The 43632-nt window shown below is 73.1% G+C and carries 42 protein-coding genes, 2 tRNA genes and 1 pseudogene; 14 read left to right on the forward strand and 31 right to left on the reverse strand.

Translation table 11 applies throughout. The features are described from left to right. From H1A17_RS17710 to H1A17_RS17720, 3 genes are all read right to left on the reverse strand, one after another. On the reverse strand, positions 1 to 612 hold a 612-nt coding region (locus tag H1A17_RS17710; RefSeq protein WP_194822373.1), incomplete at its 3' end, for a helix-turn-helix transcriptional regulator. 124 nt (positions 613 to 736) lie between these two features. Beyond that, positions 737 to 1885, reverse strand: a complete 1149-nt coding sequence (locus tag H1A17_RS17715) for an acyl-CoA dehydrogenase family protein (RefSeq protein WP_194822374.1) — start codon at positions 1883 to 1885, stop codon at positions 737 to 739. Positions 1886 to 2037: 152 nt separating this feature from the next. After that, on the reverse strand, positions 2038 to 3570 hold the full coding sequence (locus H1A17_RS17720; protein ID WP_194822375.1) for an acyl-CoA carboxylase subunit beta: 1533 nt from the start codon (positions 3568 to 3570) through the stop codon (positions 2038 to 2040). A 208-nt stretch (positions 3571 to 3778) separates the two neighbouring features. Here H1A17_RS17720 and H1A17_RS17725 point away from each other — a divergent pair, with 208 nt between their 5' ends. After that, the gene (locus tag H1A17_RS17725; RefSeq protein ID WP_194822376.1) at positions 3779 to 4348 is read left to right on the forward strand and encodes a snapalysin family zinc-dependent metalloprotease; all 570 of its coding nucleotides are present in this window, start codon (positions 3779 to 3781) and stop codon (positions 4346 to 4348) included. Between the two features lie 84 nt (positions 4349 to 4432). On the opposite strand, the gene H1A17_RS17730 is transcribed toward H1A17_RS17725, so the two are convergent. After that, positions 4433 to 5350 (reverse strand): hydroxymethylglutaryl-CoA lyase, encoded by a 918-nt coding sequence (locus H1A17_RS17730; protein WP_370516967.1) that lies wholly within the window; start codon positions 5348 to 5350, stop codon positions 4433 to 4435. Positions 5351 to 5536: 186 nt separating this feature from the next. Beyond that, positions 5537 to 5746, reverse strand: a complete 210-nt coding sequence (locus tag H1A17_RS17735) for a hypothetical protein (protein WP_145917212.1) — start codon at positions 5744 to 5746, stop codon at positions 5537 to 5539. Between the two features lie 395 nt (positions 5747 to 6141). Between H1A17_RS17735 and H1A17_RS17740 the strand changes: the two genes are divergently transcribed. Further along, positions 6142 to 6975: a hypothetical protein gene (locus H1A17_RS17740; RefSeq protein WP_145917211.1), complete on the forward strand. Its 834-nt coding sequence runs from the start codon at positions 6142 to 6144 to the stop codon at positions 6973 to 6975. A 45-nt stretch (positions 6976 to 7020) separates the two neighbouring features. On the opposite strand, the gene H1A17_RS17745 is transcribed toward H1A17_RS17740, so the two are convergent. Both H1A17_RS17745 and H1A17_RS17750 read right to left on the reverse strand, forming a co-directional pair. After that, positions 7021 to 8358, reverse strand: a complete 1338-nt coding sequence (locus H1A17_RS17745) for an acetyl/propionyl/methylcrotonyl-CoA carboxylase subunit alpha (protein WP_145917210.1) — start codon at positions 8356 to 8358, stop codon at positions 7021 to 7023. Between the two features lie 104 nt (positions 8359 to 8462). Continuing rightward, positions 8463 to 9077, reverse strand: a complete 615-nt coding sequence (locus H1A17_RS17750) for a TetR/AcrR family transcriptional regulator (protein WP_145917209.1) — start codon at positions 9075 to 9077, stop codon at positions 8463 to 8465. A gap of 175 nt (positions 9078 to 9252) precedes the next feature. Between H1A17_RS17750 and H1A17_RS17755 the strand changes: the two genes are divergently transcribed. Further along, entirely contained in the window at positions 9253 to 9675 is a 423-nt protein-coding gene (locus H1A17_RS17755) for a hypothetical protein (RefSeq protein WP_145917208.1), read from the forward strand. On the opposite strand, the gene H1A17_RS17760 is transcribed toward H1A17_RS17755, so the two are convergent. The 5 genes from H1A17_RS17760 to H1A17_RS17780 form a co-directional block, all read right to left on the reverse strand. After that, on the reverse strand, positions 9647 to 11254 hold the full coding sequence (locus H1A17_RS17760; RefSeq protein ID WP_145922489.1) for an alpha/beta hydrolase: 1608 nt from the start codon (positions 11252 to 11254) through the stop codon (positions 9647 to 9649). The two genes, H1A17_RS17755 and H1A17_RS17760, sit on opposite strands and share 29 nt — an antisense overlap. Before the next feature lie 217 nt (positions 11255 to 11471). Beyond that, complete coding sequence (locus H1A17_RS17765) at positions 11472 to 12374, reverse strand: sulfurtransferase (protein WP_145917207.1); 903 nt, start codon at positions 12372 to 12374, stop codon at positions 11472 to 11474. 132 nt (positions 12375 to 12506) lie between these two features. Beyond that, complete coding sequence (locus H1A17_RS17770) at positions 12507 to 13094, reverse strand: hypothetical protein (RefSeq protein WP_228543738.1); 588 nt, start codon at positions 13092 to 13094, stop codon at positions 12507 to 12509. Positions 13095 to 13099: 5 nt separating this feature from the next. After that, complete coding sequence (locus tag H1A17_RS17775; protein WP_194822377.1) at positions 13100 to 13870, reverse strand: SGNH/GDSL hydrolase family protein; 771 nt, start codon at positions 13868 to 13870, stop codon at positions 13100 to 13102. 283 nt (positions 13871 to 14153) lie between these two features. Continuing rightward, a complete protein-coding gene (locus H1A17_RS17780) occupies positions 14154 to 14471 on the reverse strand; it encodes a hypothetical protein (protein ID WP_088647209.1) in 318 nt (105 codons plus the stop codon). Positions 14472 to 14692: 221 nt separating this feature from the next. Between H1A17_RS17780 and H1A17_RS17785 the strand changes: the two genes are divergently transcribed. Beyond that, positions 14693 to 15496 carry a helix-turn-helix transcriptional regulator gene (locus tag H1A17_RS17785; protein ID WP_194822378.1) on the forward strand — a complete coding sequence of 268 codons (804 nt, stop codon included), beginning with the start codon at positions 14693 to 14695 and terminating at the stop codon, positions 15494 to 15496. Continuing rightward, positions 15487 to 15681, forward strand: a complete 195-nt coding sequence (locus tag H1A17_RS17790; protein ID WP_145917204.1) for a DUF397 domain-containing protein — start codon at positions 15487 to 15489, stop codon at positions 15679 to 15681. The genes H1A17_RS17785 and H1A17_RS17790 overlap by 10 nt, the downstream gene beginning before the upstream one ends. Positions 15682 to 15729: 48 nt before the next feature. Here H1A17_RS17790 and H1A17_RS17795 read toward each other — a convergent pair whose 3' ends face one another. Next, entirely contained in the window at positions 15730 to 16464 is a 735-nt protein-coding gene (locus H1A17_RS17795; protein WP_194822379.1) for a class I SAM-dependent methyltransferase, read from the reverse strand. Between the two features lie 226 nt (positions 16465 to 16690). Here H1A17_RS17795 and H1A17_RS17800 point away from each other — a divergent pair, with 226 nt between their 5' ends. The 4 genes from H1A17_RS17800 to H1A17_RS17815 all read left to right on the forward strand — a co-directional run bounded on the left by H1A17_RS17800 (position 16691) and on the right by H1A17_RS17815 (position 20189). Continuing rightward, entirely contained in the window at positions 16691 to 18487 is a 1797-nt protein-coding gene (locus tag H1A17_RS17800) for a proline--tRNA ligase (RefSeq protein WP_145917202.1), read from the forward strand. A 58-nt stretch (positions 18488 to 18545) separates the two neighbouring features. Continuing rightward, positions 18546 to 18965: a CBS domain-containing protein gene (locus H1A17_RS17805; protein WP_145917201.1), complete on the forward strand. Its 420-nt coding sequence runs from the start codon at positions 18546 to 18548 to the stop codon at positions 18963 to 18965. 145 nt (positions 18966 to 19110) lie between these two features. Then, complete coding sequence (locus H1A17_RS17810) at positions 19111 to 19536, forward strand: SufE family protein (protein ID WP_145917200.1); 426 nt, start codon at positions 19111 to 19113, stop codon at positions 19534 to 19536. 20 nt (positions 19537 to 19556) lie between these two features. Further along, entirely contained in the window at positions 19557 to 20189 is a 633-nt protein-coding gene (locus H1A17_RS17815) for a DsbA family protein (protein ID WP_145917199.1), read from the forward strand. A gap of 105 nt (positions 20190 to 20294) precedes the next feature. On the opposite strand, the gene H1A17_RS17820 is transcribed toward H1A17_RS17815, so the two are convergent. The 6 genes from H1A17_RS17820 to H1A17_RS17845 all read right to left on the reverse strand — a co-directional run bounded on the left by H1A17_RS17820 (position 20295) and on the right by H1A17_RS17845 (position 24449). Further along, positions 20295 to 20843 (reverse strand): YbaK/EbsC family protein, encoded by a 549-nt coding sequence (locus tag H1A17_RS17820; RefSeq protein WP_194822380.1) that lies wholly within the window; start codon positions 20841 to 20843, stop codon positions 20295 to 20297. An 88-nt stretch (positions 20844 to 20931) separates the two neighbouring features. Continuing rightward, positions 20932 to 21126, reverse strand: coding sequence for a hypothetical protein (locus H1A17_RS17825; protein WP_145917197.1), 195 nt, complete (start codon positions 21124 to 21126; stop codon positions 20932 to 20934). A gap of 37 nt (positions 21127 to 21163) precedes the next feature. Beyond that, a complete protein-coding gene (locus H1A17_RS17830; protein WP_145917196.1) occupies positions 21164 to 21949 on the reverse strand; it encodes an SDR family oxidoreductase in 786 nt (261 codons plus the stop codon). A gap of 89 nt (positions 21950 to 22038) precedes the next feature. Then, positions 22039 to 22683 carry a GAP family protein gene (locus H1A17_RS17835; protein WP_145917195.1) on the reverse strand — a complete coding sequence of 215 codons (645 nt, stop codon included), beginning with the start codon at positions 22681 to 22683 and terminating at the stop codon, positions 22039 to 22041. 51 nt (positions 22684 to 22734) lie between these two features. Beyond that, positions 22735 to 24105: an MFS transporter gene (locus H1A17_RS17840; RefSeq protein WP_240762525.1), complete on the reverse strand. Its 1371-nt coding sequence runs from the start codon at positions 24103 to 24105 to the stop codon at positions 22735 to 22737. Between the two features lie 83 nt (positions 24106 to 24188). Next, positions 24189 to 24449 (reverse strand): hypothetical protein, encoded by a 261-nt coding sequence (locus H1A17_RS17845; RefSeq protein ID WP_088647198.1) that lies wholly within the window; start codon positions 24447 to 24449, stop codon positions 24189 to 24191. 197 nt (positions 24450 to 24646) lie between these two features. Here H1A17_RS17845 and H1A17_RS17850 point away from each other — a divergent pair, with 197 nt between their 5' ends. Further along, positions 24647 to 29083, forward strand: a complete 4437-nt coding sequence (locus H1A17_RS17850) for an HAD-IC family P-type ATPase (RefSeq protein WP_194822381.1) — start codon at positions 24647 to 24649, stop codon at positions 29081 to 29083. A gap of 12 nt (positions 29084 to 29095) precedes the next feature. Here the strand turns inward: H1A17_RS17850 and H1A17_RS17855 are convergent, their stop codons facing one another. Further along, complete coding sequence (locus H1A17_RS17855; RefSeq protein ID WP_194822389.1) at positions 29096 to 30064, reverse strand: L-threonylcarbamoyladenylate synthase; 969 nt, start codon at positions 30062 to 30064, stop codon at positions 29096 to 29098. A gap of 253 nt (positions 30065 to 30317) precedes the next feature. Beyond that, complete coding sequence (locus tag H1A17_RS17860; protein ID WP_194822382.1) at positions 30318 to 30662, reverse strand: hypothetical protein; 345 nt, start codon at positions 30660 to 30662, stop codon at positions 30318 to 30320. Positions 30663 to 30761: 99 nt separating this feature from the next. Here H1A17_RS17860 and H1A17_RS17865 point away from each other — a divergent pair, with 99 nt between their 5' ends. Beyond that, positions 30762 to 31508 carry an HAD family hydrolase gene (locus tag H1A17_RS17865; protein WP_194822383.1) on the forward strand — a complete coding sequence of 249 codons (747 nt, stop codon included), beginning with the start codon at positions 30762 to 30764 and terminating at the stop codon, positions 31506 to 31508. Between the two features lie 44 nt (positions 31509 to 31552). On the opposite strand, the gene H1A17_RS17870 is transcribed toward H1A17_RS17865, so the two are convergent. Both H1A17_RS17870 and H1A17_RS17875 read right to left on the reverse strand, forming a co-directional pair. Further along, the gene (locus tag H1A17_RS17870; protein ID WP_309236794.1) at positions 31553 to 31888 is read right to left on the reverse strand and encodes a DUF952 domain-containing protein; all 336 of its coding nucleotides are present in this window, start codon (positions 31886 to 31888) and stop codon (positions 31553 to 31555) included. Between the two features lie 458 nt (positions 31889 to 32346). Next, entirely contained in the window at positions 32347 to 33144 is a 798-nt protein-coding gene (locus H1A17_RS17875; RefSeq protein WP_309236793.1) for an NAD(P)-dependent alcohol dehydrogenase, read from the reverse strand. A 329-nt stretch (positions 33145 to 33473) separates the two neighbouring features. On the opposite strand from H1A17_RS17875, the pseudogene H1A17_RS17880 reads away from it, so the two are divergent. Beyond that, positions 33474 to 33731: pseudogene (locus H1A17_RS17880) on the forward strand (tyrosine-type recombinase/integrase); the annotation flags it as partial. Positions 33732 to 33792: 61 nt separating this feature from the next. Here H1A17_RS17880 and H1A17_RS17885 read toward each other — a convergent pair. From H1A17_RS17885 to gyrB, 6 genes are all read right to left on the reverse strand, one after another. Next, positions 33793 to 33868: transfer RNA gene (locus tag H1A17_RS17885), tRNA-Ala, on the reverse strand. A 32-nt stretch (positions 33869 to 33900) separates the two neighbouring features. Beyond that, positions 33901 to 34029, reverse strand: a complete 129-nt coding sequence (locus H1A17_RS34495; protein WP_211291697.1) for a DLW-39 family protein — start codon at positions 34027 to 34029, stop codon at positions 33901 to 33903. 49 nt (positions 34030 to 34078) lie between these two features. Beyond that, positions 34079 to 34152, reverse strand: a tRNA-Ile gene (locus tag H1A17_RS17890). Positions 34153 to 34457: 305 nt separating this feature from the next. Next, a complete protein-coding gene (locus H1A17_RS17895) occupies positions 34458 to 35357 on the reverse strand; it encodes a DUF3566 domain-containing protein (protein WP_145917182.1) in 900 nt (299 codons plus the stop codon). A 4-nt stretch (positions 35358 to 35361) separates the two neighbouring features. Continuing rightward, positions 35362 to 39144, reverse strand: coding sequence for an intein-containing DNA gyrase subunit A (gene gyrA / locus H1A17_RS17900; protein WP_194822385.1), 3783 nt, complete (start codon positions 39142 to 39144; stop codon positions 35362 to 35364). A 121-nt stretch (positions 39145 to 39265) separates the two neighbouring features. Beyond that, positions 39266 to 41212, reverse strand: a complete 1947-nt coding sequence (gene gyrB, locus H1A17_RS17905; protein ID WP_145917180.1) for a DNA topoisomerase (ATP-hydrolyzing) subunit B — start codon at positions 41210 to 41212, stop codon at positions 39266 to 39268. Between the two features lie 529 nt (positions 41213 to 41741). Here gyrB and H1A17_RS17910 point away from each other — a divergent pair. After that, complete coding sequence (locus tag H1A17_RS17910) at positions 41742 to 42326, forward strand: hypothetical protein (RefSeq protein WP_145917179.1); 585 nt, start codon at positions 41742 to 41744, stop codon at positions 42324 to 42326. 30 nt (positions 42327 to 42356) lie between these two features. Here H1A17_RS17910 and H1A17_RS17915 read toward each other — a convergent pair whose 3' ends face one another. Further along, positions 42357 to 42830 (reverse strand): MarR family winged helix-turn-helix transcriptional regulator, encoded by a 474-nt coding sequence (locus tag H1A17_RS17915; RefSeq protein WP_194822386.1) that lies wholly within the window; start codon positions 42828 to 42830, stop codon positions 42357 to 42359. A gap of 90 nt (positions 42831 to 42920) precedes the next feature. On the opposite strand from H1A17_RS17915, the gene H1A17_RS17920 reads away from it, so the two are divergent. Then, a complete protein-coding gene (locus H1A17_RS17920; RefSeq protein ID WP_194822387.1) occupies positions 42921 to 43148 on the forward strand; it encodes a hypothetical protein in 228 nt (75 codons plus the stop codon). A 3-nt stretch (positions 43149 to 43151) separates the two neighbouring features. Here H1A17_RS17920 and H1A17_RS17925 read toward each other — a convergent pair. Next, positions 43152 to 43632: DUF721 domain-containing protein (locus H1A17_RS17925; RefSeq protein WP_194822388.1), on the reverse strand; the 481-nt coding region annotated here is incomplete at its 5' end.

Consider the following 43632-nt stretch of genomic DNA (forward strand, 5'->3'; position numbering starts at 1 on the left):
CGCGCCGAGCACCGCGCAGGCCGCGGCGAGCACGTCGTTGGCGTCGGAACCGGTGCCGACCAGCACCCCGGCCACCCCGCCCGGGTGGGCGTCGGCCACCGCGTGCGCCACGGCCAGGGCGAGCGCGGTCTTGCCCACCCCGGCCAGGCCGACCAGGCTCAGCACCGGCGGCCAGCCGTCGCCGGTCAGTAGGCCGGTCAGCTCGTCGAGTTCCCGTTCCCGGCCGATCAGCTCGACCGGCGGGGGCAGCGCCATCGGCGTACCCGGGAGGTCGGGGTCGCGGGGGACGGTGCCGGCGGCGGGCGCGCGGTGCGGCAGCCCGGCGACGCCCGGGGCGGCCGGGGCGGTCGCGGCCCGGCCCCGGGCGCTGGCGAGGAAGCCGGCGCGCGCCGCGCCGGTCAGGCCGAGCGCCCCGGCGATCAGCTCGGCGGTGGTGCGGTGCGGCCGGTGGGCCCGGCCGCGTTCCAGGTCGCGGACCGTCCGCACGCCGACCCCGGCCCGCTGTGCCAGGTCGGCCTGGGTGAGACCGGCGGCCAGGCGGTGGGCCCGCACCAGCTCCCCGATCGGGGTACGACCACCCGCGCCGGGCGAGTGATCATGATCCGGGGTCATGGGCAGGAAGGGTACGGACGGGATACGACGCCGGGCAGCCCTTCGTCGGCCTACCGACGAAGGGCTGCGGATACCCGACAGAGAGCCGTTCCCACCCGGCGACGGACCGGTTGCGGGGGTACGGTCACAGGCCCAGGTCGCGGGCGATGATCATGCGCTGCACCTCGGAGGTGCCCTCGCCGATCTCCAGGATCTTGGAGTCCCGCCAGAACCGGGCCACCGGATACTCGTTCATGAAGCCGTAGCCGCCGTGGATCTGGGTGGCCTCCCGGGCGTTGTCCACGGCGACGGTGCTGGCGTGCAGCTTGGCGATCGCCGCCTGCCGCTTGAACGGCTCGCCGGCGAGCATCCGGGCGGCGGCGTCGTAGTAGGCCAGCCGGGCGGTGTGCGCCTTCAGCTCCATGTCGGCGATCTTGAACTGGATCGCCTGGTAGTTGCCGATCGGCCGGCCGAACGCCTGGCGCTCCTTGGCGTACTTCAGCGACTCGTCGACGCAGCCCTGGGCGAGGCCGACGGCCAGCGCGGCGATGGCGATCCGCCCCTCGTCGAGGATGCGCAGGAACTGGGCGAAGCCCCGGCCCCGCGCGCCGAGCAGGTTCCCGGCCGGCACCCGGCAGTCGTCGAAGGTCAGCTCGTGCGTGTCCGAGGCGTTCCACCCCACCTTCGAGTACGCGGGCGCGACGGTGAACCCGGGCGTTCCCGACGGCACGATGATGGTGGACAGCTCCTTCGAGCCGTCCGGGTTGGTGCCGGTGACCGCGGTGACGGTGACCAGCGCGGTGATGTCGGTGCCCGAGTTGGTGATGAACGCCTTCGATCCGTTGATCACCCACTCGTCGCCGTCCAGGACGGCCCGGGTCTGGGTGCCGCCCGCGTCCGACCCGGTGCCCGGCTCGGTCAGCCCGAACCCCGCGAGGGCCTCGCCGCTGAGCAGCTTCGGCAGCCACCGGGCCTGCTGCTCGTCGGTGCCGAACCGGTAGATCGGCATCGCGCCGAGGGAGACCGCCGCCTCCAGGGTGATCGCCACGCTGGAGTCGACCCGGGCCAGCTCCTCCAGCGCCAGGCAGAGCGCGAAGTAGTCCCCGCCCATGCCGCCGTGCTCCTCCGGGAAGGGCAGGCCGAACAGCCCCATCTTGCCCATCTGCCGGACGATCTCGTACGGGAAGGTGTGCCGCTCGTAGTGCTCGGCGATCACCGGGGCGACCGCCTCGCGGGCGAAGTCCCGCACGCTCTCCCGCAGCGCCTCGTGTTCCTCGCTGAGCCGGAAGTCCATCGGTTCCTCCTGTACGGGTGCCGCCCCGGGCGCTCGTGACGCCGGCGACGACGGATCGGTTGGACGACCGGTCGGACCCGGTCGACGGCGGTGTCGGTGGCTCGGTGCCGACCGGTCGGGCCGGCCGGGGACGGCGGCGGATCACCGGCCGGTCAGACCGGGGTGACCCCGTGCCGTCGGCGGGAGAAGTGCCGGTCCTTGCTGCGGGCGGCGGTGAACCGGCGGACCAGTTCGCCGCGCAGCTCGTGCGGTTCGACGATCGCGTCGATGACCAGCTCGCTGGCGAGCCGCACCACGTCGATGTCCCGCTCGTACTCGGCCCGCCTGGCGGCGACGAACGCGGCCCGCTCGGCCTCGTCGGCGATCGCCGCGATCTTGTTGGCGTAGACGGCGTTGACGGCCGCCTCCGCCCCCATCACCGCGATCTTCGCGGTGGGCAGGGCGATCGTCGCGTCCGGCTCGAAGCCGGGGCCGGACATCGCGTACAGGCCCGCGCCGTACGCCTTGCGGACCACCACACAGATCTTGGGTACGGTCGCTTCGGAGATCGCGGTGATCATCTTGGCCCCGTGCCGGATGATGCCCTGCTTCTCCACCGCGCTGCCGACCATGAACCCGGGCACGTCGCTCAGGAACAGCAGCGGCACGTTGAACGCGTCGCAGAGCTGCACGAACCGGGTCGCCTTGTCGGCCGAGTCGACGAAGAGCACGCCGCCCTTGAACATCGAGTTGTTGCCGACCACGCCGACGACCTCGCCGTCGAGCCGGCCGAAGCCGATGGTCACCTCCCGGGCCCAGAGCGCCTGGATCTCGAAGAACGACCCCTCGTCGAGCAGGCCCTTGACGTACCGGCGCATGTCGAACGCCTGTCGCTCGCTGGCCGGCACCAGCGCGGCGAGATCGGCCTTTTCCGGCGCGGCGACGGCCGGGGCGGCCGGCGGCTGCTGCTGCCAGTTCGCCGGCAGGTACGACAGGTAGGTCTTCACCACGTCGAGCGCGTCGGCCTCGGTCCTGCACAGGAAGTGCCCCACGCCGGACTCGGCGCAGTGCACCCGGGCCCCGCCCATCGCCTCCAGGGTGGTCTTCTCCCCGGTGACCATCTCGACCATCCGGTCGGAGCCGAGGTACATGCTGGCGTTGCCCTCGACCATGGCCACCACGTCGCAGAACGCCGGGATGTACGCCCCACCGGCGGCGCTCGGCCCGAACAGCGCGCAGACCTGCGGGATCGCCCCGGAGGCGCGGACCTGGTTCCAGAAGATCTTGCCGGCGCCCCGGGGGCCGGGGAAGAGGTCGACCTGGTCGGTGATCCGGGCGCCGGCCGAGTCGACCAGGTAGACCATCGGCACGCCGGTCGAATAGGCCCGCTCGATGATCCGGATGATCTTCTCGACGGTCCGCGCACCCCAGCTGCCGGCCTTGACCGTGGAGTCGTTGGCCATCAGGCAGACCGGCCGGCCGTCGATGGTGGCGGTGCCGGTGACCACGCCGTCGGCGGGCAACCCCTCGGCCAGGGCGTTGGCGTAGAGGCCGTCCTCGACGAAGGAGCCCTCGTCGACCAGGAGCGCGACCCGTTCCCGGGCGAAGAGCTTGCCCTTGCCGGCGTTGGCCGCGTGGTACTTGTCGGCGCCGCCGGAGCGGGCCCGCTTGCGTAGCTGCTCCAGTGCCTCACCGTCGAGCGTCACGCCGACCCCCTCGCCCCGCGCCTCGTGGGCGCGCCCGACCGCCATGCCGCCGTGGGCGTCGTGGTGGACGCGCCGACCAGCCTGAACGATCGTTAGGCTAGCGCATCCGGGCCCCGCCCGACCACCCGACCGACTTCCACTCCGGATATTGATAGTTAACTATCGATATGGCTACGCTCCTGACACCCCCTCCGGATTGGAGTGAGCCATGAACTCACACATCAAGCGCCTCGCCGTCGCCGCCCTGGCGACGGCGACCGCGACCCTCGGTATCACGGTCGCCAACCCCGCGCCCGCCTCCGCCGCGATGACCATCTGCTACAACACCAGCCAGGCGCCCAGCTACGCGAGCATCGCCAACCAGGCCGCCTCGATCTGGAACAACGCCACCAACAACCTGACGCTCACCGCGAACTGCGGCACCAACCTGCGGATCTACCAGATCACCGGCGGCGGCTCGTACGCCCAGCGCACCAGCCTCGGCAACGGGCGGGTCTACATCGACACCCAGCAGGCCGCCCAGTACAGCCCGCTGCGGATCATGACCCACGAGATCGGGCACATCCTCGGCCTGCCCGACAACTACAACGGCAACTGCGCGATCCTGATGTCGGGCGGCAGCGCCGGGACGAGCTGCACCAACCCGTACCCGAGCACCACCGAGGCGAACCGGGTCAGCAGCCTGTTCGCCGGCACCCTCAGCGCCAACGACCGCCGCAGCAGCACCGGCAGCCAGGTCTTCAAGGACAGCTGGCCGGGCCTGCTCAGCGTGGGCTGACCCACGACGCGACCCGACGGAGGGGCCGGCACCACGCCGGCCCCTCCCCGCGTCATCGGGCCGATCCGCCCCCGACGGGCCCGGTCAGGGCCGGGCGGTCAGCCGGGTACGCGGACCGGCCCGCAGCACCCCCGACGGCAGCCGCTTGCCGAGCAGTTCCTCGGCCAACTCGGCGACCCCGATCAGCGCGTCCAGGTCGATGCCGGTGTCGACGCCCATGTCGTGCAGCATGTGCACCGCCTCCTCGGTCGCCAGGTTCCCGCTCGCCCCCGGCGCGTACGGGCAGCCGCCCAGGCCACCGACGCTGGCGTCGAACTCGGTGATCCCCAGCTCCAACGCGGTCAGCAGGTTCGCCAGCGCGGTGCCCCGGGTGTTGTGGAAGTGCAGCAGCACCGGCACGTCCGGCTCCCGGTCGCGGACGGCGGTGACCAGCTCCCGGACCCGTCGGGGCGTACCCATGCCGGTGGTGTCGCCGAACGCGACCCGGTCGGCGCCGTCGCGGACCACCCGCTCGACGATCCCGGCGACCCGCCCCGGGTCGACGTCCCCCTCGTACGGGCAGCCGAAGCTGGTCGCCACGATCACCTCGGCCCGTGCGCCCGAGGCGTGCAGCAGGTCGATCAGCTCGGCGATGTCGTCGAGCGACTCGTCGGTCGAGCGGTTGACGTTGCGCCGGTTGTGCGTGTCGCTGGCCGAGACCACCACCTCGATCTCGGTGAAACCGGCGGCCAGGGCCCGCTCGGCACCCCGGGTGTTGGGCACCAGCGCCGAGTAGCGGACCCCCTCGGCCTTCCCGGCCCGCCGCCACACCTCGTCGGCGTCGGCCATCTGCGGAATCGCCTTCGGGTGCACGAACGACACCGCCTCGATCCGGCGCACGCCGGTGCCGGAGAGGGCGTCGAGCAGCCGCACCTTGGCCCCGGTGGGGATCGGCTCCTCGTTCTGGAGCCCGTCGCGCGGCCCGACCTCGCGGATCGACACCGCCGCTGGCATCTGACTCATGGTCACCTCGCTGTGACATCGGGTCGCCGGGGGTCGTCCCGCGTCGCCGCCCCTCGTGGAGACGACGACCGGTGACGCCGGACGACCGGTGGTCCCTCCAGGGAACCACCACGCCGGCCACCGCCGCCACGCCACCCCGGGGTGTCGGGCCGGCCCGGGTACTGGCCGGCCCGGCACCCCGGGAGGTCACCGGCCCGGTGATCCCTCCGCCAGCTCGGCGGCGGTGCGCAGCACCGCGGCGACCGCGCCCGCCCAGGCCACCGCGTCCTCCCGGCCCAGCACCAGCGCCATCGCCACCGCACCCTCCGCGAACAGCGACATCGACCGCAGGTGCCGGCCCACCCGACGACGGTCGGGGCGCGGGCACGCGCCGTTGGTCAGTCTTCCGCTTCCCATGTTCTCCGCCCCCAGGCCGCGTGACCGGCGATGGCCTCTCCACCGCCCGTGTGGCACGTCCGGCTCCCGCCGCGTGTGTGCCGGCCGACCGCCGACGAACGTGCGGCGACGAGACCTGTCGCACGACGGGCCCAACGACCACCCGGGCCGTACCGCACGCCGTTCTGGCCGGGCAGCGCCGGGGCGGGCGGCCAAAGTGGACCGTCCGAGGACGGCCGCAAGGCACCGACCGCCGCCCCGGGCCGGGACCGTCCAACCCGGACACCGCCCGGCCCTACCCGGACAACCACCCGGCCAGAAACTGACCACGGACACAGGCCGGGGCGCTCACGATTTGTGGATGGAGGGTACGAATACCTTCCCGGGTCTGACAGCTCCGTACGAAAGGTTCACCGATGCCCTCCCACCCCAGCACGCCCTCCCCGACCCGGGGACGGCACCAGCGGCACTGGCTCGTCCCGCGCGAGCACCTCGCCGCCGGATACGCGGCCCGGTACGGCTCGACGGCGGTGTCCGAGTACGCGCTGGCGGTCCGCGACCTCATCGAACGCTCCCCGGAGTTCGGGGCGGTCGACACCTGGAGCAGGTTGGCCGAACGGATCTGCCGCAACCGGCCGGGCCGGGACCGGGACACCTGGCGCAAGCGACTGTCCCGGCACTTCACCACCGAGACGAAGGGGCCGCCGTGGCAGACCGTGGTGCTGGTGGTCGAGTGCACCGTCGCGCCCGCCGACCGGCAGGCCACCCTGCGCCGGTTCGAACGGCTCTACGAGGCGGCCCGGGGTGAACCGCCGACGGACCGCCGGACGCCCACCGCCGACCCGACCGACCCCGGGGCCTTCCCACCGGACCCGGCCGGGGACGACGCCCGGACGCTGGTCGCCCACCTGCTCCGGGAGAACGCCTCGCTGCGTCGGACGCTGACCGCCCGGGAGGCCGAGATCAGCCTGCTGCGGGCCACCCTCGACGCCCCGGGGCGTCGACCGCCGGGCGGGCCACCCGGCGCCGGCCCGACGACGCCACGACGGCAGGCGTCGGCCGGGGCGGCCCACAAGGACCGCAACCCGGGGCACTTCCCGCCCGGCCCGACCCCGACCAACGACGCCCCGGCCGGCCGGCACCGCCCACCCCGGATCGACCCGGTGGCCCCCCGCCTCGACGTGGTGTTGGCACCGGCGTACCGCCCGACGTCGCGACCGCAACTGCCCGGCGGGACCCGGCCGGCCTGACCACGGGGTCCGGGTCGACGGACCCCGTGGTCGGCCACGCCGGGGTCAGCGCATCCGGCCGACGATGCCGGTGTCGTAGTCGCCGGAGACGAACTCCTCGTTGGTCAGCAGCTCGGCGAAGAAGGGCAGGTTGTTCTTCGGGCCGGCCACCGCGAAGCCGGCCACCGCCTGCCGGGCCCGCCCGATCGCCTCGGCCCGGTCCGCCCCGGTGACGACGAGCTTGGCCAGCAGGCTGTCGTAGAACGGGGTCACCGTGTTGCCGGCGACGTACCCGGAGTCGACGCGTACCCCCTCGCCGGTCGGCTCCACCCAGGTGCCGATGACGCCGGGGCCGGGCAGGAAACGCTTCGGGTCCTCCGCGTTGATCCGCAGCTCGATCGCGTGCCCGCGCGGGGTCAGCGCGTCCGGGTCGAACGTCGGCGGCAGGCCGGCCGCCACCCGCAGCTGCTCCTCGACGAGGTCGACGCCGTAGACCAGCTCGGTCACCGGGTGTTCCACCTGGAGCCGGGTGTTCATCTCCAGGAAGAAGAACTCCTGCGTGGCCGGGTCGAGCAGGCATTCGACGGTGCCCGCGTTGCGGTAGCCGACCGCCTCGCCGGCCCGTACTGCGGCGGCCAGGAGCCGCGCCCGCAGCTCCGGCGACACCGCCGGGGAGGGGGACTCCTCGACCAGTTTCTGGTTGCGCCGCTGCACCGAGCACTCCCGCTCGCCGAGCGCCACCACCCGGCCGTCGGCCAGGCCGAGAATCTGCACCTCGACGTGGCGTACCCGGGGAAAGTAGCGCTCGATGAGCACCGAGCCGTCGCCGAACATCCGCTCGGCGAACGCGCGGACCTTGTCGTACTCGGTGCGCAGCGCGGTCTCGTCGGCGGCCACCGCCATGCCCATCCCGCCGCCACCGGCGGCGGCCTTGACCATCACCGGGTAGCCGATCTCCGTGGCGGCGGCGACCGCCGCGTCGAGGTCGGTGGCCGGCTCGGTGGTGCCGGGCGCGACCGGCACCCCGGCCGCCGCCATCAGGTTCCGCGCGTTGATCTTGTCGCCCATCGCGGTGATCGCGTCCGCGCCGGGCCCGACCCAGACCAACCCACGGGCCTGCACCGTACGGGCGAAGTCGGCGTTCTCCGACAGGAAGCCGTAGCCGGGGTGGACCGCCTGCGCGCCGGTGGACTCGGCGGCGGCCAGGATCGCCTCCACGTTGCGGTAGCTCTGGGCCGGGTTCGCCGGACCCACGCACACCGCCTCGTCGGCCTCGACCACGAACGGCAGGTCGGCGTCGGCCTCCGAGTGCACCGCGACCGCCCGCACACCGAGCCGCTTCGCGGTACGGATGATCCGACGGGCGATCTCGCCCCGGTTGGCGACCAACAGCGACTCGATCATGTTTCCTCCAGCGTCCAGGGTGGGGACGGTTGCTCGACGTCCAGGGTGGGGACGGATGCCAGGAAACCACGGTCGGGCCGTCGGCCACGAGTCGGGCGGGAGGGTCAGGAGTCGGTCTCGGCGAGCAGGGCGGCCAGCGCGGCGGCCCGCAGCAGCGCCGCCCGACGCCGCCGGTCGACCTCGCCGCCGAGGAACGGGGTCGAGTTCATCAGGCCGAACGCGGCGTGCGCCAGCACCCGCGCCTCGCCGTCGGGCAGCCCCGGGTGCAGCGCGGTCAGCACGGTCACCCACTCCTCGACGTACAGCCGTTGGAGTTTGCGGATGCGGCGACGCGGCTCGTCCGGGAGGCGGTCCAACTCGTGCAGGTGCAGGGCGATCACGGCCGGGTTCGCCAGCGCGAAGTCGACGTGGAAGTCGATCAGGGACTCCAGCGCGCCACGCGGGTCACCCGGACGGCTGGCCGCCCGGTCCCGGCCACCGTCGAGCAACCCCTCGCTGACCGGGATCAGCGCGGCGGCGAGCATCGCCTCCTTGCCGGCGAAGTGGTGGTAGAGGGCGGGGCCGGTCACCCCGGCGGCCGCACCGATGTCGTCCATGGAGACCCCGTGGTAGCCGCGGGCGGCGAAGAGCCCGACAGCGATCTCCAGGATCTCGTCGCGCCTCGACCGGCGCCGGCCCGCGCTGCCTGCGCTGCCCCTAGCCTGCTGCCCCACAGTCACCTGGCAAGCGTAGACCTCGGGCCGGACACCGGGGCCCCTCGGTTACCCGCGGGTTCAGCAGGCGGACAGCGACCGCCGGGCGGGGTGCCGCCGGTGGCCGCCGGGTCGGGTGCCGCCGGTGATCGCCGGACGGCGTGCCCCGCCGGCCCTAGCCTGGGAGGGGAGGGAGGGTGGGATGACGGCACGACGGCCGGACCGGTCGCTGCTGCTCGCCGGTGGCCTGCTGGTCGGCGCGGGCCTCTTCGACGTGCTGTCCGGGATCGGCGACGTCGACAGCGGCGACGTCTACGTCTCGCTGCACGCCGACGGGCTGGTCTTCTACGACCTCACCAACTGGGCCTGGCTGCACGTGGCGAGCGGGGTGCTGCTGGTGGCGACCGGCCTGGTCGTCGCGTTCGCCCGCCGCCGCTGGGTGACCGCCGCCATGGTGGTCGGGGCGGCGGTCGTCGTCGTACACCTGCTGTTCGCGCCGTACCACCCGATCGAGGCGTTGATCGTGGTGGGACTGACCCTCGCCGCCGTCCGGCTGGTCGTCCGGCACCGGCACGGCAGCCGGGACGACGCGCAGCTCACGAAGGCTGGCAGACCTTCCCGGTGAAGGACGGGTCCGGCTGGCGGACGTCGTTCCAGGCCGGGTTGACCCGGATCGCCAGTGGTGGCGCCTGCCAGCCCGCGCCGAGCTGCTGGAGCAGCGGATACTCCCGCCGCATCCGGCTCTCCGGCACCCCGGCGAGGAAGTGGATCAGACGGTCCTGGACCAGGGACCGGCCCAGCAGCCCACCGTGCACCCCGGGCATCTGGAACACCGGGATACCGGTGTACTCGCCCGGCGGCGCCTCGGTGGCCGTGGTGGTCGGCAGGAAGGCCACCATCCGCACGCCCGGCACCGGGCACATCGACTGGTTACGGTAGAAGGGCGCGTTGTCCAGCAGGGAGCGGATGAACGGCTCGTCCGGCCCGGCGTCGGTGACCCCGAACAGTTCGATCGTCCCGAGCAGGACCCGTAGCTGCCAGCCGGTGGCCACACCCCAGCCGTGGGCCGCCCCGGCCGGCGGGTAGTACGCCCGTCCCGCGTTGATCAACGGGCTGAACATGACCAGCGTGTCCACCGCCGGGTGCGGGCGCTGGGCGAGGTAGGTGCGGGCCAGCATCGCCCCCTCGCTCTCCCCGACCAGCGCCACCGGCCGGCCGGTACGCCCGTGCAGGCGGTCCACCTGCGTCCGGAGCAGGGCGGCCCCGCTCTCCAGCGACCGGTTGGTGTCCGACGACCGGTACGGCAGCGGTCGACCGTCCCCGCCCAGCCCCCGGTAGGAGAACCGTTCCACGTTCGCGTCGACGGGCGGGGTGCCGTCGTAGGTCGACCCGTGGCCGGCGAGGACGATCACCGCGTGCCGTACGTCGGCCGGCAGCCGCTGCCCGAGCACCACCTGCTCGATCGTCACCCCGGCCGGGACGACCTGCACCAGCACGGGGATCGTCAGCGGCACGGCGAGGGCCAGCGCGACGGCGATCGGGGTGACCGGCACCCGCGCCCAGCGCACCCGGGGGGCCAGCACGGCGACGTGCACGGTGCGTTCCCAGAGCAGCCCGTTGGCCGCCCCGGCGAGCAGCGCGACGGGCACCGTCCACCAGCCGGGGACGCTCCAGCACAGCGCGCTGGCCACGGTGATCACCACGAAGTTCAGCAGCGACCAGCCGACCAGGGAGATCGACGGCAACCCGCGCCACCACGGCCCGACCACGGCGGCGCGTTGCAGGAACGGCGCGAGCAGGAACATCGGCAGCAGCGAGGCGAGCAGCACCCAGGAGAGCGCGACCACCGAGGCGGCCACCGAGATCAACGCCCACGGGGCGACCAGCGCGGTGACCACGGCGGACAACCCGAGGTTGCGGCCGAGCAGCCAGCGCAGGCCGGGCCGGTCCACCCCGGCGGGCCAGGCGAGCGCGACCAGCCCGGTGGTGAGCAGCGCCCGGAACCCGATCACCAGCAGCAGCCCGACCAGGAAGTCGGGCCACGAGTCGTGGTAGACGTACAGCCAGCGCAGGTCGTGATAGGTGTCGTACGGCCAGACGGCGGTGACCTGGGAGGACAGCCCTTCGGCGGCGACGAACCCGAGGTGGACCAGCAGCACCGCCTCGATCGCCGGGGGCACGGCGGCCAGGGCGCACAGCGCCATCAGCCGGGCTCGCGGTCTGCGCACGCCCTGTCTCCTCACCGGGTGTCCGGGGCCCTACCAGCAGATTCCCCTGCCCGACGCCCCCTGTCGGGGGGAACCGCCGATTTACCGCCGGACGGGCGCGCGACGCAACAGGGCGGATGTCGCGGTGTCCCCGATCCGGGATACCGCGACATCCGCCCAGGTGCGGCCGTTGCCCGGCCGTGCGGAGGGCTGGTCAGCCGGCCAGGCCGCCGGGCTGGTCGCCCCGGACCACGGGGGCCCGGACCAGGTTGCCCCACTCGGTCCACGAACCGTCGTAGTTGCGTACCTGCGGGAAGCCCAGCAGGTGGTGCAGCACGAACCAGGTGTGGCTGGACCGCTCACCGATCCGGCAGTACGCCACCACGTCGTCTGCCGGGCTCAACCCGAGCTGGTCGGTGTAGATCGCCCGCAGCTCGTCGGCCGACCTGAAGGTGCCGTCGTCGTTCGCGGCGGACTTCCACGGCTTGCTCACCGCGCCCGGAATGTGCCCGCCGCGCAGCGCGCCCTCCTGCGGGTAGTCGGGCATGTGCAGCATCTCGCCGGTGTACTCGCCCGGCGAGCGGACGTCGACCAGCGGCCGGCCCGCCGCCACGTGCGCCATCACCTGCTCCCGGTACGCCCGGACCGGCGCGTCGTTGCGCTGCGGCACCGGGTAGTCGGCGCGCGGACGGACCGTCTTGTCCCGGGTCAGCTCGCGTCCCTCGGCGATCCACTTCTGCCGGCCGCCGTCGAGCAGCCGCACGTCGGGGTGGCCGAACAGGGTGAACACCCACAGCGCGTACGCGGCCCACCAGTTGAAGTTGTCGCCGTAGAAGACCACCGTGTCGTCGCGGCCGATGCCCTTGGCCGCGCACAGTTCGGCGAAGCTCTCCGCGTCCAGGTAGTCCCGGGTCACCTGGTCGTTCAGCTCGGTGTGCCAGTCGACCTTGACGGCCCCCGGGAGGTGACCGGTGTCGTAGAGGAGCACGTCCTCGTCGGATTCGACCACGACGAGGCCCTCGTCGCCGAGGTGTTCGGCCAACCATTCGGTGGTGACCAGCCGCTGCGGGTCGGCGTACGACTGGAGGCGGGGATGCGGATCACTCGGCACAGACATGAGCCCCAAGTTACGCCGCGATCGCCCCCACCGGCCGGCCAATGGGACCGGCCGCGCTGGTCCCGCTACGCGCGGGCCCGGGCGAGCAGGCTGTCGACGGCGGCCGGCACCGGCACCATTCGGCCGGCCCGCTCAGGCCCGGCGATGGACCAGCCGGCCGGCGACGACGGTGGCGAGGCAGCGGCCGTCGTCGGCGAAGACGGCCAGGTCGGCGCGGCTGCCGGCGGTGAGCGTGGGAGGCCGTGCCGTATCGAGGACGGCGACGTCGTTGCGGGTCGCCGCCGCCCGGAGCGCCGGGTCGGTGAGGTACGCGGCGAGCACCGCGCCGACCCCGGCCCGGAGCAGGGCGTGCACCCGTTCACGCGGGCTGGCCGCCGGCGGCAGCGGCCCGTCGTGCACCAGCGCCGGCCCGAGAATGCCGGTCCACCGCCGCACCCGCACCTCCGGGTACGCCCGGGTCAGCTCGTCGGCCGGACCGACCGCCTCGATCCGGTCGCCGTCGACCAGCACCGCCCAGCCCGACAGCGGCCCGCCGCCCCGGGCCTGCCCGCCCGGAAGTGGGCCGCCGTCCCCCCGGTCCGCCGGGCCCGACAGTGGCCTGCCGACGCCCCGGTCCGGCTGGTCCGGCGGCGGGAGATCGTCGATCAGGACCGGCTGGTCCGGCGGCGGGTCGTTGTCGAGGGTGAGTCGCAGCAGCGGGGCGATGTGGATCGTCTGCATCTCCGTCAGTCGGCGACCGGGCCGAGGATCGGGCGTTTCGCGGTGACCGTGTCGCCGGAGGAGCGGCCGGTGAGCCGGCGGGTGATCCACGGGGCCAGGTGCAGGCCGACCCAGCGCAGGTCGGAGGCGCGGGCGGCGAGCCACGGGGTGGCGGCCGGGTGCTCCGGCACCAGCAGCCACTCCTCGTCGCAGCCCACCCCGAGTGCGGTCAGCACCTGGGCGGCGACCCGCCGGTGCCCGGCGGCCGACAGGTGCAGCCGGTCGGGGCTCCAGAGCATCGGGTTGAGCCGGTACGTGTCGTCGGCGAACAGGTCGATCAGGATCGCGCCGTGCCGCTCGGCGGTCTCGCCGACGACCCGGTTGACCAGCTCGATCCGGGGTGAGACGAGACGCTGGCCGGGCAGCCGGGCCAGTACGTCGGCGAACCGGAAGAGGATCACGTCGGCACCGTTGGAGCGTAGCCGGGCCACCACGGCGTCGAACCGGGTCGCCAACGCGTCCGGGTCGAAGGTGCGCCGCAGCACGTCGTTGCCGCCGGCCGCGAAGCTGATCAGGTCGGGTTTCATGGCGAGCGCGGCGGGCACCTGCTCGGCGACGACGCTCGGGAAGAGCCGCCCCCGGATGGCCAGGTTCGCGTAGCCGAAGTCCGGGCCGGCCTCGGCGGCCAGCCGGGTCGCCACCAGGTCCGCCCAGCCCCGGTAGGTGCCGTCCGGGTACGCGTCGTCCATGCCCTCGGTGAAACTGTCCCCGACCGCCACGAAGCTCCGCCAGCGCACGCCGCCCCCTCATGCCCTCGTTGCCTGCGGCGACCAGTGTGTCACCGGCCCGTTCCTGGACGCCGCCGCCCACCGCCCGAACGTGGCGCAGGTCATCGACCATCACTCCGCACCCCTGAGCGACTCATCTGGGGCGGCGTTGATCGACGCACTTAGGTCGGGGTGATCGACTCGCTTGGGCCGACACAGCGGTGTCCCGCACCTCCGGACACCGCTGTGTCGACCCCACGCCGCCGCCCGCTCTACCCCGGCCCGCTCGGCCCGGTGGGGGCGGGGTGTCCGGTCACCTGCGGTAGGGGGCCCAGGCGACGAAGCGCTCGAACAGGTCACGCGGCGTCGGCCCGTCCTGCGGGTTCAGCCGGAACAGGTCGTGGCTCGCCTCGTGATAGAGCCCGGACAGGTAGACGGCCAGGTCGACGGGGTGTGCGTCGTACTCGATGCGGAGCAGCAGCCGGGCCTCGGCGCACGGCCACGGGCCGCCGCAGGCCCGACACACCCACAGTGGTCGCAGCGGCAGGTGCGGCCGGCCGCCCGGCGGGTGGGAGCGGGGCCGGTCGGCGTACGGGCCGAGGCGGGGCACCGGAAACGGACGGAAGTTCACCGGTCTCGACCTCCTGGTGGTGATGGGGATGGGGCCGCCCCTGCACGGGGGGTCACGGGCGGCCCCCCGGCGGGCCGGACGGAAGGCGACCCGCTGGTGACATTCTGGTGATGACACCACTACTGTCGGAAGGCGTCGACGCCGGCCCGGGCGAGGCCGGGTCGACGGCGAGGGCCGCCCGGTCGGACCGGGGAGGCGGCCGGGACAACCGTGGAGGACGTGTGGAAAGTGAACCGACCGCCGACCTGATCCGGGCACAACTGCGCAGACTGCGGCTGCACGCTGAGCTGAGCCAGGAGGAGTTCGGCAGGCTGGTCCACTTCTCCGGCTCCCAGATCTCCGCCATCGAGCTGGGCCAACGCCCGTTCGACAGGCTGTTCCTCAAGCGGGCGGACGAGGTCCTGACGACCGGCGGGCTGCTCACCTCACTGCTCAGGCTGGCCGAGCGCTACTCGCAACCGAACTGGTTCCGGCCCTGGCTGGAGGCCGAACGCCAGGCACAGCAGCTCTGGTGTTACCACCCGACGCTCGTTCCGGGCCTGTTGCAGACGGAGAACTACGCCCGTGCCGTGATCCGGGCCGACGACATGCTCAGCGACGACGAGGTGGAGCGGCGGCTCGCGGTCCGGTTGGACCGGCAGAGCGTGCTCAGCCGTCCGCAGCCGCCGAAGCTGATCGCGGTGGTCGAGGAGGCGGTGCTCCGGCGCGCGGACGAGAGCTTCCGGGGCCTGATGGTGCAGCAGATCGCCCATCTGCTGGAGTGCGTCGACCAGCCGAACGTCAGCATCCATGTGATACCCGCCGAGGTCAGCACCCACGTGGGCCTCGCCGGCCCGTTCACGCTGGCGCTCGGCAACGACAGCGGTTGGGTCGGCCATCTGGAGAACCAGCTCAGCGGTACCACGATCGACAAGGACGGGGAGCTGACTATCCTGACCGCGCGGTGGGAGAGCGTCCGCAGCGAGGCCCTGCCCCACAACCAGTCGGCACTGCTGATGAAGGAAGTGATGACGTCATGGAGCTGACCGGTGCCACCTGGCGCAAGTCCACCCGCAGCGGCAACGGAGAGTGCGTCGAGGTCGCCGACGACCTGCCCGGCGTCGTCGGGGTGCGCGACAGCAAGGACCCGACCGGTCCCGTCCTCACCTTCGACCGGCGGGCCTGGCGGTCGTTCGTCGCCGCCACCGGCAACGGCGTCGGCGTCCACTGACCCGGCCCGGCTTGCCGAGGGCGGCGGGCCACGGCCGGGGGCCGGCGGCTAGGGCAGGCGGTAGACGGAGACGTGGGAGCGGGATTCGGCGGTGAACTCGCCGCCGGTCCAGTCCGCGTGCCGGCTCTCCAGGGTGAACCCGGCGAGCTGCCCCATCAGGTCCAGCTCGGCGGGCCAGACGTAGCGGTGCGGGGTACGGAACAGCTCCGCCTGCCGGCCGTCGCCGAACCGGAAGTGGTGGGACACCACGTGCTGCGCCAGCACGTCGTAGGTGTCCAGGCCGACGTAGCCGGGTTCGGAGTGCCACACCACGGCCTGCTGACCGGGTGGGAGTTTGCGCAGCTCGGGCACCCACAGTTCGACGACGAACCGGCCACCGGGGGCGAGGTGGCGGGCGGCATTGCGGAAGCAGGCCACCTGTTCGGCCTGGGTGAGCAGGTTGGCGATCGTGTTGAAGACGAGGTAGACCAGGGAGAACTCGCCGGGGGCGACCGTGGTGGCCATGTCGCCGGGGACCACCGGGACGGTGGCCGCGTCCACCTTGGTGCGGAGCTGCACGATCATCGGGGCGGACAGCTCGATACCGGTGACCGGCACCCCCCGGGCGGCCAGCGGGACGGCGACCCGGCCGGTGCCGACGGCGAACTCCAGCGCCGGCCCGTCACCGGCGAGGGCGGCCAGCCGGTCCACCGTCGGCCCGAGCACGTCGGGTGCGAACATCCCCTCGCCCGGCGTGTCGTAGTGCCGGGCGGCCTCGGTGTCCCAGATCTCCTCCTGCCGCATGCCCCCGATGCTCACCCGCCCCGGAAAACCATGTCCATCGAATTACCGTCCCGGTTCCCGGTCCCGCCCGACCCTCCGCCCCTCGCCTCGGTGATCAAGAGGTTTGCGTCACCCCGCCCCGGAATCCTGACGCGAACCTCTTGATCACCAGAGGAGGCGAGGGGGTGGGAGGGCGGAGGGCGGAAAGGGATCGCTGGGGTGGGGGGTGCGGTCTTACGCTGCGTCGATGTTGCTTCGTACGTCGACCACCCTGCTGCGGACCCTGCGCGAGGACCCGGCGGACGCGGAGGTGCCGAGCCACCGGCTCCTGCTGCGCGCCGGTTACATCCGACGCGTCGCCCCGGGCGGTTACGCCTGGCTGCCGCTGGGCAAACTCGTGCTGGACCGGGTCACCGAGATCGTCCGGTCGGAACTGGCCGCGATCGGCGACCAGGAGGTGCACTTCCCGGCGCTGCTGCCGGCGGAGCCGTACCGGACCAGCGGCCGGTGGACGGAGTACGGCGACGACATCTTCACCCTCGCCGACCGGCGGGGCGCCGAGCACCTGCTCGCCCCGACCCACGAGGAGATGGCGACGCTGCTGGTCAAGGACCTGGTCTCGTCGTACCGGGACTTCCCGCTGACGATCTTCCAGATCCAGACGAAGTTCCGCGACGAGGCCCGCCCCCGCGCCGGGCTGCTGCGCGGGCGGGAGTTCCTGATGAAGGACGCCTACTCGTTCGACCTGGACGACGACGGCCTGCGCGCGTCGTACGCCCGGCACCGGGCCGCGTACCAGCGGGTCTTCGACCGGTTGGGGCTGGCGTACACGGTGGTGCGGGCGGTCTCCGGGGCGATGGGCGGCTCGGCCTCGGAGGAGTTCCTGGCCGGCACACCTGTCGGTGAGGACACCTACGTCGGCTGCACGGCCTGCGACTACGCGGCGAACACCGAGGCGGTGACGACCCCCGCCCCGGCCGTCGGCGACCCGGACTCGCACCGCACCGCCGAGGTGCACGACACTCCGGAGACGCCGACCATCGCCGCGCTGGTGGACCTCGCCAACGAGCGGAAGCTCGCCGGGCGGCACGACTGGACCGCCGCCGACACCCTGAAGAACGTGGTGCTGACCGTACGCCGACCCGGCGCGGAAACCCCCGAGGTGCTGGTGATCGGGCTGCCCGGCGACCGGGAGGTGGACCTCCGGCGGGTCGCGGCGGCCCTGCACCCGGCCGACGTCGCGGTCTTCGACGACTGGGCTGCCCATCCGGAACTGGTCCGGGGTTACCTCGGGCCGCAGGTGCTGGCCGGGCTCGGCCTGCGCTACCTGGTCGACCCCCGGGTGGTCACCGGCTCCGCCTGGCTGACCGGCGCCAACGAGCCGGGACGGCACGCCACCGACGTGGTCTGCGGGCGGGACTTCGTCCCCGACGGCACCATCGAGGCGGCCGAGGTACGCCCCGGTGACCCCTGCCCGGCCTGCGGCACCACCGGGACCACCGGAGCCGACGACGGCGGCAACGGCGGCGGGCTGACCATGCGACGGGGCATCGAGATCGGGCACATCTTCCAGCTCGGCCGCCGGTTCACCGACGCGTTCACCCTCGACGTGCCGGGCGCGGCGGGCACACCGGTCCGGCCCACCATGGGCTGCTACGGCATCGGGGTGTCCCGGGCGGTCGCGGCCATCGCCGAACAGCACCACGACGAGCGGGGGCTGGTCTGGCCGGCGGCGGTCGCGCCGTGCGACGTACACCTGGTGGTGGCCGGCAAGGGGGCGCAGCTCGACGCGGCGCTCGACCTCGGCGGCCGGCTGTCGGCGGCCGGCCTGCGGGTGCTCGTCGACGACCGGGCCACCGTCTCGGCCGGGGTGAAGTTCACCGATGCCGAGCTGATCGGCATCCCGTGTGTCGTCGTGGTCGGCCGCCGACTCGTCGACGGGTACGTCGAGGTGCGCGACCGGGCGACCGGCGGGCGCGACGAGGTGCCGTGGGACGGCCTGGCCGACCAACTGCTGAGTCGGGTTCGCGGCAACGGGGTGTAGCGGGCGCGCCACGGGGTACCGAAGTCGGATCGACCACGGGTGTTGTACGGAGGCTCTCATGTACCGGGTCAGTGACGTGATGACGAAGCAGGTGGTCTACCTGCCGGCGGAGACCACCCTGGACGAAGCTGCCAGGGTGATGAAGGAGGCCGACATCGGGGACGTGGTGGTCACCGACGGCTCCACGCTGGCGGGTCTGCTGACCGACCGGGACATCGTGGTCCGGGCGGTGGCCGAGTGCAGCGACCCGACCAGCACCACGATCGGCTCGATCATCACCCGGGAGGTGGTGATGATCGAGCAGCACTCCACGGCCGGGGAGGCGGCGGCGCTGATGCGCGAGCGCAACATCCGGCGCATCCTCGTCTGCGACAACGAACGCAAGCTCGTCGGCATCGTCTCCCTGGGCGACCTGGCGATGCAGCTCGACCCCAGCTCGGCGCTGGCCGACATCAGCGAGGGTGCCCCGAACAACTGAGCGGTCCGGGGTGACAGCGGAACCACCCGGGTGACGCGGCCGGGGGCGGGTGGCCAGGCACCCCCGGCCGGGTCGGCGGAGCGCGTGCCGACCGGATGGCGGCGGTGCCGGGCGGCTGCGCCGGAGGCGGCAGTAGCCTGGCGGAATGCCCGAGATGCCGACGAAGCTGGCCGAGATCGTCGAGGAGTTCGCCGACGCGCCCCGCGACGTGGTGCTGGAGATGCTGCTGGAGTACGCCGACGTGGTCCCGCCGCTGCCGGCCGGGGTGGACCGCGACGACCTGGAGCAGGTCCCCGAGTGCCAGACGGCGTTCTTCCTGCGCGCCGAGGTCGCCCCGGACGGCACGGTGACCACCGTGTTCGACTGCCCACCGGAGGCGCCCACCACCCGGGCCTTCGCCGGCATCCTCGCCGAGGGGCTGGCCGGGGCGAGCGCCGCGCAGGTGCTGGACGTGCCGGACGACCTCTACCAGCGGATGGGCCTGGCCCAGGCGATCAGCCCGCTGCGGGTACGCGGCGGCACCGCGATCCTGGCCCGACTCAAGCGACAGGTACGGGAACAAGTGGGCTGAGCTGCGGGTTGTCTCCGGTCATGGAGATCGAGATCTACGCCGACGTGGTCTGCCCCTGGTGCTACATCGGCAAGCGCCGCCTCGAACAGGCCCTGGCGTCGTACGACGGTGAGGTGACCGTCCGGTACCGGCCGTTCCAGCTCGACCCGTCGCCGGTGACCACGCCCCGACCGCTGCTCGACGCGCTGGCCGCAAAGTTCGGTGGCCGGGAGCGGGCCGAGTCGATGGCCGGCCAGGTGACCCAGGTGGCCGCCGGGGTGGGGCTGACGTTGAACTTCGACCGGGCGGTGAGCGCCAACACCTTCGACGCGCACCGGCTGGTCCGGTTCGCCGACGGGCACGGTCGGGCGGGTGAGCTGGTCGAGGCACTCTACCGGGCGCACTTCACCGACGGGGTCGACGTCGGTTCCCCGGAGGCGTTGGTGGCGCTGGCCGCCTCGGTCGGGCTGGACGAGGCCGAGGCGCGCGAGTACCTGACCTCGAACGCGGGCCGCCGCGAACTGGCCGCCGACCTGACCACCGCCCACCAGCTCGGGGTGACCAGCGTGCCGACGTTCGTCCTCGCCGGCAAGTACGGCGTCACCGGCGCGCAGGAGCCCGAGACGCTGCTCGCCGCCCTGACCGAGGTCGCCCAACGGGAGTCGGCCGCCTGACGCCACCCCGACGGCACCGCCGCCCCGGCAGCACCGCCATCCCGGCGGGGGCGGCATCGACCGGCACGATGTTTCACGTGCAACAACATCGATTGAAGGGAATGGCTAGGCGGGCCGGGCCAGGTCCTCCACCACCCGCGCCCCGGGCAGCGCGCCGAGCGCCGGTCCCGGCAGGGCGATCTTGCTGTGCCGTACGCCGGAGCCGATGATCACGTGCGGGGTGGCGATCACCCGGGCGTCGACCAGGATCGGCCAGGACTCGGGGAGCCCGATCGGGGTGATCCCGCCGTACTCCATCCCGGTCGACTCGACCGCCTCGGCCATCGGGGCGAAGCTCGCCTTGCGCACGTCCAGCGTCCGGCGGACCACCCCGTTGACGTCGGCCCGGGTGGTGGCGAGCACCACGCAGGCGGCGTACCGGATCTCGCCCTCCCGCTTGCCGGCGATCACCACGCAGTTCGCCGACACGTCCAGCCCCACCTCGTACGCCGCGCAGAAGGCGGCCGTATCGGCCAGGGTGGCGTCGATCGGGGCGACCAGGACGGCGTCGACGTCGACGGGCGCCTGCGCCGGCCACGCCGTCAGCGCGGCGGCCACCGGTGCCGCCAGCAGGTCGGGGCGGGTCCGGGCGGGTTCGGTCTGCAACGTTCCCATCACGGCAGCGATCCTCGCACCCCCGGCGGCGGGCCGCCCGGCGGGCCACCCCGCAGGCCACCGGGGGTGCCGCCACGGGTCCGGCAGGTCAGTTGCCGCCGAGGAAGCTGTTCTCCCGCAGGAACGCCCGGTCGTCGGCCGACGCCGACTGCGCACCCCGCAGCGCCTGGGGCCGACGGGCCTCCAGATCCTCCATGCCGTGCCGCACGGCGAGACGGATCACCCCGTAGAGGAAGACCAGACCGAAGACGTAGAGCAGCACCGTGACGACGAAGACCACCATGGGGTCACGGTAGGCAGGACCGGAACCCGTAGCAGGCTCATCTTCGGCCCGTTCCCCCGTACGTGTCGGCCAGGTGATCGGCCCAGGTCCGGCGACCGGTCGGGACGGCGGTCGTGGTCAGCGCACCCGCCCGCAGCTCCCGACCCAGCCGCCCCGGCAGACGTACCGGCAGCAGGGGACGGCGGGAACGTCGGGCCGCCCGCCAGGCGCGGACCGCCTCGTCGAAGCGGAGCACCTGCGGGCCGCCGTACTCCTCGACGCCGGTCAGCGGGCCGACGCCGAGCCGTTCCACGAGCCGGGCGGCCACCTCGTGCTGGTCGACCGGCTGGGCCAGCACCGCCGGGTCACCCGGCACCGGGCCGAGCCGACCCACCGTCCGCAGCAGCCGGTCCAGGAAGACCGGGAACTGGGTGGCCCGCAACACCGTCCACGGCACCGGCCCGGCGGCCACCACCTGCTCCGCCGCCAGCTTGTGCCGGTAGTACGGGATCGGCACCCGGTCCACGCCGACGATCGAGACGTACACCAGGTGACCCACCCCGGCGTGCGCGGCGGCCAGGGCCAGCCGGCGGGTGCCCGACACGTCCACCCGGTGCGTACGCGCACCCCCGCCGGGCCGCGACGCCAGGTGCAGCACCGCGTCCACCCCGGCGACCGCCGCGGCCACCCCGACGCCGGTGCCCAGGTCGGCGACCATCCACTCCACCGCCGGATCGTGCCGGGGACGCCGGCTCATCGCCCGCACCGTGCAACCGTCACCGAGCAGCCGGGGCAGCACCGCCCGGCCCAACGTCCCACCGGCACCCGTCACCAGCACCCGCATGCCCGCTCCCTCCACCCGACGGACCGCCCGCCCGACGGACCGACGGGCCGGCCACCCGGAACGTGACACCGACCCGGACCGGCACGGCCTCACCTGAGCAGGTCGACGACGGTCAGCACGAGGAAGAACGCCACCACCGCCTCGCTGATGATCCACGAATGCCGGTCCGCCCAGTCGCGCATCCGGGGCAGCACCCGGTCCGCCCGGTCACCGAGCAGCAGCAACGCCAGCAGCGGCAGCGCGAGCAACAGCAGGGTCAACAGCACGAACGGCACCAGGTGCCACCACGGCAGCCCGTGCCGGGCGGCGGTCGCCCCGACCGTCACCATCGTCAGGTCGTCGGAGGGCATCACCACGAACAGCAGCAGGCCCAGCCGGAACGCGTACCCGAAGCCGGCGTGCTGGAGGCGACCCATCCACGCCGGCTCCCCGGCCGAGTGCCGCCGCAGGAACACCACCACCGCCAACACCACCAGCAGTACCAGCACCACCCAGTCGATGACCGTCTCGACCGGCTTGCGACCACCCCCGCCGCCCCCACCGGCCGCGCCCCTGACCAGGCGGAAGATCAGCCAGGCGAGGGTCGTACCGGCGGACACCACGACCGCCGCGCCGGCCAGGAAACCCAGCGACGCCCGGCGGGGCCGGTCGCCGGAGGCGAGGAAGACCGCCGCCACCAGCTGCGTACCGGCCACCATCACCACGGCCATCGGCAGGATCGTCAGGACGTTCATCGCCCACCATCCTCGCCGCCGGGCCGGGCCGGCCGGTGGGATTCGCCCGGATCAGGCGGGGCGTACCCGGGCCGGCACCACCCGGCCGGCGAGCAACGCGCCGAGCAGCGCACACGCCACCGCCACGGCGAGCGTCCCCGCGTACCCGGACGGGCCGGGCGTCGTACCGGCGGCGAGCACCGTGCCGGTCAACGCCAACACGGTGGCGGTGAACAACGAGTCGGCCAGTTGCAGGGAGGAACTGTTGCGGCCCTGCTCCTCGGGGGCCGACAGGGCCAGCGTCAACACCGACAGCGACGGGAACGTCAACCCCATCCCCAACCCCGCCACCGCCCAACCGGCCACCCCGACCGCCACCGGCACCGCCGGCCAGACGGCGAGGGTGACCGTGGCCGTGCCCGCCGCCACGCAGGCCAGCCCGAGCCGGGGCAGGGTCGCCGAGGAACGCGGCGGCAACAGCCGACTCTGCGCCCAGGAACCCACCGACCAGGACAGCGCCCCGACGGTCAGCACCAGGCCGGCGGCGGTCGGCGAGAAGCCACGTTCCTGGGACAGCATCAGCGGGATGACCACCTCCGCGCCCGCGAACGCCGCCGCCGCCAACCCGCGCAGCCCCACCACCGTGGGCAGGCCCCGGGCCGCCCGCAGGAACCCCGCCGGCAGCAGCCGGGGCGCACAGACCCCCAGCCCGGCCAGGGCCACCGCCACCAGGATCACCGCGGGCACCCCACGCTGCTGCCCCCCGTGGTGCAGCAGTGCGGCGCTCACCCCCGCCCCGGCCGCCCAGCCGATCCTGGCCGCCGCGCCCGCCGGTGGCCCGGCCGGCGGCGGGCGGTGCAGCGTCCGCAGGCCCGACTCGACCAGCAGCACCGCCGGCAGCGCCACCACCGGTACGGCGAGGAAGACCCACCGCCAGCCCAGGTACTCCACGATCAGCCCGGCCAGCGCCGGCCCGACCAGCGACGGTACGACCCACGCCGCCGCGAACGCGGCGAACACCCGCCGCCGCAGCTCCTCCGGGTACGCCTGCCCGACCACCACGTACAACGCGACGGAGAGCAACCCGGACCCGAAGCCCTGCACCGCCCGGCCGACCACCAGGGTGCCCATCGCGTCGGCGCTCCCGGCGACGAACAGGCCGACGACGAACAACCCCACCCCGGCCCACATCGGCCCCCGGGGTCCCCGGGCGTCGCACCAGATGCCGGAGAGCACCATGGCCAGCACACCGGCGGCGAACGAACCGCCGAAGGCGAGCGCGTAGAGCCCCAGCCCGTCCAACGCGCGGGCCACCGTGGGCATGGCGGTGCCCACCGCCAACGCCTCGAAGGCGAGCAGCGACACCAGGGCGACGCTGCCCACCGTCATCGCCCGCAGGCGCGGGTCGTAGAGGCGGGTGGCCGGCGTCAGGGTGGCGGTCACCGGACGACGCCGGGCGGTACGTCAGACATGCGCCCAGCCTGCGACCTGCACCCAGGTTCAGGTCAAGGGTGAGCCCGGTCTCGTCAGGCCGACTCCAGCGCCTCCCCGAGCCCCTTGGCCAGCCCCGACAGGTGCTGGTCGGCGAGCAGGTGCCCGGCGGTGATCACCAGGGCGAGCGGCCACTCGATGACCTGGAGGGCGGCGAGCACCCCCAACCCGGCGTAATAGGCGATCTTGTCCGGCGGCGGCACCGCCACCTCGCCCAGCATCGGCACCTCCACCCGTCGGGTGTACGCCCGGACCATCTCGTGACCGCCGCTGAGATGACGCGTGATCGTGCTCATTCCGGCCTCCCTGCCGCTCGTCGGGTCGTCAGCGGGATTCCACCGGCACCGCCGTCCATGCCCCGCCACCGGAGGGAACTTCCCCCGCCCGGGGGGCATAACGGACGCCCGACCGGGAAGCCAGGCCGCCTGACGAACGCGGGAGGCGAGATGGCGTACGGCGGCAGTGGGCGGGACCGATCCGGCCGTACCCCTCGATGACCACGCTGGGCCGGGTGGCCGGCCGGGTCCTCCCGTCGGTGCCGGTGCCACCGCTGCTCGACGAGGCGTCCCGTACCGTCGGTTCGGCCGCCGGCCGGCTGGCCCGGGTCGCCGGGTTGGCCCGCCGTAGGGTCTGGTCCCGCAACGGCCGGCACCACATCGAGGTGCACGGCGTCTGCCAGGACGGCGGCGACCGGCTGGCCCGTCAGGTCGAGGCGGCGTTGGAGCGGATGCCCGGCGTGGCGTGGGCCCGGGTGAACGCCCCCTCCGGCCGGGTGGTGGTGGCCGTCGAGGACCCGAAGCCGAAGCTACGCGACCTGATCGACACGGTGGCGCGGGTCGAACGGATCTGCCCGCACGAGCCGGACCCGGAGATCCCGCCCCCGCACCCGCCGGAGGACGGGCCGCGTACCCCCCGGACCCTCGGCGCGCTCGCCTCCGACGCGCTGGGCCTGACCATCTCCGCCGCCACCCGCATCCTGCCGTTCACGCCGGTGCCGGGTGAGGTGGCCGGCCTGCTCACCGCCGTCGACCTGCACCCCCGGCTGCACGACCTCGCCGGCCGGGGCCGGCGTGCCGACCGCCGCACCGAGGTGCTGTTCCCGCTCGCCGAGGCGGTCGTGCAGGGCCTCACCGGCGGCTGGGCCGGCATCGTCCTCGACGGCGCGCAGCGGATCGTGCAGTGGGGTGAGGCGCGCGCCCAGCTCACCACGTGGACCCGGGCCGAGCCGGGGCTGACCGGTGACCCGGAACGCGCCGTCGCCCGCTCACCCGGCCCCGGGCGGCCCTGCCCCCGGCCCGACGGCCCCGTCGAGCGGTACGTCTCGACGATGCTCGCCACCGGGGCCGCCGCCGGGGCCGCCGCGTGGCCGGTCGTCGGCCCGAAACGGGCCGCCGCGCTCGCCCTCGCCGCGCTGCCCAAGGCCCCCGGCAGTGGCCGCGAGGGGTACGCCGCCCAACTCGGCCGGGTGCTGGCCCGCCGCGGCGTGATCGCCATGGACCGCAGTGTGCTGCGCGAACTCGACCGGATCGACACGGTGGTGCTGGACGCGGCCGTGCTCGGCTCGGCCCGGTGTGTCCTCGCCGACCTGGCGCCGCTGGCCGGCACGGACACCGGGGAGGTTGCCGGCCGGGCGTTCGCCCTCTTCGACCCCGATCAGCCGGACGACGTACACGAGGCCGACGGTTGGCGACTCGGACCGCTCGCCGGCCTCGACGCCGTCGACCCGGGGGACACCCCGCAGAGCCGGCGGCTGCGCGCGACGGACGGCCCCCTGCTCGGCCTCGTCCACGACGGCACCCTCGCCGCCGTCGTCCGGGTCGCCCCCGAGCCGGCCCCCGGCGTCGACGCGCTGCCCGCCGCCGCCCGGCACGCCGGCCTGCGCCTGGTGGTCGCCGGCCCCGACCCGCAGCGGTACGGCTTCGCCGACGCGGTGCTGCCCGGCGGGGACCGGCTCGCCGGCTCCGTCCGGGCCCTGCAACGCGACGGCGCGGTGGTGATGCTGCTCTCGGGCGACCGGGCGGCGCTGGCGGCGTCCGACTGCGGGCTCGGCACGGCCGGCCCCGACGATCTGCCCCCGTGGGGCGCCCACCTGCTCGTCGGCACCGACCTGCGGATCGCCGCGCTGCTCATCGAGGCGGCCGGGGTGGCCCGGCGGATGACCGGGCAGAACATCCGGCTCGCCATGGCCGGCACCGGCCTCGGCGCGTTGGGCGCGTTCACCGCCGCCGTGCCGCAGCTTCCCGACCGCAGCCTCTTCGCCGTCAACGGCGCGGCGGCGCTGGCCTTCGCCAACGGGGTGTGGCGGGCCCGCCGGCTGCCCGGCCCGGACGGGTCCCCGGCGCCGGCCGCCACCGCCTGGCACCTGATGCCGGTCCCGACCGTGCTGCGTCACCTCGACACCGGCCCGGACGGGCTGACCGACGCCGAGGCGCAGCGCCGGCACCGCGCCGACCCGGACCCGTCGGGCGGGCCGGTCGGCCTGTTCCGGGCGTTCGTCGACGAGCTGGCCAACCCGCTCACGCCGGTGCTGGCCGCCGGCGCGGTCCTGTCGGCGGCGTTCGGCTCGCTGGTCGACGCGGCCCTGGTCGGCGGCGTGGTCGGCGGATCGGCGCTGGTCGGGGCGGTGCACCAGCGCAACACCGACCGGGCGCTTGCCGAACTGCTGTCCCGCTCGGCGGTCACCGCCACGGTGCTGCGGGACGGGGTCGAACGGGTGACCGCCGCCGAGGATCTCGTCCCCGGCGACGTGGTGCTCCTCGGCCCGGGGGACGCGGTGCCGGCCGACTGCCGGGTGCTCACCGCCGACGGTCTGGAGGCCGACGAGTCGTCGCTGACCGGTGAGTCGCTGCCGGTGACCAAGGGGGTCGACCCGGTGGTCGCCGCCGCCCTGGCCGACCGTTCCTCCATGGTGTACGAGGGCACCACCGTCGCCACCGGTCGCGGCACCGCCGTGGTGGTCGCCACCGGTGCCGCGACCGAGTCGGGGCGGAGCCTCGCGTTGGCCCGGCAGGCCCCGCCGGAGAGCGGGGTGGAGGCCCGGCTCGGCCGGCTCACCCGCTCGGCGATCCCGCTGGCCGTCGCGTCGGCGGTCGCGGTGGCGGGGGCGGGGCTGCTGCGGGGCGTACCGCTGGGGCAGACGGCGGCGACGGCCGCGAACCTGGCCGTGGCGTCGGTGCCGGAGGGGTTGCCGTTCCTGGTCAGCGCGGCCCAACTGGCCGCCGCCCGGCGGTTGGCCGAGCACGGTGCGCTGGTCCGCAACCCGCGCACCATCGAGGCGCTGGGCCGGGTGGACGTGCTCTGCTTCGACAAGACGGGCACCCTCACCGAGGGCAGGCTGCTGCTCGCCGGGGTCGGCGACGGCGGCCGGTTCGCGCCCGTCGACCGGCTCGACGACGAGCTGCGCCGGGTCCTCGCCGCCGGGCTGCGCGCCACCCCCGACGCGGCCGATCCGCAGGAACTGCCGCAGCACACCGACCGGGCGGTCCGGTACGGCGCACGGCAGGCGGAGACGACCGAGCAGACCGGCGCGGCCGGGTGGACGGCGGTGGGTGGGCTGCCGTTCGAGCCGTCCCGGGGTTACCACGCGACCGTCGGGCGGGCCGCCGACGGCATGCTGCTCAGCGTGAAGGGCGCCCCGGAGACGGTGCTGCCCCGGTGCGGCGCGTGGCGGCGGCCGGGCGGCCGGGACGAGCCGCTGGACGACGAACGCCGGAAGCGGCTGCACACCGTGCTCGCCGACCGGGCCGGGGCGGGACACCGCATCCTCGCCGTGGCGGAGTGCCGGGTCGGTGCCGAGACGGTCACCGACGACCAGGTACGCGGGCTGGTCTTCGTCGGTTTCCTCGCCCTCGCCGACGGGATACGCGACAGCGCCGCCCCGGCGGTCCGCCGGATCAGGCAGGCCGGCGTGCACACCATCATGATCACCGGGGACCATCCGGCCACCGCCGAGGCGATCGCGTCGGCGATCAGCCCGGATTCCGACGGGCAACGGGTGGTCACCGCCACCGACCTGGACCAGTGGGACGACGCGGAGATCGGCGAACGGCTGGGCCGGACCGACGTGGTGGCCCGGTGCACCCCGGCGCACAAGGTACGGATCATCCAGGCGTTGCAGAGGTGCGGGCGGACCGTGGCGATGACCGGGGACGGCGCCAACGACGCCCCGGCGATCCGGCTGGCCGACGTCGGCATCGCCCTCGGCCAGCGGGGCACCCCGGCCGCCCGCGCCGCCGCCGACCTGGTGGTCACCGACGACCGGCTGGAAACCATCATCGCCACCCTGGTCGAGGGGCGGGCGATGTGGTCGTCGGTACGCCACGCGCTGAGCATCCTGGTCGGCGGCAACCTCGGCGAGATCGCGTTCAGCGTGCTCAGCGCCGCCGTCACCGGCCGGTCGGCGCTCAACGGCCGGCAACTGCTCCTGGTCAACCTGCTCACCGACCTGGCACCGGCGCTGGCCATCGCGGTCCGGCCGCCCGACGCCGACCACGCCGACGGGTTGCTCCGCGAGGGGCCGGACGCGTCCCTCGGCGGCACCATGACCCGGGAGATCGGGCTGCGCGCCGCCGCCACCACCCTCGGCGCGACCGCCGGCTGGACGGTGGCCCGGTGGACCGGCCGGGACCGGCGCGCCGGCACCGTGGCCCTGGTCTCGCTGGTCGGCACCCAGCTGGGGCAGACCGTCCTGGCCGGCGGCACCAGCCCGACGGTGCTCGCGTCGACGGCGGCATCGGTCGGGGTGCTCGCCGCCGTGGTGCAGACCCCCGGGGTGAGCCAGTTCTTCGGCTGCACCCCGCTCGGCCCGGTGGGGTGGAGCATCGCCGCCGGGTCGGCGCTCGGCGCGACCTTCGCCAACGGCGCGCTGACCCGGCTGGTGGAGCACCTGCCGGCCCGGGGTCGGCCCGCCGGCCCGGCGTCGGCCGGCTAGCCCTGCGGCGGGTCAGGCCGGGGGCGGGGACCAGGTGGCGGCGGCGCGACCCAACCTGTCGTTGACCGCCCGTCCGACCCCCTCGTCCGGGGCCGGTTCGGCGAGGATCTCGGTCACCCCGGCCGCGTCCAGCCGGTGCAGCGCGTCGAAGAGGCGGGCTGCGGCCTCGGTCACGTCACCGGCGGGCGACAGCACCTCCACCGCCGCGTAGCCGGCCGCCGGGGCCGCCCGGAAGGCGAGGTAGCCCCGCCGGACCCCGTCGGCCGCCGCCGGCACCGCGCCCCGCACCACCCGCAACGGGGTACGCGGCGCGTAGTGCGCGGCCAACGTGCCGGGGGCGACCGGCTGCCCGGAGCTGCCCGGCCGGACGGTCACCGGGCCGACCGCCGCGACGAGGTCCTCCACGGCGAGCGCCCCGAGGCGCAGCACCACCGGCTGCGGGCCACGCGCGTCCACGATGGTCGACTCGATTCCGCACCGGGTCGGGCCACCGTCGAGCACCACGTCGACGGCCGCGCCGAGCCCTCGGACGACGTGCTCGGCCCGGGTGGGGCTGAGCTGCCCGAACCGGTTGGCGCTCGGGGCGGCCACCGGCACCCCGGCGGCCCGGATCAACGCGCGGGCAGACGCCTCGTCGGGCACCCGTACCGCCATCGTGTCGAGGCCGGAGGTGACGATCGGCGGGATCACGGCCGGCCGGTCCACGATCAGTGTGAGCGGACCCGGCCAGAACCGCTCCGCCAGCGCCGCGACGGTCGGGGGCAATGCGCCGACGAGGGCCGGCAGGTCGGCGGCGTCGGCCAGGTGGGTGATCAGCGGATCGAAGCTGGGCCGTGCCTTCGCCTCGAAGATCCGCGCCGCGGCCCGGGCGTCCAACGCGTTCGCGCCGAGCCCGTAGACCGTCTCGGTGGGGAAGGCCACCAGCCCGCCGGCCCGCAGCACGTCGGCGGCCTCGGCGATGCCGTCGTGTTCGGCGGGCAGGACGCGGGGGGAGCCAGTGGTCACCCCCCGACGCTAGCCTGCCGTCAGCGCCCGGACCGGTGCGGGTGCCCGTCACCCGGCCGGTGGGGCGACGGTCGGCGCTCCCGGCCCGGTCACGCTCGCCGGCCAGCCGGGGACGACGTCGCGATGCCGCCTCGCTCCGCCCGTCGGACCGGCAGGGACGGTTGCCCGGCCGGGTCGGGGCACGCTGGCGGCCGGCCGCGCCGGGTCGCTGGAGGGTGACCCGGCAGGGCTATTCCGCCCGGTCCGGTGCCGCCGCGCGCCGCCCGCCGGTCGGGGCGAACGACGCGCGTGGCGGGCCGGTCTCCGCCCAGCAGACGCCGCCCCGGAACTCGACGCCCGGGATGGTGTCGACGACCCGGGTGACGTCCGCGACAGAGGCGAGCGCCCGGGTGAGGTCAGCCCGTAGCTCTGCGCTGGCGGACGGCGGGTCGTTCTCCTCCTGCGCCCAGTCGACGTCGGCGGCGTGCAACTCGGCGACCGCGTGGTCGGTCAGCGCGGTCGGGTCGGTCACGGTGACGTCGATCCGGCAGTAGAGCTGGAGACGGCGGCTGCCCGGGTCACCATCGGTCGTCATGCGGCTCAACGGCTGACTGCTCCCATCGCGTGAAGGCTAGGGGATGCCCGCCGACCGTGCCGCCCCGCGCGGTCGGTCACCTACTGGAGAATTGCCGGCATGCTCCGCTCGCCGCGCGCCCTCCTGCTGGACTTCGGCGGTGTCCTGGCCGATGCGCCCCCGCAGCCGCCCGCCCCACCGGAACTCGTCCGACGGCTCTCCCGGCTCGTCGACGGCGCGGTGTCCGAACGGCAGATCGCCGCCGACCTGACCGGGGGCGCGCGACGGTACTCGGCCTGGCGCGACGACGCGGGCCGGACGGCCGACCCGGTCGAGCTCCCGCACGCCCGGGTGTGGGCGGAGTTCGTCACGGCATCGTGGCCCCGCCCGGCCCGCGACGCCGTCGACCGTGAGGCGACCCCCCTGTCGTACGCCTGGACCTGGCGGGCGGACTGGGCGGTGCGCCCGGGTATCCCCGAGGCGCTGGGGGCGGCCACGGGAGCGGGCCTTCCGCTGGCCGTGGTGAGCAACACCCTCTGCGGCGCCGCGCACCGGGATTTCCTGGCCGCCGAAGGGCTGGCCGGGTCGTTCGCCGCCCAGTTCTACAGCGACGAAGCCGGTCCCCGGAAGCCCAACCCGCGCCTGGCGCTGCTGGCGGCGGAGGCCGTCGGGGTTCCGATCGGTGACTGCTGGTTCGTCGGGGACACCCTCGGTCGGGACGTCGAGTGCGCCCGCCGGGCCGGGGCGGGGGCGGCGATCCTGATGCGTTCCCCCCGCACCGACCGGGAACCACCGCACCCCGCCCTCGTACCGGACGCCCGGGTCGAGGACGGCCACGGCCTGCTGGCCCTGCTGCGTCAGGCGTGAGCAGGTTCCGGTTCCTCCTGCGGCCGCCCGGCCTGGTTCGGTGCCTAGCCCTGCCCCAGCGTGTCGTCCACCGACGAGGCTCCCGGCACGTGGTGGACCGCGACGACGGCGGTGCGCGGGAGCGCCGAGTAGACGTGTGGGAAGGAACCGCCGTCGGGGGTGCCCTCCCAGCGCACCGCCGCGCCGAGTAATCCGGCGTCGAGGGCGACGACCACGAGCGCCGGCTCCTGCGCGAAGAACCGCAGCGCGGTCGCACCCACCTGCTCGCGCGAGGAGCAGTGGATGAAGCCGCTGCTGTGGTCGAACGGCGAGCCGTCGAAGCGACCGGCGGCATCGAAATCGGCCCACTCGACGGGCAGGAGGATCTTGTAAATCAGCACAGCCAAGGGTGGCAGATGGCCGGCTGGTCCGCAGCTGCCGCAGCCCGCCAACCCGACCGGCACGATCCGGATGACGGCCGACGCCTACGGACACGTCCTGCCGGCGCGGGCTCGTCAGGCTGCCTCGGCCATCGATCGCGTGCTGGGCGGGAAAGGGAGGGCATGAAATGCCTTGGCTGTACTCGGGACCGAGATCAACCGGTGTTCGTGCTGGTGGGCCGGAGGCACCACCATGCGAACCAGACCGCCACGATCGCCGGTGACCCGTTGCCCCCGAGTTCCGTCAGCTCGCAGCGCCGCTAGCCCAGCCAAGGGGTAGCGCGCCCTGCGGAATCGGGCGCACAACGGCGGCCTCGGCCAGGCTCACCCTGGAAGGTCATCCTCCCAGATACAGGCCTGACGCCGGTGGCGGATCGGAGTCGTCCGGCCAGCGGTCGGCAGGATCCCCGAACGACGAACTACCGGATCGACAACACCGTCTTGCCGCGGGCGTGGCCCGAGCCGTAGTGACGCAGTGCGTCAACGGCGGCTTCCAACGGGAATACACGGTCGATCACGGGGGTGACCTGCCCGGCCTCTACCAGTTCGCGGAGCGCGTCGAGGTCGGTGGCGTTCGGTCGTGCGTCGAGAGCCGCCATCGTGTGGCTCACGAGTGGTGACAGGACGAGTGCGGCGAGCCGACGGCGCAGCCACGGCGCTGGCGGGCCAGCGGAGAGCACCAGTCGGCCGTCCGGGGCGAGCACCCGGCGGCATTGTGCCAGCGAGTGGCTGCCGACCAGGTCAAACACCACGTCGTATCGCCGGCTGCTGGCGGTGAAGTCCGCTCGGGTGTAGTCGACGACGTGGTCGGCACCGAGGGAGCGGACCAGCTCGGCCGCGTTCGGCGCGCAGACCGCGGTGACCTCCGCGCCCAGCGCCTTGGCGATCTGTACCGCGAACGTGCCGACCCCACCTGTCGCGCCATTGACCAGCACGTGTTGGCCGGCCCACAGGCGACCGATGTCGCGCAGGCCCTGCAGTGCGGTCGTCGCCGATATCGGGATGGCGGCGGCCTGCTCGAAGGTCAGGTTTGCTGGCTTCCTGGCCAGCATCCGTTCGGGGACGACCGCGTACTCCGCAAAAGCGCCGAGCCCTTCGGCGTAGACATCCTCACCCGGGCGGAAGCGGGTGACCTGCGCACCGACCACCTCGACCCGGCCGGCCAGAGCCCGTCCAGGCACCGTGTGCCGCGGCGCGCGGATGCCGGCCGCGTACACCCTGATGGGCACCATGTCCCAGTCGGCGTCGGGAGCTGCGCCGCGTGCACCCAGTCCCGGCCGCCTGCGACTGTCGACTGCTCCCCTTGCTACGCCGTGCGCCGGGGCGTGACCGGCCGCCAGGCCGCACGCGCGCCCCGGCGCGAACACGGCGGCGGGCCGAAGGCCCGCCCTTGACCAAGTAAAGAAAGTCTGAACACACTACGCTCCGGCCACGCGCTGCAGGCGACAAACCACCGCCGTGGCGTCGTCCCGGTGCTTATACCTCGGCCAGATCAGACCATCGGGATCACGGTCCTCATATTCGCGGGTGGCCGCGATCAAGGCGGGAGTGGGCGGACTGGCGAGACGCCGTCGGCTGGCCGAAGGAACACGGCACGTTCCACGCCCTGCGGCACTTCTTTGCCACGACCCTGATCACGAATCACGCCGAACCTCAGGAGGTGCAACGGCTGCTGCGGCACAAGACGCTGCGGATCACCTTGGAGACTTACGTGCACTGGTGGCCGAAGCGGGAGCGTCCGAAGGGCTTGGTCGGCGCAGTGCTACGGGCGGCAGGTTCCAGAGGGATTCAAGATCAATCCTGACCTGTGCCCATCGTGTGCCCGTTGATCTTCACGAGCTGTAACGCCTGGTCAAGGATGATGCTGGTGGAGCCCAGGGGACTCGAACCCCTAACCCCTGCCTTGCAAAGGCAGTGCTCTGCCAGTTGAGCTAGGGCCCCGAGGGCGGGTCGAGCCGCCGGGTGCTGGCTGGTCAGCGCAGGTCGGGCGAGGTGGTCGCCTCGTGCCACAGGGCGCGCTCGTCGTTGGATTCCTTGACCTTCTTGGCCACCACAGCGGCGACGCCGATGATGCCGACCAGGAACAGAAGCTTCTTGAACATGGGGCGACCCCTCGCGCTCGACTCGACTGCCCGTCGGAACGGTGTGCGGTGGGGCTAGCTGGAATCGAACCAGCGACCTCAGAGTTATCAGCTCTGCGCTCTAACCGACTGAGCTATAGCCCCGCGTGGCGACGAGCAAGATTAACCCATCGCGTCGTCCGCTCCCAAATCGGGGTGGCCGACGCTCCCGCGCCTTCCCGACCGTACCGGTCGGCCCGCGACGGGGCGAGCCCTTTCCCCCGGTCCTGGAGCCGGAGATCCACCCCCGTGACGGGGAACAGCGGCATCGGGGCGGCTCGGACAACGCTGGATCGACCCACGAGCGAGCCCGCGCGGGCACGAGCGAGCCCGCGCGGGCACGGCCACCGGGCTGGGAAAGCACGACGCCGGGGCGACCGCTGTTCGCGGCGCCCCGGCGTCGGGTCGGATCAGTCGCGCTCGGCGAGCGTCAGCTCGATCCCGCCGACCAGGTCGGCGCAGACGTTGTAGACGAACGCCCCCAGGGTGGCGAGCGCGGTGAACAGCACCACGTTGACCAGCCCGACGAGGGCGGACGTCAGGATGACGCCCTTCGCGGTGATCTGGAAGCCGCTGTTGGTGCCCTGCCCGCCGCTGGCGCTGACCAGGTCGGTCAGGCTGTCGTTGACGCTCTGGAACACGCCCATCGCGTCCAGCGCGAGGTAGAGCACCGAAGTCGCCACGACCACCACGATGAACAGCACCACGGAGACGGCGAAGGCGAACTTCATCACGGACCACGGGTCGATCCGCTTGAGGTTCAGCCGGGCCCGGCGCGGCCCCCGGGAGGCCGCCGAACTGACCGAGGTACGCGCGGCGCGTACCGCGTCACCCACCCGCGCGGCGCCGACGGCGGCCGCGCCACCGATGCCCGGGGGCAGGCCGCCGCCGTTGGCGGGGCGGGCGTTACCCGCCCCCGTGGTGGGACGGGCGTTGTCCGGGGTCGGCCGGAAACCACCGACCTTCGGCTGGGTGCCGGTCGTGGACGGGGAGGTGGCGGCCCCAACCGCGATCGGCTGTGTCGTGTTGCTCGACCGGGCCGCCGCAGCCACCGGCTGGGTGGCGGAGGAGGGCGCGTCGCTGCCCGTCGGCTGGGGCTTCTCGGTCGCCCCCGAGTCCTCACCGGGCTTGTCCGGCGGCGGTGCCATGCCGGGTGCCCGGGTGAACTTCGGGGCAGGCGCGTCGGCGGGGACGGTGGCCCGACCCACGGCGGCGCGGCCGGCGGGGGTTGTACCGCTCTTGGCGGCCTCCTCGTCGACCGGGGTGGCCGAGGTCCCCTTGTTCCCCGACTTCGCCTGTGTCTCCGTCATTCAACTAGTCCTGTTCGTCAGGCTCGTCGGCATTGCGAGCAATCGCCACGATAGTCACGCCGTCCGGGAGGTCCATCAGCTTGACCCCCATTGTGTTCCGGTCACGCGTACGGCGTACAGGCTTCACCGGAGTCCGGATGACGCCGCCGTTGCTGGTGATCGCGAACAGCTCGTCGTCCGGGTCGATCACGACCGCGCCGACCAGACCACCGCGGCGCTCGGTGATCTTCGCAGTCAACACGCCCTTACCTCCCCGGCCCTGGACCGGGTATTCCTCGATGGGGGTGCGTTTCGCATATCCCCCGTTCGTGGCCACCAGGACGTCCAGGCCCTCCCGGACGACCTCCATGGCCAGCAGGACGTCGTCGTCGGTGAAGCGCATGCCGATCACACCCGAGGTGGCCCGGCCCATCGGGCGCAGCGCCTCGTCGGAGGCGTTGAACCGGATCGCCTGGGCCTTCTTGGAGACGAGCAGCAGGTCCTCCTCCGGCGCCGCGAGCACGGCACCGACCAGCTCGTCCTCATCGCGCAGGTTGATCGCGATGACGCCGCCGGACCGGTTGGAGTCGAACTCCTCAAGTCGGGTCTTCTTCACCAGGCCGTTTCTCGTGGCCAGTACCAGGTAGGGAGCCACCTGGTAGTTCGGGATTTCGATGATCTGCGCGATCTGCTCGTCCGGCTGGAAGGCGAGCAGGTTGGCCACGTGCTGGCCCTTGGCCACCCTACTGGCCTCAGGCAACTCGTACGCCTTGGCCCGGTACACGCGGCCCTTGTTGGTGAAGAACAAAATCCAGTCGTGGGTGGAGCATACGAAGAAGTGGCTGACAATGTCGTCCTGCCGCAGCGTCGCGCCGCTCACTCCCTTGCCGCCGCGCCGCTGCGAGCGGTAGAGGTCGACCTTGGTGCGCTTGGCGTACCCGGTGCGGGTGATGGTGACCACCACGTCCTCGCGGGCGATGAGGTCCTCCATCGAGACCTCGCCGTCGAACGGGATGATCTTCGTACGGCGCTCGTCGCCCCACTTCGCGACGATCTCACTGAGCTCCTCGGAGACGATCTTCCGCTGCCGCTCCGGCTTGGCGAGGATGTCCTTGAGGTCGGCGATCTCCAGTTCGAGCTTGGCCAGGTCGTCCAGGATGCGCTGCCGTTCCAGGGCGGCCAGCCGGCGCAGCTGCATGTCCAGGATCGCGGTCGCCTGGATCTCGTCGATCTCCAGCAGCCGGATCAGGCCCTGCCGGGCGTCGTCGACGGTGGGCGAACGCCGGATCAGGGCGATCACCTCGTCCAGCGCGTCCAGCGCCTTGGCCAGACCGCGCAGGATGTGCGCCCGCTCCTCGGCCTTGCGCAGCCGGAACGCGGTCCGCCGCCGGATCACCTCGATCTGGTGCTCGACGTAGTACCTGATGAACTGGGCCAGGTTGAGCGTGCGCGGCACCCCGTCGACCAGGGCCAGCATGTTGGCGCCGAAGGTCTCCTGGAGCTGGGTGTGCTTGTAGAGGTTGTTCAACACCACCTTGGCGACCGCGTCGCGCTTGAGCACCAGCACGATCCGCATGCCGGTACGCCCGGAGGACTCGTCCCGGATGTCGGCGATCCCGCCGAGCTTCCCCTCCTTGATCAGCTCGGCGATCCGCTCGGCCAGGTTGTCCGGGTTGACCTGGTAGGGCAGCTCGCTGACCACCAGCGCCGGCCGACCCCGCTTGTCCTCCTCGACCTCCACCACCGCGCGCATCCGGATCGACCCGCGGCCGGTCCGGTACGCGTCCTGGATGGCCGACTGACCGACGATCAGCCCGTGGGTGGGGAAGTCCGGACCCTTGACGATCTCCAGCAGCGCTTCGAGGGTGGTCGCCTCGTCGGCCTCCGGGTTCTCCAGGCACCACTGCACCGCCGCGCCGATCTCGCGCAGGTTGTGCGGCGGGATCTTGGTGGCCATCCCGACCGCGATGCCCTCGGAGCCGTTGACCAACAGGTTCGGGATGCGCGCCGGCAGGATGGTGGGCTCCTTGGCCCGGCCGTCGTAGTTGTCCTGGAGATCGACGGTGTCCTCGTCGATGTCCCGCAGCATCTCCATCGCCAACGGGTCGAGCTTGCACTCGGTGTTGTGGCTGACGAAGCCGTCGGAGACGAAGGAGTGGTCCTCGGTGTCCACCCGGATGCTGTAGACCGCCTGCACCCCCGCGTCGGCGACCTCGGCCACCTCGGCGTAGTAGAACCGTCCGTCGACCAACGGCTCGACCACGTCGAGCACCTCGGTGTTGGTGATCCGGGCGGCGATCTCGTCGCGGTCCCGCTCCCAACGCTCAATCCGGTCGACGTTGTGCCGACGCAGCCAGTCCCGCTCGGTCCAGCGGGTCGCGCCGTGCTCCCGGATGAAGTCGCCCACCAGCGGCACGTGGTCGCTGGACAACGCCGTGCTGCACGCCGGCACCTGAGCCAGCTCGGACTCCAGCTTGGCCTGCTTACGGCCGAGGAAGCCGACGTGCGCGGCGAAGATCCGGGCGTCGCGACGGTTGGTCACCACGACCTTGATCTCGCCGTCGTCATACCGGGTCTGTCGGCTGATCACGCCGAACTCCAGCAGGAGCTGCTGCACCTCGCGGGCCAACCGCTCACTACGGGTCGAGTACGAGACCTGGATGGTGTTACGCGGCAACAGCGACGAGGAGCCGTCGCCCTCGAAGAGCGCCTGGAGGAACGCCCGCTTGATCGCTGCCGGCCCCTGCCAGACGAACTCGGGCACGAACTTGGCGGCGCTACGGGCACCGACCAGCTCGCCGAGGACGCTGGCGCGCAGCGCCGACAGGTTCTGCACGTCCAGCTCGTGCAGGGTGCTGCCCGAGGCGATCACCCGCTCGCTGACGTACCGGGGGCCACCGACGGCCAGGTCGTAGGCGGCGACGACGCGCAGGAAGTAGTCCCGGTCGACGTTGTTGAAGCCCGCACGGACCGCCGAGACCCAGCCCTCCGACACGAACGCGCCGGCGAGCACGGCCGCCTCGACGTGCTCCAGCATCGGGTAGCCGACCTCGTCCGGCACCGCCCGCTGGAGCACCACCCGGTCACCCGGGGAGATCTCGGCGAGCAGCTTCCAGAGCAGGGTCGGCACGCCGGCCACGTCCACCAGGCAGAGCACCGGGTGGTTGTGGGTGCCGGTCAGCTCGTACCCCTCGCGGGTACGCAGCCGCAGCGTCGGGTGCTCGCCGGAGTGGAAGAACTTCGACGCCCGGACCAGGTCGCCGTTGCGGTCGCGGACCTTCAGGTCGACGTCGGTCTCACTGCTCGGCGCGGCACCCGGCACGATGTCGCCGATCCGCACGCTACCTTCGGCGGTACGGATACGGACGTCTGCGGTCAAACAGTATCTCATCGCCGCAGCCGGGTCGTTACCCGGCGAGCCGAAGTTGCCGTTGCCGTCGACCAGCGGGTAGCGCAGCGACCAGGGCTGGGCCATCCGGACCAACGCGTCGTAGATGGCCGAGTCACCGTGCGGGTGGAACTGCCCCATCACGTCCCCGACGACCCGGGAGCACTTCACGTAGCCCCGGTCCGGCCGGTATCCCGAGTCGTACATGGCGTAGAGGATCTTGCGGTGGACCGGCTTGAGCCCGTCCCGTACGTCCGGCAGGGCCCGCCCGACGATCACGCTCATCGCGTAGTCGAGGTACGAGCGCTGCATCTCGACCTCGAGCCCGACCGGCTCGATCCGGTCGTGCTGGACGACCGCCGCGAGGGGTGTCTCGGTGGTCTCCGGCTCGTTCGGGGTGGACTCGGGAGTATCGGTCACTGTTAACCCTTATCAGACTCAGAGTCGTGTTCGTGCTGTGGATAACGCTGTGGATACCGGCCAGGCTGTGGATAACCCGGTGGACGACGGCCGGCCGGTGGGGCACCGGCCGACCGGGCCGTCAGATGTCGAGGAACCGCACGTCCTTGGCGTTGCGCTGGATGAACGAGCGGCGGGCCTCGACGTCCTCACCCATCAGCACGCTGAACAGTTCGTCGGCGGTCGCGGCGTCGTCGAGGGTGACCTGACGCAGCGTCCGGGTGGCCGGGTTCATCGTGGTCTCCCACAGCTCGGGATAGTTCATCTCGCCGAGACCCTTGAACCGCTGGATGTCGTCCGGCTTGGCGTTGGGCTTCTTCTGCTGGCGCAGCGCGATCAGCCCGTCGCGTTCCCGGTCGGAGTACGCGTACTGGGCGTCGTCGCCCTTCCTGTTCCACTTGATCTTGTAGAGCGGCGGGGCGGCCAGGTAGACGTGGCCCAGCTCGACCAGCGGACGCATGAAGCGGAACAGCAGGGTGAGCAGGAGCGTCTGGATGTGCTGGCCGTCGACGTCGGCGTCGGCCATCAGCACCACCTTGTGGTACCGCAGCTTCTCCATGTCGAAGTCGTCGTGGATGCCGGTGCCCAGGGCGGTGATCAGCGCCTGGACCTCGTTGTTCTTGAGCACCCGGTCGATCCGGGCCTTCTCCACGTTGAGGATCTTGCCGCGGATCGGCAGGATCGCCTGGGTACGCGGGTCGCGGCCCTGCTTGGCCGAGCCGCCGGCCGAGTCGCCCTCGACGATGAAGACCTCCGACTCGCGCGGGTCGGTGGACTGGCAGTCGGCCAGCTTGCCGGGCATCGAGCCCGACTCCAGCAGCGACTTGCGCCGGGCCAGCTTGCGCGCCTGCTGGGCGGCGATCCGGGCCCGCGCCGCCTGGGACGCCTTCTGGATGATGGTCTTGGCCTCGGCCGGGTTGCGGTCGAACCAGTCGACCAACCGGTCGTTGCAGACCCGCTGCACGAAGCTCTTCACCGGGGTGTTGCCGAGCTTGGTCTTGGTCTGACCCTCGAACTGCGGGTTGGCCAGCTTGACCGAGATGATCGCGGCCAGCCCCTCACGGATGTCCTCGCCGGAGAGCTTCTCGTCGCCCTTGAGCAGCTTCTTCTCCGCGCCGTAGCGGTTGACCACGCTGGTCAGCGCGGCCCGGAAGCCCTCCTCGTGGGTGCCGCCCTCGTGCGTGTTGATCGTGTTGGCGAAGGTGTAGACCGACTCGCCGTACGACTCGTTCCACTGCATGGCGATCTCGACCGACATGCCCTCTTCCTCGGCGGCGAACTCGACGACCGTCTTGTGCATCGGGTTCTTCGAGGCGTTGAGGTGCCGGACGAAGTCGGCGATGCCGCCCTCGTAGAAGAAGGTGACCTCGCGGGGCTTGCCCTCCTCGCCCTCGGCGACCCGTTCGTCGAGCAGGTGGATGGACAGGGCCCGGTTGAGGAAGGCCATCTCCTGGAGGCGGCGGTAGATGGTCTGGAAGTCGAAGTCGACCGTCTCGAAGACGTCCGGGTCGGGCCAGAAGGAGACGGCCGAGCCGGTGCGGTCGGTGGTCTCGCCCTTGTCCAGCGGTTCGGGCTTGGAGTTGTGGTACTTCTGCCGCCACACGTGGCCGGACTTGTGGATCTCGACGGCCATCCGGGTGGAGAGGGCGTTCACCACGGAGACGCCGACGCCGTGCAGACCGCCGGAGACCGCGTACGCCTTGCCGTCGAACTTGCCACCCGCGTGCAGCACGGTCAGCGCGACCTCGACACCCGGCTTCTTGAGCTTCGGGTGCAGGTCGACCGGGAAGCCACGGCCGTTGTCGGTGACCCGGACCCCGCCGTCGGCGAGCAGCACCACGTCGATGGTGTCGCAGTAGCCGGCGAGCGCCTCGTCCACCGCGTTGTCCACGACCTCCCACACCAGGTGGTGCAGGCCACGCTCGCCGGTCGACCCGATGTACATGCCGGGTCGCTTGCGGACCGCCTCCAGCCCTTCGAGGACGGTGATCGACTCTGCGCCGTAATCCTGCTTGTCCTGCGCTGCCACCCTCGGCCACTTTCTCGCACCATCCGCGCCGAGGGCGCGGGGGCGCGGGTTCGGCGGACAGGACGCGACGTCGGCGTGCACGGACGACGGCCCCGCAGGGCCGTCGCGGATCGTGCGCGCCGGTCGCCGCGGTTGCCCGCGGATCGCGATCGGCCAGACCCGACCCGGGACGTTGATCAAGGGCTGGTGAGGGCCCCCGTCCGTCGCACCGCGTCAGGTCGTCGTCTCAGCGTCAATCTTACTGTGCGCACACGACATAACCGCCACTCGGCACCCCTTGAAGGCGGCTCAGACCCTCGTAGCCGGCCGAATCTCGCTGTCCGCGACTCCCCCTACACGCCCCGGTCCGGCTTCCGTGCCCGCCGCCACCGGATCGTCCGGCTCGCCGGGCGGCGCGGGGTCGCGTCGGGTGGTGGTCGTACCGTAGCTTTGCGGCGCGCGGCGAAGTCGCTCGTCTTGATCTTTTCCACCCGTAACCGGGACGATGGACCCGATCGATCCGACACATGCTCTCGAGAGGTGACACCAGATGGGGCTGGACAATGTCGCGGTGCACTGGCCGCGGACCGGCCGCTTCTACGATCCGGTCGCGCCGGCCGAGTTCGTCGACTTCGGCGAGATCGTCGATGTTCCCCGCATCTCCGCGCCGACCGCCGCGCTCGCCGAGCACATCGCCAAGACCGGCACGGTCCGGGCGACCGCCTACACCGAGCTGGTCGACCTGATCCTCGGCCTGGAAAATGTGCTCTACGCCACCGACGCCGCCGCCGAGGACGAGGACCCGGTGATCGACCCGGACGGCTGCTCCTGGATCGCCGGCGGGGTGGAGAAGTTCGTCGCCCAGCACCGGCCGCACGGCGAGGTGGTGACCTTCGAGTCGGTCAGCGAGGTGCTCCGCGCGCTGCTCGGTGACGGCCGCCTGGCCGAGCAGCAGTTGCGCTGGCTGGGCAGCCGGCTCGACCGGCTGCGCGACGAGAACGGCGACCCGCCCCAGTGGGACTTCACCTGCGCCGAGCTGGGGGTGCTGGCCGCCTTCTACCGGCGCTGCGCCGACCGGGGCTTCGCGGTCTACGCCGACGCCGAGCCCGGCCGCCGCCCCGGCCCGCAGCCCTGAGGTAGCCCGGCAGCCGCCCGGGTGCGCGACCTAGCCGTCCGGCGTCGGTGCGGACGCCGCCGCGCCGTTCGCGGCGGCGATCACCCGGGTCAGCGCCGCATGCAGGTCGCGTAGCTCGGCCAGCGGCAGCCCGAGCCGGGCGACGACCGCCGGCGGGATCTGCTCGGCGCGGCCGCGCAACGCCCGGCCGCTCCCGGTGAGCGACACGGCCAGGCTGCGTTCGTCGGCCGGGTCCCGCTCGCGGCGCAGGTAGCCGGCCGCCTCCAGGCGCTTGAGCAGGGGCGACAGGGTGCCCGGGTCGAGTTGCAGCAGCCGGCTCAGCTCCCGGACCGACAGCGGCGCGTACTGCCAGAGCGCCAGCATCACCAGGTACTGCGGGTGGGTCAGCCCCATCGGCTCCAGCAGCGGCCGGTAGACCGCGACGACGCCCCGGGCGGCGACGGAGAGCGCGAAGCAGACCTGCTCCTCCAGGGCCAGCGGGTCCCCGTCGGGCTGTCCGTCCACGTGTGCTCCTCCTCGTCGCCGTTGCGATGCTACCAATGCTTGGTGTACCAATGATTTGTACACCAAGCGTCGAGGGAAGGTCGGTTGCCGATGAGCGAGGACAAGCCGGCGGCGAAGGCCCCGGGCGAGGGTGGCCGGCTCCTGGCCTGGGCTTTCAAGAACCTGGCCGGCCCGCCGGAGGTGGCCGACGCGGTGCAGGGCGGCTCCCGGCAGGCCCGCGACGCCTGGAAAGAGGACCTGGAACGACGCAAGCAGTGGAGCCGCGAGCAGCGCGAACGAAAGCGCGCCGAGCGGGAGGCCCGCCGCGCCGAACGGTGAGGGTCAGCCGTAGGTGTCGCGCGGCCCCCGACCACGCACCCGGCGTGGCCCACGCGACCAGGACGGCGCCGCCGGCCCGTGGATGTGCAGCTTGCGCACCACGTTGTGGCCGACCTCCCCGGCGATCCGCTTCAACAGCGACCCGGCCAGCAACCGCAGCTGGGTGGCCCACGCGGTCGATCGGGCCTCCACGGTCAGCTCGCCGTCCTCCAGCTTGACCGGGCGGCTGTGCTGGGCGATCTCCGGCCCGACGACCTTCTCCCAGGCGCCGAACACGGTCGCCTCGGCGGCCGGCTGCTGCCAGCCCCGCGCCTTCATCAGCCGTTCCAGCACCGCGCCCAACGGCTGCGGGTCACGCGGATCCGGCCCCGGCCCGGAATAGCCCCGCAGCCGCCGCCCACCGCCGTCGGCCGCGCCGGTCACCCCCGGCTTCCGGGTGCGGGCCGCCGACTCCCGCCGGGCCCGCGCCGCGTCCAGCACCGCC

Origin of the sequence: Micromonospora sp. S-DT3-3-22, assembly GCF_015354745.1 — a bacterium.
In the GTDB taxonomy this organism is placed as follows: domain Bacteria; phylum Actinomycetota; class Actinomycetes; order Mycobacteriales; family Micromonosporaceae; genus Micromonospora; species Micromonospora wenchangensis.

Excerpts from the sequence above, each read along its gene's own strand:
- H1A17_RS17715 (WP_194822374.1), bottom strand. The coding sequence starts at position 1,885 with ATGGACTTCCGGCTCAGCGAGGAACACGAGGCGCTGCGGGAGAGCGTG.
- H1A17_RS17725 (WP_194822376.1), top strand. The coding sequence starts at position 3,779 with ATGAACTCACACATCAAGCGCCTCGCCGTCGCCGCCCTGGCGACGGCG.
- H1A17_RS17730 (WP_370516967.1), bottom strand. The coding sequence starts at position 5,350 with ATGAGTCAGATGCCAGCGGCGGTGTCGATCCGCGAGGTCGGGCCGCGC.
- H1A17_RS17735 (WP_145917212.1), bottom strand. The coding sequence starts at position 5,746 with ATGGGAAGCGGAAGACTGACCAACGGCGCGTGCCCGCGCCCCGACCGT.
- H1A17_RS17740 (WP_145917211.1), top strand. The coding sequence starts at position 6,142 with ATGCCCTCCCACCCCAGCACGCCCTCCCCGACCCGGGGACGGCACCAG.
- H1A17_RS17745 (WP_145917210.1), bottom strand. The coding sequence starts at position 8,358 with ATGATCGAGTCGCTGTTGGTCGCCAACCGGGGCGAGATCGCCCGTCGG.
- H1A17_RS17755 (WP_145917208.1), top strand. The coding sequence starts at position 9,253 with ATGACGGCACGACGGCCGGACCGGTCGCTGCTGCTCGCCGGTGGCCTG.
- H1A17_RS17760 (WP_145922489.1), bottom strand. The coding sequence starts at position 11,254 with ATGGCGCTGTGCGCCCTGGCCGCCGTGCCCCCGGCGATCGAGGCGGTG.
- H1A17_RS17765 (WP_145917207.1), bottom strand. The coding sequence starts at position 12,374 with ATGTCTGTGCCGAGTGATCCGCATCCCCGCCTCCAGTCGTACGCCGAC.
- H1A17_RS17770 (WP_228543738.1), bottom strand. The coding sequence starts at position 13,094 with ATGCAGACGATCCACATCGCCCCGCTGCTGCGACTCACCCTCGACAAC.
- H1A17_RS17790 (WP_145917204.1), top strand. The coding sequence starts at position 15,487 with ATGGAGCTGACCGGTGCCACCTGGCGCAAGTCCACCCGCAGCGGCAAC.
- H1A17_RS17795 (WP_194822379.1), bottom strand. The coding sequence starts at position 16,464 with ATGCGGCAGGAGGAGATCTGGGACACCGAGGCCGCCCGGCACTACGAC.
- H1A17_RS17800 (WP_145917202.1), top strand. The coding sequence starts at position 16,691 with ATGTTGCTTCGTACGTCGACCACCCTGCTGCGGACCCTGCGCGAGGAC.
- H1A17_RS17805 (WP_145917201.1), top strand. The coding sequence starts at position 18,546 with ATGTACCGGGTCAGTGACGTGATGACGAAGCAGGTGGTCTACCTGCCG.
- H1A17_RS17810 (WP_145917200.1), top strand. The coding sequence starts at position 19,111 with ATGCCCGAGATGCCGACGAAGCTGGCCGAGATCGTCGAGGAGTTCGCC.
- H1A17_RS17815 (WP_145917199.1), top strand. The coding sequence starts at position 19,557 with ATGGAGATCGAGATCTACGCCGACGTGGTCTGCCCCTGGTGCTACATC.
- H1A17_RS17820 (WP_194822380.1), bottom strand. The coding sequence starts at position 20,843 with ATGGGAACGTTGCAGACCGAACCCGCCCGGACCCGCCCCGACCTGCTG.
- H1A17_RS17825 (WP_145917197.1), bottom strand. The coding sequence starts at position 21,126 with ATGGTGGTCTTCGTCGTCACGGTGCTGCTCTACGTCTTCGGTCTGGTC.
- H1A17_RS17830 (WP_145917196.1), bottom strand. The coding sequence starts at position 21,949 with ATGCGGGTGCTGGTGACGGGTGCCGGTGGGACGTTGGGCCGGGCGGTG.
- H1A17_RS17835 (WP_145917195.1), bottom strand. The coding sequence starts at position 22,683 with ATGAACGTCCTGACGATCCTGCCGATGGCCGTGGTGATGGTGGCCGGT.
- H1A17_RS17845 (WP_088647198.1), bottom strand. The coding sequence starts at position 24,449 with ATGAGCACGATCACGCGTCATCTCAGCGGCGGTCACGAGATGGTCCGG.
- H1A17_RS17850 (WP_194822381.1), top strand. The coding sequence starts at position 24,647 with ATGACCACGCTGGGCCGGGTGGCCGGCCGGGTCCTCCCGTCGGTGCCG.
- H1A17_RS17860 (WP_194822382.1), bottom strand. The coding sequence starts at position 30,662 with ATGACGACCGATGGTGACCCGGGCAGCCGCCGTCTCCAGCTCTACTGC.
- H1A17_RS17865 (WP_194822383.1), top strand. The coding sequence starts at position 30,762 with ATGCTCCGCTCGCCGCGCGCCCTCCTGCTGGACTTCGGCGGTGTCCTG.
- H1A17_RS34495 (WP_211291697.1), bottom strand. The coding sequence starts at position 34,029 with ATGTTCAAGAAGCTTCTGTTCCTGGTCGGCATCATCGGCGTCGCCGCT.
- H1A17_RS17895 (WP_145917182.1), bottom strand. The coding sequence starts at position 35,357 with ATGACGGAGACACAGGCGAAGTCGGGGAACAAGGGGACCTCGGCCACC.
- H1A17_RS17910 (WP_145917179.1), top strand. The coding sequence starts at position 41,742 with ATGGGGCTGGACAATGTCGCGGTGCACTGGCCGCGGACCGGCCGCTTC.
- H1A17_RS17920 (WP_194822387.1), top strand. The coding sequence starts at position 42,921 with ATGAGCGAGGACAAGCCGGCGGCGAAGGCCCCGGGCGAGGGTGGCCGG.